This window comes from Streptomyces sp. NPDC017529 (assembly GCF_044329785.1).
Classification (GTDB): domain Bacteria; phylum Actinomycetota; class Actinomycetes; order Streptomycetales; family Streptomycetaceae; genus Streptomyces.
In genome coordinates this window covers 57,672-115,342 of sequence record NZ_JBIRJY010000016.1, presented here as the reverse complement: position 1 = coordinate 115,342, position 57,671 = coordinate 57,672, and the positions used below count along the sequence as shown (strand labels likewise).

Sequence of the window (57,671 nt, the reverse complement as noted above, 5' to 3'; positions counted from 1 at the left end):
ACGGGGCGTGGCCTTGGGAATCCAGCCAGGGCGCGTAGTGGTCGGAGGTCACCGAGAAGTCGAATCCGGTTTCCTCGGCACGGACGACGTGGTCGACGAGATCACGCGGGCCGGCTTGCTCAGTCATCATCGTGTAGCCGATTTGCACCATATGGCGCGAGTTTCCCGATCATGCGACCGCAAAACTCGGCCCGGCCGATGATGACCGGCCGGGCCGAGAGGACTCCGCCCGACCGGCCTAGCGCACGCCGCCCGGGCTCAGCGTCCGCGGAGCTTGTTGACCCGGGAGCCGACGCCCCAGCCGGTGACCCGCCACAGGGCCTCCACGACGATGTCCTTGCTCATCTTGCTGTCGCCGCGCTCGCGCTCGACGAAGGTGATCGGCACCTCGACGACGTGGAAGCCGCTCTCGACGGCCCGGCGGGCCAGGTCGACCTGGAAGCAGTAGCCCTGCGAGGCGACCTCGTCCAGGCCGAGCCCTTCCAGGGTCTCCTTGCGGAAGGCCCGGTAGCCGCCGGTCACGTCGCGCAGCGGCACGTCCAGCATGGCCCGGCAGTACGTGCTGCCGCCGCGGGAGAGGTACTCGCGGTGCTTGGGCCAGTTCACCACCCGGCCGCCGGGGACCCAGCGCGAGCCGAGCACGAGGTCGGCGCCCTTGAGGGCGGTGAGCAGCCGCGGCAGCTCCTCGGGCCGGTGGGAGCCGTCGGCGTCCATCTCCACCAGGACGCCGAAGCCGTGCTCGATGCCCCACCTGAAGCCCGCCAGGTAGGCGGCGCCGAGCCCTTCCTTGCCCTTGCGGTGCAGCACCTGGACGTGGTCGTCCACCGCCGCGAGTTCGTCGGCGATCTTTCCCGTGCCGTCGGGGCTGTTGTCGTCCGCGACGAGGATGTGCGCCTCCGGCACGGCGGACCGTACCCGCGAGACGATCGGCTTGATGTTCTCCGCCTCGTTGTAGGTCGGAATGATCACCAAAGTGGTGCCGAGCGGACCGTACTTCCGCTGACCGCCGTCTGTCACTGCTGCCCCTTCTCGTCCTTCGTACGCCCGCGCCGGCCAATGACTGTCGCGGCGACGCAGGACAGAAGTCCCACGATAGCGAGCACCCACTCGGGAATGGCACCGACGCGGTCGGCCACGGTCTTTTCATCACGCAGAGGGAGGCTCGCCTCCAGCACCCCTTGGGTGAACTCCGGGATCTTGTGGGTGACCGTACCGTCCGGGGCCACCACCGCGCTGATCCCGCTGGTGGCCGCCGTGACGATGGCACGGCCGTGTTCCACGGCACGCAGCTTGGACATGGCCAGTTGCTGTTCGGGCTGTCCGGTGCGGCCGTAGGTGGCGTTGTTGGTCTGGACGACGAGGGCGCGGGCGCCCGCGTTCACGGTGTCGTGCACGATCTCGTCGTAGGCGACCTCGAAGCAGATGACGTCGCCGAGCCGGGCGGGGCCGACGTCGAGCACGCCGGTGTGGTCGCCCGGGTAGAAGTCGCGGGGCACCCGCTGGAAACGTGTGATGATCTTGCTCAGCTGCTCCCGGAACGGCACGTACTCGCCGAACGGCACCGGGTGCTGCTTGGTGTACGAGGCGCCGGGGCCCTTCACGGGGTCCCAGACGATGCCCTGGTTGAAGACGTAGCCCGGCTTGTCCGGGTGGTCGACGAGGGCGCCGACCAGGACGGGCACGCCGATCGCCTTGACCGCCTCGTCGATGCGGTCGTACGCCTGCGGGTAGCGGAACGGGTCCAGGTCGGAGGCGTTCTCCGGCCAGATGACCAGGTCCGGTTTCTTGGCCTTGCCCGCCTTCACGTCTGCGGCCAGCTTCTCCGTCGCCGTGGCGTGGTTGTCCAGGATCTGCATCGGGCGGCCGAGGAAGTCCATGCCGGGCCGCTGCACGTTGCCCTGGACGATGGCGATGTCGGTGTGGTCGTCCGCGTCGGTGTGCACCGGGACCAGGAGGCCGGCCACCGTGACCGCGGCGGCCAGGCCGACGGCCTCGACGGCGGGCAGGACCGCCTTCGCAGACCGCCCCGGCCCGCGCAGCTTCCACAGGACGACGGCCGCCGCCGCCAGCAGCGAGCCGGCGAGGGCGACGGCGAAGGTCACCAGCGGGGCGCCGCCGAGGGCCGCGAGCGGGGTGAAGGGCGAACCGGTGTTGGCGAAGGCGAGCCGCCCCCAGGGGAAGCCGCCGAAAGGCGCGCGGTCGCGGGCCCACTCCTCCGCGATCCACAGACAGGCGCCCCACAGCGGCCAGAACTTCAGGCGCGAGACGGCCGCGAGGCCGGCTCCGAGCAGCGCCAGGTACAGCGCCTGGATCACCGCCAGCCCGAACACCGCGTCCCAGCCGACGACATGGAGCCACTTGAGCAGGAGGAAGAAGAACGGCAGGCCGAAGGCGAAGCCGGTCCAGGCGCCCTGACGGGCCGTCCGGGCGCGGGTCAGCAGGCCGAGGGCGGCGACGGCGGCGAGGGACAGCGGCCACAGGTCGTACGGGGGGAAGGCCAGCGCGAGCGCCAAGCCGCTCAGTACGGCGAGCGCGGTGCGCGGCGCCGCACGGCGCACCAGCGCCGCGAACCGGCGACCGCGCCCGGGAACGGCTGGTTGGGGGGTGTCGGAGCCCGATGGCACGGTCGCGGCCTTCCTTGCAGGTCGTGCGGTGGTGTGCAGACCGTACAACGGTGCGCCGCGACGGCGGAGCGGGGGTGGCGGAAGGTACGGGAAGCCGCGTCCGTGGTACGGCGGCGGCAAGCGGGGCTCCGCACACGGTGCGGATCGGGGCCCGGCGCCCTTCGGGCCGACCTGGGACCCGCTGGCTGCGGATCGACCGAAAGCCGTTGTCTACTGAGCAACCGGGCCCCACCCGGGTCGCACCTGCCGATCGGACGAAACCTTTCCGTCGTCCCCGTGCCGCAGGTGCTGGACCTGGCTCCCAGTGGCGGTGTGCCGGTGCGGCACCCCGTCCCATGGCCCAGCTGCGCTCGACGACTGCGCGGAGGTCTCCCGGTCGGACGTCCTGTGGTGGACCCGGCCGAACCTACCGGCCGCCGACCGTCTGCTGTCAACAGTTGGCCAACCAGCGTGGTTTTCGCGTCGCCCCAGGTCGGCGCCCCAGCCCCGCAGGTGGGGCTGGGGCCTGCGGGCGCGTCCCGAGGTGGTACGCGCCCGCGCGAAGTCACTCGTTCGGCCGCTCGTACACCGTACGCCCCGCCACCACCGTCTTCAGGCATACGGGCAGGTCCCGGCCGGGGGTGAGGTCGGGCAGGCCGGGCGTGCCGGAGCGGGGGTCGGTCGACCAGCGCTCGACACGCTCGTCGGGGGCCTGTACGACGAGGTCGCCGGTGCGCCAGACCGCGTAGTCGGCGGGCGCGCCGGGCACCAGGACGCCCGCGTCGTCGCGGCCGACCGCGCGCCAGCCGCCGCGGGTGTGCGCGGTGAAGGCCGCGCGGGCGGAGATGCCGTGCCCGCCGGTGCGGTGGAAGACGGCGGCGCGGACGGTGCCCCACGGGTCCAGCGGGGTGACGGGGCTGTCGGAGCCCAGGGCGAGCGGGACGCCGGCGCGCAGCAGGGCGGCGTACGGGTTGAGGGTACGGGCGCGGTCGGCGCCGAGGCGGGCCGCGTACATGCCGTCCTCGCCGCCCCAGGCCGCGTCGAAGGCGGGCTGGACGGAGGCGGTGAGGGCGAACTCGGCGAACGCGGCGATGGTGGTCCCGGTGAGCATCTCGGCGTGCTCCACGCGGTGCCGGGCGGCCCGGACACGGGCCGTGCCGACGCGGTCGGCGGCGGCCCGTACGCCGTCGGTGACGGCGGTCAGGGCGGCGTCGCCGATGGCGTGGAATCCGGCCTGGAGCCCCGCCTCGGTGCAGGCCGCGACGTGCGCGGCGACGGCGTCGGCGTCCAGGTGGGCGGTGCCGGTGTGGGGCGCGTCGGCGTACGGGGCGTGCAGGTGGGCGGTGTGCGAGCCGAGGGCCCCGTCGGCGAAGAGGTCGCCGGCGGCGCCGAGGGCGCCGAGGGCACGGATGCGGTCGGCGTCCTTTGCGTTGGTGACGATTTCCGCCCAGTAGCCGACGACGCGCGGCCCCGGCCCGCCCGCGGCGCGGGCCAGCAGGGCGGCGAGGTCGTCCTCGCTGGAAATCTCGGGTCCCGCGCACTCGTGGAGGGTGCCGATGCCGACGGACGCGGCGTGCGCCAGGGCCGCCGACTGGGCGGCGTCGCGCTGGGCGGGGGTGACGGTGGCGTACGCGGCGGCTCGCGCGGCGTGGTGCGCGTCGCCGGTCAGCGGCTGCTCGGCATGGAATCCGGGCAGCTCGCGGATGCCGGGGACGAGGTCCAGAAGGGCGGTGGTGACGACCGCCGAGTGCACGTCCACCCGGGTCAGGTAGAGCGGGCGGCCGCCGGCCGCGGCGTCCAGCTCGGCGCGGGATGGGGGCCGGCCCTCGGGCCAGGCGGAGGCGTCCCAGCCGTGCCCCAGCAGGACCCGGTCGGCGGGGCGCGCCGCGGCGTGCTCCCGGACGCGGGCCAGCGCGTCGGCGAGCGTACCGGCCCGGGTCAGGTCCAGGCCGGTGAGCGCGAGGCCGGTGGCCGTCGTGTGCACGTGTGCGTCTGTGAACGCCGGGGTGACGAGCGCGCCGTCCAGGTGGACGACCTCGTCCACGCCGTCGGCGAAGGAGTCGGCGGCGCCCTCCTCGCCGACCCAGGCGACGCTGCCGCCCTCGATCACCATGGCGGTGGCGAAGGGGTCGGCGGGGCTGTGCACCTCCCCGCCGCGGAGCAGGACGGTACGGGGCCGGGCCGGGTCGGGGGTGCGCTCACTCATAGCGGACAGTCTGGCCCCTGCGAGCAGCACTCCCGCGCGCGGGGTCGGGATTCCGACGCCCGGCGTGCGCGGCGCCCGCGCGGGCGGACCGGCCGGAGACACGCCCCCGGCGCGCGCAACGCACCGGACAGCGTCAGATGCGCGGCGGGCGGGCCTCGTACGGCGTGGAGAGCACGACCGTGGTGCGCGTGGAGACCCCGGCCAGCGTGCGGATACGGGTCAGCAGGTGCTCCAGCTCCAGGGGCGTGGCGACCCGCACCTTGAGGATGTAGTTCTCGTCGCCCGCCACGCTGTGGCACGCCTCCAGCTCCGGCACCTCGGCGAGGCGGTCGGCGATGTCGTCCGGGGCGCTGGGGTCGAAGGGTTTCACCGAGATGAAGGCGGTGAGCGGCAGCCCCACGGCCTCCGGGTCCACGATGGCGGCATAGCCGCGAATGACACCGCGCTGCTCCAGGCGGCGCACCCGCTGGTGCACCGCCGAAGTGGACAGGCCGGTGGCCTTGCCCAGGTCGGTGTAGCTCATCCGCCCGTCCTTGACGAGCAGATCCACGATTTGTCGGTCCAACTCCTCCACCCGATCAACCTACTGTGCTCGGGCGCATATGCGCACCGTGCGCCGGATCGTGGGCACGTTCGCGCGGAGTGTGTGACCAATGCCACACGCGTGACCCCGTATCCCGAGGGGCTCGGCGATTATGCGCGGGGCATGGGGGGAATTGCTCGTGATGGCCGGAGCCGCCCGTCACAGGAAGCCGGCGGCCCACACACGGCCCACCCGAGGGGGATGACCACTATGCGACGTCTGAAGTCCGAAGTCACGCCGCTCAGCCACGACGCCGAGGAGGGCGACAGTCTCGGCTTCGCCGGCGACGACGATCCGTACGACGTTTTCGAGACCATGGAGATCTTCCGGGTGAACTGCCCGGACTGCGCCCAGCCGATCGCGATGCTGGCAGACGAGGACACACTGCCGGAGCACGCGCTGTGCCCGACGCCGTGGGACCCGTTCTGCCTGACGGTGTGCGAGGGCTCGGGGCGGCCGGTGGCCGACGCCCCGTCACCGGACGACGCGATGGAGGCGCAGGAGCGGGACGCGGGCGTGCTGCTGACCCTCCCGGAGGGACTCGACTGGCGGCGGCAGCCGTTCTCGCACGTGGGCGACCCCGGCACGCGGCCGACGCGGGTGCCGCGCATGCGCAGGCCCTGAGCCCGGCGGGAGCGGACACCCGCTCCCGCGCCACCTCGGCGGCGCTACGGGGCCGCCGAGGACGCTTCCCGGACCCCGCCGGTAGCCGCCTCACCGGTGACGGCCCTCACCAGTAGCGGCCCTCGATCATCGCCTCCAGCGTCGCCCGGTGCATGATCAGCGCGTCCGGGTCGGCCGGTGCGGGCACCTCCCCGAAATGAACCTGCCGGGAGGCCACGCGCAGCATGACCACGGCGTGCCGCAGGGCCGCGTAGAGGGTGTGGAAGTCCATGGCCCGCGGCTCGTGGCCGGTGAGCCGCGCGTAGCGCTCCTCGACGCGGTCGCGGCGCAGGAGGCCCGGCAGGCCGTACTGGCCGCCGCTCTCCGTCAGGTCCTGGAAGAACCGGTGGAGGTAGATCATCCAGCCCAGGTCGAGTTCGCGCGGGCCGAGTGCGGCCATTTCCCAGTCCAGGACGGCGGCGGGCGCGAAGCCGTCGTAGACGATGTTCCCGATGCGCGCGTCGCCCCAGGTCATGACCGTGCCGTCGGCGTCTTCGGCGTCCGGCGGCCAGTGGTCTTCCAACCAGGCGAACCCGCGTTCGATGAGCGGCGACCGTTCCCGTCCCGTGACGACCCACGCGTAGTACGCCCGTTGGGACGCCACGTGCCGGCGCAGCGCGCTTCCGCTGCCGGGCAGGGCGAGGAACTGTGCCTCTTCGACGGGAACCTGGTCGTGGATCCGGGCGAGGACCGAGACCGTGGCCGCTTCCAGGCCAGCGCGCTCCGCGTCGGTGGCCGCGTGCAGCCAACTCCCCTCGTATGTGTAGGGCATGACATCCGGCGGTACGCGGCCTTGGGCGCGCTCCATCACGAAGAACGGCGCGCCGAGCGGCCCCGGGTCCTCTTCGAGCCAGAAGGTGGGCGGCACGGGCACGTCGGTGCGCTCGGCGACCAGGCGCATCGTCCGGTACTGGCGGGCCATGTCATAGGTGGGGAATACCGTGTAAGCGGCGATGTCGGCGGCGAGGCGCAACGCGCAGGAGCGGGCGGGCGGACGGGGGTGGTCGATGTCGAAGAGCAGGGTTTCGCTGGACATGCCGTTGGAGGCGGGGACGGTCGCCGCGACCGCTCGCGCGCCGGGCAGGCGGACGGCCAGCCACGCGGAGAGGCGCCGGGTCAGCTCCGCGGGGTCGCGGGTGGTGGTGCGGGGCCGGGGCGCGCTGCTCACGACCGGCCCCCGGCGGGTCGCGCCGCCTCCGCGCCGGCCGGTGCCGTGTCGGCGTATCCGGTGAAGCCGCTGGGGTCGTGGCGGCCGAAGCTGCCGTGCTCGAAGATTCCGTAGCCGGTGCGTCCTTCGAGGGTGAAGCGGGCCGCGTGGTCCGTGACGCCGTAGGCGGCCAAGGGATGGGCGGCGGGGTCGGCGAGGTCGTAGGTGCGGCGGTCGGTCCAGCCGTGTCCGCGCCAGGTGCCGTGCTGCCAGTCGTCGGCGGGCGGATAGCCCGCGCCGACGGCCAGGGGTGAGGAGGTGAGGATCTCGGCGGCGAGTTCGAGCGGCTCGCGGCCCGGGCCGGTGAGGTGGAGCACGGCCCTTTCGGGCTGCCGGGTACCCGCCCGGTAGGTGATGTCGGCGTACGGCCAGCCGAGTTGGGCATCGGGCGTGCCGTCGCGGACCAGCAGCGCCTCGTTGAGCGTACGGTGTCCGTCGGCGTCCTCCTGGACGACGACCATGACGAACCGGTCGTCGAAGCGGACCGGGCACCAGATCCAGTGGAAGCCCTCGGGCCGCGCCTCCTCCGCCGCGCGGCCGGTCTCCTCGCCGGGGATCGGCCGGACGCCCCAGCTGCGGTCACGGGTGCCGGTCCACTCCCCCGTGGTGACGGCCAGTTCCTCGCCGGCGGCGCGGACGGTGCCGGTACAGGTGCCCGCCTGGACGAAGCGGCGGCCCTCCAGGATGAGCCGGCCGCCGCGGTACTGGGTGTGGTGCGGTTCCCAGACGGCGGGGAAGGCGGCGTGCCATTCGAGGTCGTAGGAGAGACCGTCTGGGTCGGCCGGGTCGGCCGCGCAGCGCAGCCGCAGCCGTTCGAGGGGCCGGTCGACGGTGATGGTGAGGGGCCCGACGGCAAGGGCGAGGCGGTCGTCGGTCAGCGCGTCGGAGGCCCGTACGGCGTGCAGGCGGTCGCCGAGCCGGAGGGTGGCGTAGGCGTCGATGACCCCGGTGTTGGGGTAGACGCCGAGGCCGGCGACGAGCAGCGCGCGGCCTGCGTGGTCCACGACGTGGAAGATGCACCGGTCGTACGCGTTGCGGTCGCCGGTGGCGACATGCCGCATCGACAGCGGGACTTGGTGGATCGGGTATTCGTCGAGCGCGATCGGACGGTCGGTCACGGGAACCTCCTGGACGCGCGGTCGGACGCGAGCCGGAGACCGTGGAGCGCGGGGTCCTCCGTCCCGCGTAAAGCATTTGACGGTACGTCAGGAGCCGTCGGCGGGCCATAGCCGTACCCACGCGGGCAGGGGCCGCCTCCGCCCCGCGCCCGCCTGACACGGAGGTCCCCGCCTGCCCCGTACGGCGTACGCCGCCCCGTACAGTGGAACGACAAGGCCATCACGGACACCGGCGACCGAAGCAGCGACCGAACGAGGGGGACACCATGACGACGGCGAGCTCCGGGCAGGGCCCGAGCAGCCTGCACTGTCTGCGCTGCGGCCTGGCGGTGACGGGCTTCGCCGGCTGCCCCCGGTGCGCGGCGGAGGGCATCGGTGCCAACACGATGCCCCCGCTCGCCGATCTGGGCGGCCTGGATCTCGCGTCCTACCCGGGCGGCCCCTGGGGGTGGCCGGAGACGCTGCCGGTCAGCGGGCCGCCGGTAACCCTCGGTGAAGGCGGAACGCCGAACGTACGGTTGCGCACCGATCCGGCCGCGCTCGGCGACGGCAACGCCCCCGAGTGCGGCAGCGAGCTGTGGGTCAAGTACGAGGGTGCCAACCCGACCGGCTCGCACAAGGACCGGGCGATGGCGGTCGGCGTGGCCGCGGCGCTGGAGACCGGCGCCGACACGGTGACCGCCGCGTCGTCCGGCAACGCGGGCGCGGCGGCCGCGGCCTACGCGGGCCGCGCCGGGCTGCGGTGTGTGGTCTTCAGCGGTGACGGCATGCCGCCCGCGCTGGCCGCGCAGATCGACCTTCTGGGTGCCGAGCAGGTGCGCTGCGAAGGCGGGTTCCGGGTACGCAACGCCGCGATGGCGCAGGCCGTCGAGGAGCACGGCTGGTACCCGCTGACCAGCTACTCCTCGCCTTCCCCCGGCGGGAACCCGTACGCCAACGAGGGGTACAAGTCGGTGGCGTACGAGCTGGCGCGGGACTTCGCGGGGCGGCGGATCGGCGCCGTGGTCGTACCGACGAGCCGGGCGGACCTGCTGGCGGGGATCGAGCGCGGCTTCCAGGAGCTGGCGGCCGCCGGGCTGGTGTCCGCGGCGCCGCGGATGGTGGCCGCCGAGCCCGCTGGGGCGGCGCCGTTCACCGCGGCGCTGCGCCACGCCGACCGCGCGGCCCAGGAGCGCACGCGTGTGGTGAGCCACCCCACCGCCGCCTTCTCGCTCGGCGAGGAACGCCCGTGCTGGCAGGGCCTGGACGCGCTGTGGCGATCCGGCGGCACGGCCGTCGCAGTGGCGGAAAAGGAGTTCGTCGCCGAACAGCGCCGCCTCGCCGAGCAGGGCCTGCTGCTGGAGGTGTCGTCCAGTGTCGCGGTGTCCGCGGCCCGCCGGCTGCTGCGCGAGCTGCCGGAACTGGTGGTGGCCATCGGCACGGCCACGGGCATGAAGGGGCTGGGCGCGGCCGGGCAGTGATCGCGCCGCCGGGACACCCCGGCGGCAGCCCGCTCCCGGCCCGCCGGCACCACTTCCGTACGCGGTGGTGGTACCCGGCCCCGTCGCGGGTCAGAGGGATTCGGGCCCCACGAGCTGGCGCGCGACGACCATGCGCTGGATCTGGTTGGTGCCCTCGACGATTTGGAGCACCTTGGCCTCGCGCATGTAGCGCTCGGCCGGGAAGTCGAGGGTGTAGCCGTACCCGCCGAGGAGCTGGACGGCATCCGTCGTGACGCGCATCGCGGCATCGGTGCAGAACAGCTTGGCCATCGCCGCCTCCTTCGAGAACGGCAGCCCGGCGTCGCTCAGACGGGCGGCGGCCAGGTAGAGCGCACGGCCTGCCTCGATCTGGGTGGCCATGTCGGCGATCATGAAGCGCAGGCCCTGGAAGTCGGCGAGCGGGCGGCCGAACTGCTTCCGGGAGGCGGTGTACGCCAGCGCCTCGTCCAGGGCGGCCTGCGCGACGCCGATGGCGCAGGCGGCGATGCCCAGGCGCCCGGAGTCCAGGGCGGACAGGGCCACGCCGAAGCCCTGCCCCTCGTCCCCGATGCGGCGGGCGTCGGGCACCCGTACGCCGTCGAAGTGCAGCTGGGCGGTGGGCGAGCCCTTCATGCCCATCTTGCGCTCGGGGACGGCGGCGGTCAGCCCTTCCGCGTCGCCCGGCACCAGGAAGGCCGTGATGCCGTGGGCGCCCTTGCCGCCCGTGCGGGCCAGCACGGTGTAGAAGTCGGCGATGCCGCCGTGCGTGATCCACGCCTTGGTGCCGTCCAGAGTCCACATGTCACCGTCGCGGACCGCCCTGGTGGACAGGGAGGCGGCGTCGGAACCGGCGGAGGGCTCGGAGAGACAGTAGGCACCCAGCAGACCTCCGCCGAGCATGGCGGGCAGGTGGGTGGTGCGCTGTTCCTTGGTGCCGAACCGGGCGAGCGCGTGGCAGGCGAGGGTGTGCACGCTGACACCGAGACCCACGGTCAGCCGCCCTGCGGCCAGTTCCTCCAACACCTGCAGGTAGACCTCGTAGGGCTGGCCACCGCCGCCGTGCTCCTCGGGGTACGGGAGGGACAGCAGTCCGGACTCGGAGAGCAGGGTGAAGGTCTGCCGGGGGAACCGGCCGGCGTCCTCCTGCTCGGCCGCGACCGGCTTGATCTCGCGCTCGACGAGGTCCCGTACCAGCGTCAGCAGGTCGCGGGCTTCCTCGGTGGGCAGCCTGCGGTCCACCGGCCGGGGGCCGTACTCGGTCATGGCGGCGCTCTCCTCCCTGTCGGGCGCTACGACGACGCGCGCGAGGGTGGGGCGGCGTCGCCGGACGTACACAGCAGTGCTCAGCCGATGATCTCCCACCGGATCGCGGAGGGCGGTGACCTGCAGCTGTGGCGCTGTGAGTATGCCCGATCGACAGCTTCCCGTCACCGGTTGACAGCGATCTTGTTCCGCTGCCCGGCGAACTTCGTCACCCCCGCACCAGCGGCTTCGCCCGCCCACCCGAACGAACGGCAAGGCAGCACCCTCTTCCCGTCCTCCTTCCGCCCCCTCCCCCAGCCCCGCCACCTGGGCCGTTACCCCCGCACTCCCGGCTGTCCGGCAGGACCAACGGCGGCTGTACGCAGCGCGAAATTGGTCCAAACCATTGACCACACTGGTCTAGTCCTTCTACCTTCTCCCCCAACACTCAACGCGTTCATGCCAATTCGGGACGCGTGTCAGGCAGTACCCCCTCGACCCCCCTCCGAGGAGACGACATGCTCAGACCGCTCCGCTCGCGATCGCCGCGCCGACTGATCGCGGCCACCACCGCGCTGTGTACGGCGGCCCTGGTCGGCAGCCTGTTCGCCGGCACGGCCACCGCGAACTCCCCCGCCGCCGCGTCAGCCGCGACGACCGCGTCCGCACCGGCCACCCCCACGGCGGCCGGCGGCAAGGTGGTCGGCTACTTCACCAACTGGGGCGTGTACGACCGCAACTACCACGTCAAGAACATCCAGACGTCCGGATCGGCCGACAAGCTGACCCACATCAACTACGCCTTCGGCAACGTCCAGGGCGGCAAGTGCGCCATCGGCGACGCGTACGCCGACTACGACAAGGCCTACACCGCCGACCAGAGCGTCGACGGCAAGGCGGACACCTGGGACGCCGGCGCGCTGCGCGGCAACTTCAACCAGCTGCGCAAGCTCAAGAAGCTGCACCCGAACCTCAAGGTGATCTGGTCCTTCGGCGGCTGGACCTGGTCGGGCGGCTTCGCCGAGGCCGCCAAGAACCCCAACGCGTTCGCGCAGTCCTGCCTGGACCTGGTCCAGGACAAGCGCTGGGCCGACGTCTTCGACGGCATCGACATCGACTGGGAATACCCGAACGCCTGCGGCCTGACCTGCGACACCAGCGGCCGAGAAGCGCTCACCAACCTCCTCAAGGCACTGCGCGCCAAGTTCAACGGCAAGTTGGTGACGGCGGCCATCAGCGCCGACGCCTCGCCCGGCGGCAAGCTGGACGCCGCCGACTACAAGGGCGCGTCCCAGTACGTCGACTGGTACAACCCGATGACGTACGACTACTTCGGCGCCTGGGACGCCAAGGGACCGACGGCCCCGCACTCGCCGCTGACCTCCTACAACGGCATCCCCAAGGCCGGTTACAACACCACCGACACCATCAAGAAGCTCAAGAGCCTGGGCATCCCCGCCAACAAGCTGCTGCTGGGCCTCGGCTTCTACGGACGCGGCTGGCAGGGTGTGACCCAGGACGCCCCGGGCGGCACGGCGACGGGCGCGGCGCCCGGCAAGTACGAGGCGGGCATCGAGGACTACAAGATCCTCAAGACCCGCTGCCCGGCCACCGGCAAGGTCGCCGGCACGGCCTACGCGAAGTGCGGCACCCAGTGGTGGAGCTACGACACCCCGGAAACCATCGGCACCAAGATGGCATACAAGAACCAGCAGGGCCTGGGCGGCACGTTCTTCTGGGAACTGAGCGGCGACACGACAAACGGCGAGCTGATCAAGGCCATCAAGTAGGCGGTCACTGAGCGGCACGGCGCCGCTCTGGCCGGTTGGGGCTGCCGCGGCCTGTCCACCACCGTTCACGGGGGCGGACAGGCCGCGTCGCTGTGGGAGTTGCCGGTTCACAGCGATGCGGCGGCAGCGGACACGCATTCACCGACGAAGCCCGGCCCGTACTCCACGGGCCGGGCTTCGTCGGCGTACACCCGCACCCACTCGGCAATTTCTCGCAGGTACCGGCACCTTCCGTCAGAAGCTCGCAGAGGTCTGCCGTGCCGATTTCCCACTCGTCTCTCAGTCGATCACGGACAACTGACTGGCGACCACCCTCCGGTGAGGCGGACCGGACGGCCGGGGGCTGACAGCCGGAAAAACGTCACCGTGCCGGGCGAGGCTGAGCGTCCTATCGGCCGGGCCGCTACATAGGTGGATCGGCCCTCGCTCCGCGTGCGGACCGTGCGGTGAGTCAGGCCGGAGCCGGCGCGCCTGCGATGATCGTGCTCGACGCCGTAGCAGGACTCCTACAAACCTGCCGTCTTGATGGCATGGTCGTCGCCGCGCCACACCTCCGTCTCGATCACCCACGCCCTCTGCGCCCTTCGGCCCCCTCCCAGGAGGCCGACGACATCGACGCGGCATGCCCAGCACCTGCAGGTAGCAGCGTGATCAGACCACTAGGCGCCGTTTCTCGGATCATGTGCGGAGCCAGATGATGAGTGCGGCGAGGGTGACGGTGCCGAGGTAGGTGTGGGCCCGTTTCTCGTAGCGTGTGGCGACGGCGCGGAAGCCTTTCAGACGGTTGATGGCACGTTCGACGGTGTTGCGTTTCTTGTAGTGCTCGCGGTCGAACCCGGTGGGCCGATCGCCGTAGGAACCGCCCGGTCCATAGGGCTCGGGTCTGTGAAGTCGCCCCCTTTCTTCGCGCGTACGTGCGCAAAGTCGAGGACGACGCGGGAAATGTCAGTCAGGCCCGCGTCGTCGAGTTGATTCAGGGCTGCTTCACGCAGCCGGTCCCCAGACACCGTCCCTCGACCAGATCCAGGAAGCGGCGAACGGCGTTGGATTCGGGGTGCCGGAGCACGGCGGTGAGGACCGCCGGGCACAGCCGCTGACCGACACATGGACGAGGGACGCGAGGAGGGCCTCCGTCCGGCAAAACACACGTTCCCTCTCATTCGAGTGGGTGGGCTCCAACGTCTGCTCTCGGCGAAAGGCGGCACGTTTTGCGGCAGCGCTCCTGAATCATTGCGGCGGGCCGCACGTCCGATGGGCTTGAGCGGCAGAAGGTGCCGGACTGTGAGGTGCGTGTCTACGGGCGCGGCTGGGGGGCAGGGGGGTGAGCCGGGCGAGTTGTGCCTTGGTGGCCCGGTAGTCGGAGTCGCGTAGGACCAGGGTGTCGGCGGCGATCATGACGAGGCTGAAGTTGAACAATCCGACGAGCGGGATGATGCCCAGGTGCATCAGCGCCGCCGTGCCGGCCGCCAATTCCCTGATCCACCGGTAGCGACTCGCGGCGAGCAGGGGGAAGGCCACTTCCAACAGCACGCTGGTGTAGGAGATGGCGACCGTGATCGCGGGGATCGAGACCAGCGTCGTGAGCAGTTCCGTCGGCGGTGGCCTGAGTGAGCGGACGACGTAGTAGAAGGCGGTGCCTTCCTGCCACCGGGGGCCGAGTAGCTTCCACAGGCCCGCCATGAAGTACAGGACGCAGATCTGGAACACCATGAGGAAGACCACGCAGTTGTGCAGGATGTGCGGCGCACTCGGGCATCCTTCCCGTGCGGCCAGGCGCTTGCGCGTGCGGGCTGCGAAAGGGCTCAGGCGGGCATCGCACACGGTGAAGATCATGAAGGTCAGCAGGAACCGCGCCAGGAGGTGGCCGTGGTCCAGGGCTTGTCCGTTGCGGACCTCGAACGACCAGTACAGGAGCAGGTGCACCACCGTGAGGACCCGTCCGCCGCAGACGCAGAAGGCCAGGGCCGCCAGGAGGCCGAGGTGGTACACCGCCTCGAAGTAAGCGGGGTGGGGGTTCCACGCGTAGGCGGAGGTGACGGACAGGTGGACGGTCTCCCGGAAGCGGTGCAGCGGGATGTACCCCTCGGGCCCCCACAGTTCGGCGTGGCGGGCGTAGGCGGACAGGTAGCTCTCCACGGCTGCCGCGCCGAGCAGAAGGCGCAGGAGCGCCAGGCCGGTCAGCCGGTGGTGCCGCAGGGACAGACGGTGCAGTACGTCGAGAATGCCGGTACGTGTTGAGGCCATCCGCGTGTCGGTGCGGAGCGGGGCGGGTTTCCCGCCGTTGTCCGTGGTCGCCATCACCGGGTGTCTTCTCCTGCCTGCCGTACGTAGGGGCGCCAGCCTGTGTCGTGGAGGGTGGCGGTTGCCGTCCGGTGGCCGGAGTGCCGCTCGGGGAAGGGGGCGGCCGGGGTCGCCCGTAGGCGTACGCGTACGGCGGCGATCCGGTCGGTGCCGGACAGCCGGGTCGCCCAGTTCGAGAAGTAGCGGTCCCATGTCGCGCCGGGCCGGTCCCGGTGGCGGGGGGTCACGAAGTCGTCGCGGCACCAGCCGCGGAGCATCCGCCGGGAGAAGTCCTCGTTCGGGACGGCGTCGGAGCGTGTGCCCAGGGCGTGTTGCTGGAAGCACAGCAGCACGTGCCAGTCGGGGTTCTGCCGCACCCAGCGTTCGGCGGCGACGGGAACGATCTCATGGCTGAGGTCCCACTCCACGGTGCGGCCGGCACGGTGCGCCGACTCGGTGAGACGGGCGGTGAGCACCACCTGTGTGTGTTCCTCGGGGATCTGTTTTCCGAACAGGTACCAGCTCTGCCCGAACCAGGGGCCGAAGACGGCGTCGGCCGACGGCACGAGCCGGTCACGCACAGGTGAGGGCGGGGCGTTGAACACCAGGCAGGCGGTGCAGAACGCGGCTGAGACGGTGAGCGACACCGCCCATAGCAGGAGCAACCGGGGCGGGAGGCCGGGCGGTGGTGTGCGAGGCGGCGCGGCAGCACCGGCGTCGTCGGGAGGGGGAGTGCGCGGGCTCATCGAGCTTCCTTTGCCCGGACGGAACTTCGAGCGGCCACAGCCGCTCGTGCAAGGCCACGGGGACCATTGCACGGGCCGGACGTGGCGGGTGTCCAGCCACCTCACCCGACGGAGGGACTGGGCAGGCCGCAAACCCCGCAGCACTGTGCCGGCGTCGCGCACGGGGCGGTCGGCGGGTCCACGGCGCACGAGCCCCGGCGTGCAGGCGCACCTTCCGCAACGCCTCGTGCCCGCGATCAGCATCCGCTTCCCCCTAACCGGGCGTTTGGTGTGCGCCGCGGTTTCCCGGTGCACAAAGGCACCCATCACTTCACCGTGGAAACAGAAGCCCTCAGTGATTACCCCTTCCCCGGTGGACGGCTGGAGTTGGAGGGGGAATACCGCCAATTGCTCCGAAGACGGCCCGTCGCCCGCGTCACCACGCCCACCGGGGATCTGGCCTGGCTGGTCACCGGTTATACCGAGTGCCGCTTTGCCCTGGAGAGTGCGCGTTTCGACCGCGATCTGATCGCGGCCCCCACCGGCCCGCGTCAGCAGGAGGCCACCGTGCCCCCTGATGCCTTCAACGGCATGCGCCTCCTGACGGAGGCAGGCATCGCAGGCGAGGTGATGCGCCACCTGTCCCGGCGGCGGGTCGCCCAGCACCGGCCATGGCTGCGACGGTTCGCACACCGGCTGTTCACCGACATGATCAGCAGCGGGCCGCCGGCGGATCTGATGGCGGATTTCGCCGCGCCCTACCCCTTGGCGGTGATGTGCCGCGTGCTGGGGCTGAGCGTGGCCCGGCAGGACGGGCGGCTGCCGCGTCCCGACGAGGAACGGCTGGCCCACTGGGCGGAGCTGGCCTTCAGTTTCAACAGCCGCGGTGCGGCCGAACTCCATGAAGGCTGGGAGCAACTGCGCGCCTACCTGGCGGACGAGGTCGCTCGCGAGCGCCGGCAGCCGTCCGGCGGAATGCTGAGCACCCTGGTCTCCGCCTGCGACGACAAACGCGTTCTGAGCGACGGCCAGCTACTGGACGTGACTGCACTCTTGCTGACCGTCGGGCACAAGACACTGACCAGCTTCCTCGGGCTCGCCGCCGTCGACCTGCTGCGCCATCCCGAACAGGCCCGCCGGCTGGCGGAGGATCCGGCCGGGCTGTTGCCCACGGCCGTCGAAGAACTGCTGCGCCACGTCCTCATCGAGGTCCGCGGTGTCGCCCGTATCGCCACCGCGCGCGTCGAGCTCGGCGGTGCCGTCATCGAACGAGGCGACCTGGTCGTGATCGCCCTGCACGCCGCGGGCCGGGATCCCCGGTGCTTTACCGACCCGGACCGCCTGGACCTCGCGCGCGAACCCGGTACGGAGCATCTGGCCTTCGGCGCCGGCGAGCACATGTGTCCGGGCACCCTGCTGGCCCGCGCACAGATCACCGCGGCGCTGGAGGCTCTGGCCCCCCGCCTGCCCACCCTGTCCCTCGCCGTCGAACCCTCCGACCTGGCCTGGACCGACGGACTCATCCTGCGAACGCCGACGGCAGTGCCCGTCACCTGGTGACGCGGCCTCCCGCCTTTTCACCCCCCGTACCGAGGAGAGGCCATGCCGCTGCCCCTGTCTCCCTCACAGGAGATCGTCTGGTTCCACGAACAGCTCTTCCCGGGCGGTTCCGCATACCACTTCACCGCCGTGATCGACCTGCAGGGCCGGCTCGACACCGGAGTGCTGCGCGAAGCCCTGGCGCGCCTGTTGGACCGCCACCCGGGGCTGCGGCTCGCCCTCACCACGACCGGGGCAGCGCCCGCCGAGCAGGAGGCCGCGAGCCGTTGCACGCCCCGGTTCGCGACCGCGGACCTGACGGGCGCCCAGGTGGGTGAAGCGCCGTACGACAAGGTGCTGCGGGAGCATGCGGTCCCTCCCTTCGCCCTGCACGAGGCTCCGCTCTTGCGCTGGACGCTCGTCAAGCTCTCGGACCGTCATCACCAGCTCCTGCACACCGAGCACCATCTGATCCATGACGGCCGCTCGTTCGCCGTCCTGCTGCACGACCTGTTCACCCTCTACACGGGCCTGCTCAAGGGCACCGCGGCACAGCTTCCCCCGGCGCGCTCGTACGAGGAGTTCCTGGCCTCCGCCGCAAGCGCCCGCTCCGCACCGGAACGCCGCAAAAGCATCGAGCACTGGGCCACCGTGCTGGCAGACGCACCCACCGGACTTCGCCTGCCCGGCCTGGCCCGACGCCCGGCACGGGGCGAGAACGGTACCCAATTGCGCATGGGCATCGACGTGCCGACGGCAAGCCGCCTGCGGGAAGTCAGCCGGCGCCACGGGCACACGCCCTTCGTCACGCTGCTGACGCTGTTCGGGGAGCTGCTGCGCCGGCACAGCACCGGCTCCGGACTCGTCCTGGGTACGGCGGTGGACACCCGACCCGAAGGCTTTGAGCACACGGTGGGCATGTTCGTCAACACCATGCCGGTACGGCTGGACGCCGCACCGGAGCTCCCCGCACACGAGGTGGTGGATGACGTCGCGGAGAGCGTCGTGCGCGGGCTCGCCCATGCGGACGCGCCCATCCAAGAGGTCACCCGCGCGCTCGGATGCTACGCCGCCGACCTTCGCAACCCGCTGTTCCGGGCGATGTTCAGCGCCCACGACGCCGCCATGCCGGCCTTCCGGGTACCGGGACTGGACGTGTCGGTGGAGGAAGGCGTGACCTTCGGTACCGCCCGGTTCGACATCGACGTGGTACTTCTGCCTGACAGCCGGCGGACCGTGGGGCCCAAAGACGGGCAGGGCGGCATGACACTCGTGTGGGACTACGATGCCGACTTCCTGGCTCAGGAGGACGTGCAGGCCCTGCACGACCGCCTCGAAGCGCTGCTCCACGACTATCTCGCCCGGCCGCAGACGCCGCTCGGGATGTTGCGAGCCGTCCCGGACCTGGCGGCGCCGGCCCTCGTGCCGCCCGCGGACGATGAGCACAGCGGTCCGGTCCTCATGGAGGCGGGGGAGGAAGAGCCCGGTCTGCTCGACGATCTGTGCCGTGCGGTGGCCGCCCACGCCCCCGAACGCCCCGCTCTCCTGAGCGGCCTGCGCACCTGCGACTACGGCACCCTGGCCGACCGGGTGGAGCGGCTCGCCGGGACGCTGCGCCGCCACGGTGTCGAAGAAGGCCATCTCGTCGCCTGTCTCCTGCCCCGGGGGGCCGCCTCGGTAGTGGCACTCCTGGCGTGTCTGCGACTGCGTGCCGTGGCCTGTCCGCTGCCGCCGGGGGACCCGGCAGAACGCCGCCGAACGACACTGGACCGTCTGCGCCCGGCAGCTGTGATCACGGCTGGCTCCGGTTACGTGCCGGACGGGTGCCCGCACCTCACCATCGACGACGAAGCGGCGCTCGTATCGCCGGGCAACGACCGCTCCGGCCGGGCCCGGCCGGTGCCCGCCAACGCCCGCACATTGCACGGCGCGGCCTACCTGATCCACACATCGGGCTCCACAGGAACACCGAAAGCCGTAGTGGTCCGCCGCGCGGCGCTCGCGTCGTACGTGTCGGCTCTGACCCGGCGCTACGGGCTGACCGGCCAGGACCGCGCCCTGGCCTTCGCCCAGCCCTGGTTCGACGTGTCCCTGGAAGAGATCCTGCCCACCCTGTACGCCGGCGGCAGCGTGGTACTGCTGCGCAGCGAACTGCCGGACGCCGAAGCCTTCGTGTCGCTCTCCGCCGCCCGCGGTGTCACCGTCGCCAACCTTCCCACCAGCTACTACCTGGCGGTGCGCGAACGGCTGCTCGACTGCCTGCGCGGGCGGCGCTGGGAGCCCCGGCTGCTGGTGCTGGGCGGAGAACGTCTGCGGACCGAGGCCGTACAGGGCCTGTGCACGGCAACGGCGGCCTTCGGCGGCTCCGTCTTCCACGCCTACGGGGTTACCGAAGCCACCGTCACCTCCACCGTCCACGAGGTCACCGCGCAGGACGCCGACCGCGTGCACGGTGAAGTGCCCTTGGGGCGCCCGCTCCCCGGTACCGGCATCCATGTCGTCGACGCGCGGCAACGGCCCGTGCCCTACGGGATGACCGGCGAGATCGTCATCTCGGGTGCCGCACTGGCCGACGGGTATCTCGACGCGCCGGAGGCGGAGGCGGCCCGGTTCGGCGAACTGCCGGGAACCGACGCCGACGGACAGACGGTGCGCGCCTATTTCACCGGCGACCTCGGCTTCGTCGACGCCGCTGGCGACCTCGTCTTCCTGGGCCGCACGGACAACCAGGTCAAGCTGCGCGGCCACCGTATCGAGCTGGAAGAGATCGAGGCTGCCGCCCGCCAAGTGATCGGAGACGTTCCCTGCACGGTCGTCCAGGATGCTGCAGGCCCCTCCGGCCCGCGGCTGGTGGGTTTCTACTGCGATGCCGGGACGGAGCCCGCGCGCCTCGCGGAACTCATCGCCGAGCGCCTGCCGGCCCCCCTGCGCCCGGCCCTGTGGGTGCGGCTGGAAACGCTGCCCACACGCCCCGGCGGGAAACCGGACCGTACCGCCCTCGGCCTGCTCGCCCGCGAGGCGGTGCCGCCTCCCCACAACCATCGCCAACAGGAAGGCGGGAAAACGGACCCTATGGCCCGCGCGGTACCGCAGGGGCACACGGGCGGGCTGCGGGCGACCCTGTCCGAGGCGTGGCACCAGGTACTGGGGCACGGCGGGTTCGGGGAGGACTCGCACTTCTTCCGGGTCGGCGGTCACTCCCTCCTCGTCATCCACCTGATCAGCTGGCTGGAGAGCCGGCTGGGAGCCCGGCCTCCCCTGCGCCTGGTCTTCGAGCGGCCCGTGTTCGGCCCACAGGCCGACGCACTGGAGCACTGGCTGCGAGCACAGCACCTCCCGACCGCCTGACAGCCGCGCCCGGCAGGAGCAGGCTGCCCCGACGCCCCGACCTGGGGGCGGCCACGCCGACACCGCCCGGCCCGGCCCCGCACAGGAAGGATCCCCTTGGTGAACGCCAGCCTCACCGACGTCTTCGAAGCCCCGCACCGCGCCACCATCGAGGCGTTCCGGCGCTTCGTCACCGAAGAGCTCGAACCGCTGTGGGACGAGTGCGGAGAACGTACCGCCGAGCACGTTCCCCAGGACATCAAACGCCACGTACGCCGCCGCTCGGCCGACCTGGGCTTCTACGGAGGCGAGTACCCGGCACACCTCGGCGGCCGAGACCTGCCGCTGACAGCCATGGCCGTACTGCGGCACCTCGCCGGCAGCAGCGGCTGCCCGCTGGCCCTCTTCGCCCTGCCCGGCCCCGAGGGCCCCAGCCCGCTGCTCACGCACGGCACCGAGGAACAGCAGCAGCGCTATCTGGCCCCCCTGGTCCGGGCGGAAAAGGCGCGCAGCCTCGGGCTCAGCGAACCCGGCGCCGGCTCGGACACCTTCCGTCTGTCGACCAGGGCGCGCCGGGTGGGAGACGACTGGGTCCTCAACGGCCACAAGATCTACCTGAGCAACCTCGATGTCGTCGACATCCTGCTGGTCTTCGCATCCACCACCGAGCGGGGCGGCCCGGACGGCACCGCCGTGTTCATCGTCGAGACCGACACCCCGGGGCTCGTCGCGAAGCAGTCCTTCCGCGCCATGTACGGCGAACCGCTGTACGAAGTCCTGCTCGATGACGTGCGCCTGCCCGGTGACGCGGTCCTCGGCGGCCCCGAACGGGCCCATCTGGCCGTGGGCCACGGGATGCTGAGCCTGCCGCGCGGGCGGGTACTGACCTCAGCGGACTGCAACGGGCTCGCGGAGTACGCCCTGCGCCTGGGCATCGAGCACGCCCGCACCCGGCAGGCGTTCGGCCGCCCCATCGGCACGTTCCAGCACGTACAGGAGCATCTGGTCACCTCCAGCACCGAACTTCAGGCGTCGAAGCTCCTGACGCTCGCCTGCACCCGCCACTTCGACCAGCACGGAGAGATGCCGCCCGAAAGCGCGGCCCAAGCCAAGATCACAGCGGCCGGCGCTCTGAACCGGACGGTGGACCGCGCGCTCCAGGTCCTGGGTGGCCGGGCCTACATGCAAGGCCACCCGCTCGAATTCCTCTACCGCTACGCGCGCATGATGCCGATCGTCGGCGGCACCACCGAAATCCAGAAAGTCATCGCCGCCCACGCCCTGGGCCTTGGCAGCCCTGCCCAGCCCCCTCCCGGGCTGGGCGACGAGGTATCCACCTCGCAGCTCCTGGAGGAGGCCACCGGATGAACACCCGTGCCAGGCCGCCCGGCAGCGGGAAGCTGCCCGCGCCGAGCGTCGCGAACGGACCTGCCCTACCGCCGTCTCCTGCTCCCGGCGACGGCCCCTACGACTGGTACCGGCACTGGGCCGCGACAACACCTGCGGCGTTCGCCGTCGACTGGGGGCCCGGACGGTGGACGTACGCCGAGCTGGAAGAGGCCGCCACGGCACTCGCCGGGCACCTGGCCCCAGCCGTGAGCCGCGGCGAGCCCGTCGTCGCGTGCCTCGACAATTCCCCGGCCCTGGTCGCGGTGGCCGTCGCAGCGGCGCGTCTCGGCGCCGTCTACCTGGCCCTGGGCCCCGAACCGCCGGTGGCCCGCGTCGAACAGCTTCTGCAGGACCTGCCCCCCGGCTGCCTGATCACCGGGGTGGGCGCCCCGCCGCCGGTCCCCGGTCACGGCCCGGGCCGCGAGCTCCGGCTGCCCGGTCCGTCCGTTCCTTCGGTGGTGGCGTACACCGCCCGCCTCCCTGGAGGCCGAGCTCAGCTTTCTGTCCCCACACGACATCTGTGCGCCGCATCCTCGTACGCGGTCGCCACTTCCGGAACCACCGGCGTGCCTAAGACTGTCGGTATTCCCTCCGAGGCGCTGGCCGCCTTCCTACGAGGGTGCGGCCGCGTGTACGAGCTGGGGCCCGGCAACCGGCACGCCCTCGCCCTCTGGCCCGCTTTCGACGCCCACCAGGCGGAAGTCTGGATGGCCCTGGCCTACGGTGCCACCCTCTGCATCCCGCCGCTGCCGCGCGAGATGGCCCACTCGGTCGGCGTCACCGCCGACTGGTGGCGGTCCACGGCCATCACTCACGCCTTTCTGCCCACCCCGGTCGCGGAACTCCTCTTCGACCGACCGTGGCCACAAGGACTGGCGCTCAAGCACGTCTTCGTCGGTGGGGACCGGCTCCGGTCCTGGCCGCAGCCGGGAACCACGGCCTGTGTGCACAACGTCTACGGGCCCTCGGAAGCGACGGTCTTCTGCGTCACCCGCCAGGTCTTCCCCCCGGTGGAAGGGGACGGCACCGGCGCTCCGCCGATCGGTCAGCCGACCGCCGGAATGACAGTGGGTGTCGTCGCCCCCGACGGCCATACGGTTCCCCGCGGCGAAAGCGGCGAACTGGTCCTCGCCGGACCGCAGTTGTCCGTCGGCTACCTCTCGCGCGTCAGTGACACCCAAGAGCGGTTCGGGCCCCTCGTGCTCAGCAGCGGCGGGGTGGCCCGACGGGCCTACCGCACGGGCGACCAGGTGCGGATGCGGGACGACGGAGTCCTGGAATTCCTCGGACGCCTGGACGACCAGGTCAAAATCAGCGGAGTACGCATCGAACCCGCCGAAGTGGAAGCCGCTCTGGAACGGTGCGGCTGCGGTGTCCGACAGGCCGTGGTCGTGGCCGACAAGCACGCGGACGACACCACCGGACGGCTGGTCGCCTTCCTGCGCCCGGCCGTCGGCACCAGCATCGACGGGCAAGAAGTCGTACGGCGCCTGCGCACCTGGCTGCCTGCCCAGGCCATCCCCTCGGACGTGCGTATCGTGGACGCCTTCCCCTGTACGGACAACGGAAAGGTCGACCGCCGGGCACTGCTCGACAGATGCTCCGCACCGGGCACCGCCGCGCAACCGGAAGCAGCCGGATCCGCCGCGGCGCGAACCGACGGGCCCCACTCCGCGCCGCCCGAGGTGACCTCGCTGGTCGTGCGCACCTGCGAACACCTGCTGCACATGGAGGGCCTGGGTCCTGGCGACAACTTCTTCCGCATCGGCGGCTCCTCGCTGGCCGCCATGAAACTCGTCCACACCCTGGAAGCGGCCTTCGGCGTCCGACTCAAGGTGGCAGAAGTGCTGCGCCGACCCGACCTCGCCGCCATCGCCCGGCACGTCGCGGAACGCCGTGCCGTACCCCGTCCCGAATGAACCGCTCCGACCCTCCCGCCCCACGGACAGCTCCGACCGGATCCGTCACCGCCCCCGAACCGCAACGACCGGCAGGAGCCGACAGGTGCCAGCGATGAACCGGCAACAACCACCCCCGGGCTCCACAGCCGGCCCCCGCCCCACCGGCCTGGTGCCGCTCGGAACCACCGGCTGGCACCTGTGGCGCGATGTCCTCCTGCGCGGCGCCGGATTCCCGGCCCGCCTCGTGGAGGAACTGGCCGATCCCGCCCTGGCGCGTACCGCCGACGCGTTCCTGGGCGGCACGGCCTCGACCGACGACTACCGTGCCGCCTTCGACGCGGCGGTGGCGCGCCTGGGCGGCGTCATCCGGCGGACAGCCGCCGATGGCCGCTTCCGAGAGGCCGTCGCCTGGCAGAACCAGGCCCTGGTCTCCGACTGCCTGGACAAGGCGGCACGAGGGGAGCCGCGCAACCGACGGGGACGCGGACATGAGGAGACGATCGTCGCCCACCTTCAGCGCTACGCGCTGAAGAACGACACCATCGGCTTCTTCGGCCCCGTGGGCTGGGCCGTATGGACGGAGCCGGACGAGGACGACGCGGCAGGACAGCGGCAGGACCGGCTGCGGGTCACACCGGGGCCGGACTTCCTGCGCCGGCGCGCGGTCTACTTCGAGAGCTGGGCGGTCGACGCCGTCGCCGAAGCACTCGCCCGGAACCCGGCCCTGACCCGCTGGCTTCTCCCGTGCCGCGACCCCGCGCTGCTGATCTCCGGCGGCCTCGCCCGGCGGCCCTGGGGCTCCCCGCTGCCGCTCTCCCCCGCCCAGGCCACGCTGCTCAAGTCATGCGACGGGAGCCGGCCCGCGGCAGACCTGGCCCGCGATTTGGCCGGCTCGGGCCGCCCCTACCCTGCGGAAGCCGACATCGTCACCGAACTGACCGGTCTGCGTGACGCGGGGCTGATCACGCTCGGCCTCGAAGGGCCGGTCGAAATGCGGCCGGAGATCACCCTCCGGAAGAAGCTGTCCACCATCGGCGACCCGGCCGCGCGGAAGCGGGCTTTGGCCGTCGTGGACCGGCTGCTCGGCGCACAGGCCGACGTCGGCCGGGCCGCGGGCGCCCCCGACGCCCTCGTCACGGCAATCGGCAAGCTCAACGCCGAGTTCGAGCAGGTCACGGACCAGTCCGCCGTACGGCTCCACGGACAGACCTACGCGGGACGCACCATCGTCTTCGAGGAGACCGTCCGCGACGTACGGGCGGAACTCGGCACGGCCCTCCGCGACGAACTGGCCGCCCCGCTCGGTCTCGTACTGGACAGCGCCAGATGGCTCGCCAATCGCATCGCAGCCGAATACGCCGCGTACTTCCGGAAACTGCACCGCGACTGGACCGTCCGGCACCCAGGAACCGATCTGCCGCTCGCCGCCTTGCTGGATCTCGCCGGACCACAACTCGCCTTCGCCATGGGGAGCCTTCCGGCACCAGTCCAGACCGCTGTCCAGGATTTTCAACAGCGATGGAGGCAGGTCCTGGGCGAGGCAGCCCGACACGAAGGCGGTGAACCCGTCCGGCTCGCCTCCCGGCAGATCGCCGACCGGGCCCGGGACGCATTCCCCGCCACCCGCCCCGCCGTGTCGACGGCCGTCCACCACTCCCCAGACGTGATGATCGCCGCGCCTTCCCAGGAAGCGGTCCGCCGCGGCGACTACCAAGCCGTCCTGGGCGAGCTGCACGTAGCCTTCAACAGCCTGGAGAACCGCACCGCGGTCGAACACCACCCTGCTCCGGAGCAGCTGCGGGCCCGGGACGCGGCGGACCACGGCGGTCGGCGCATCTACATGGTGCCCCCGAAATCCGACTGGTGGATCTCGATCAGCAACCGGCTGACCCCACCCACGGCCATGCCGGCCCACGACACCGTGTACTGGAGCACACGAAACCCCTGCATGGACCCGCCCGGCAGGTTCTTGGCGCTCGCCGACCTCTTCGTACACGTCGCTGACGAACCAAAAGCCCTGGAAGTCCACGACGGCGCGGGTACCTTCCGCGCGCCCTTGCTGGAGGTGCTCAGCGAGCCGCTCGCCGGCGTCACCGTCAACAGCTTCCGCCCGCTGCCTGCCGCCCGCCACCGGGGCCGGGTCACCATCGACAACCTTGTCATCACCCGGGAGGCTTGGACCCTGCCCGTCGCGGAACTGACCTGGGCCTCGCTACGGAAGGAACCGGAACGCTTCCTCGCCGCCCGATCCTGGCGCGCCGACAACGGCCTGCCCGACCGCCTCTTCGCCAAAATCCCCGGCGAAACCAAGCCGGTTTTCCTGGACCTCACCAGCATTCCGCTCGTCAATCTCTTCGCCCGCGCCACCCGGCGCGTCCTTCAGCACACCCCAGAGGCAACCATCACCCTCACCGAAATGCTTCCCGGCACCAACCAAACCTGGCTCACCGACCACGCTGGCGAACGATACGCCTCGGAACTGCGCATCATTGCCGTCGACCCGCTGCTGGGCCGAGAGGGTTAAAAGCTGTCCGGTGAATCGTGGGCCGACGGCGCCCTGATGACTTGTACCGACACCTGAGGTAGGCCGCGAGCGCAAAGTAGAAGACCGCGTTGATCAGCGGCGCGTCTTTTCGCACGCCTCGCACACGGCGTGACCGCGGGCGGAAATGGTCAGGCCGCTTCCGGGGCGGAGGCATCCTTGATGACCGGGCCCAGGCCAGCCCCGGCCGCAGGAAGGCGGGGTGTGGCAGTGGCCGTGGATCACTGACCATCGCATCAGTGCGGCCCGCTTCCGCGGCATCGACCTGGCGCGCATCGTCGTCGCCGTCGACCCAGCTGGCGGGGAGTCGGCGGTCGGCGACGAGACCGGCATCGTGGCCGTCGCCCGCGACCGGGCCGGGCATCTGTACGTCCTCGATGACCGCTCCGGCGACGCGTGAGGCCGGGAGGCGTGCCTGCTGGCGATCGAGCTGCGTGCGGACGCCATCACGGTGGAGTCGAACTACGGCGGCGACATGTCCCGGCAGATCCTGCGTCAGGCGTGGCAGGAGTTGCAGCGCGAGCAGCGCACCGAGGGCCTGCCCATGCCGGCGGTGCTGTCGGTGACGGCCAAGCACGGCAAACGGCTCAGGGCCGAGCCGATCGCCCAGCTCTACGAGCAGGGCGGACCTCACCGACACCGTGCAGCAGTTCCCCACTTCACGAGGCGTCGCCGAGTTGGAACGCGATGCCATGATCGGCGGGCAGCGCGTCGACCTGCTTTTCACCGCACCAGAGGGCGACACCGCCGTACTCGTAGACGTCGGAGCACCGCCCGGCCGCAATCCTGCACGGCGCCTGCGTTTGATGCACGAGCGTGCCCGCCTGCTGATCGGGCTGACGTCCGGCGGCCTGGGTGCGAAAGCCGGCAGCGTCGAGCGAGTTGTCCGCGTTCCTGCATGGCGCATTCTCGCGGGCCCGCACATGCTGGCGCCGCTGTTCGACTGAGTGACAGGTCGGCCCTGCACGGCTGACCGGACATCCGACAGGGGGGCAGTCGTGACAAGTATTCCGAGGACCAAAGACGTCCTGAAAAGCCTCAAGCGAGACGTGACCGTAGGAGTGCATTCCACCCGAGAACTCGTCGGAAGGTCGAGGAAGCTGCCGTCGAGAAGGAGCACGAGCGGCAGGATATGTTCCAGAAGCGCCAGGAAGAGGGCAAGACGAAGCCAGGCGACACTTACGCGCCGCTGCGCCGCAAGCCGGGCCTGCGTCCACTGCCCGGCGAGGAACTTGGCTTGTCAGCGCGGTTGACGTTCTGGGACGTACTGCACTACCTCGCTCGCGGCCTCGCACTGTCCCAGCGCGGCGCCTCGCACGGACTGGCAGAACACTGGGGCAGCCTCAAGTACTGCCAAGCGCTCAGCGCTGACGCCGAAACCCATCTCAAGGTGCCCAAAGAGGGAAAAAGGATTGCCATGTATTACAGGGTGCCGCAATCCGTGGAGCTGGGACAGGCTTTTGCGTTGGCGATCAGTGAGGAGATTCTCACCCATCGCTATACCGGCATCTCAATCGTACGCGCCGACACAGCTCTGAGTGCCGGCTGGACACTGACCAGCCGGGACAAAGCAAAAACAAAAACCGTCGGCTACCAGTACCGCCCGCAGTTCTTCGCCGAGGTTTGGAAGCCGGGAGATTCCTCACGCGTCTTTCCGATCGCCTGTAAGGGAAACCACAGCGATCGGCGGAAAGTGTACGAGCAACTCGCGTCGTCGGCTGTTTATGCGGACGGAGTGCACATCGGAGCCTGGGACGAGACGCCGGCCCTGTTGTTCAGCACAGAGATTTCCCTGAGCGACCCGCTCACCGTTCATGTCCTGCAGGCCGATGGCCCCGGCGGCTGGCTGCACATCCCGGATGACGCGCCCGCTGCCGATATCGGCCTGCCGGTAGGTGACGAGAATCCGGCCGTTGGCATCTTCGAGCCCGGATGCCCAGTCGGTCCCAGGTACTACGAGTGGTTCCAGCGCGCCCTGGCACGGGTCGGGGCCGCCGGGCTCACGGCCTTCGCTGGCGACGGCGAGTCCACCGCTGCTCTCCTCACCGCACGCCAAGGCAGCGACTTCTTTCAAGGTTTTGCGCATGCTGCTGCCGGCAGTATCCATGACGCGCGTTACACGTTGCTGGGCGAGGAGTTCGAGGGCACGGATCATGTCTTTCGACTCAACGGCGAGCGGGTTCAGGCATTCTCCGGCGTCGCGAAGGACATACTCGATGCCCTCCTCACCAGGGAGAGTGAGGAGCGAAGCGCCGACATCGCCGCCTACCGGCAACGGGTCCACGCATGGAGGACCAAACCGAACGGGACGTTCTGGGACGACAAGTGGGACGGCGTGGTCTCGATCAGCCGGGACGGCACCGTGCTGGCCATGCGCCAGATTGCGCCATTCCAGAACGAGTGAAGGACCACCGCAGACCGCGGCATGCCGGCGAACCTTTGCGAGACCAAGATCCGGACCATACACGGACCAACGTTCCTCCAGCGGCGCTCACAGCCAGCATTACATCAGGTCAGCGCCATATTGCACCCTGTACCACCAACAGACGAAGAATCTGTTGGTGAGCTACTCGCCGAAGAAGCTGGGGTTCTTCTAAACGCACCAAGAAAGCGTTCGACCTGCACTAATACAGACTAGGCGCCCTTCGCGGCGCTTCCTCAGGGGAAGCGGTCGAATAGGCGCTTCCTCAGTCCATATTCCACCCATACACCCGCGCTGACCAACCGCTCCGGGCCACCCGTGGGCCAAATCTCCGTTCAGCCCTCGGATACGGTCTCCGTACTGCCGCCCCACCGGCGCATCGATTCCTCAAGCAGGTGGTCGGTGTGACCACGAACCTCGGCGAGGAACTTGACATAGTAGCGGAACACCACCACGGTGCTCCGCCCGGCCCGACAGCCTCATGTGGCGGGAACAACACCGGATACCAAACAGAACGAAATCTCTGCGTGACGAAAATCGTAGGGGTGCCCAGCCAGCTCCTGCGCCTACTCGGCGGAGTGTTGGGGCGGCCTCGTCGGCGAAGGCCGGCGCCTCTCACTCGCAGCCCCGTAATGACGCTTGTGGGAGACGTTTGGTTGATCGCTGCTTCCTTGCACTTCGTGGACTTTGCTGCGGCCGGGTAACCGTCGAATTGTGGCAGCACAACGCGTCAGCCCGCGACGCAAGACCTCCAGCTCTCCCAGCTCACTGGCCAGAGCCGCACCGCTGCGGCCAGGACAAAGTCGGTCGTCGAGAGATAACGCGGGCCGTCCGGGCCCACTCACAACCGGGAAAGGTACACTTCGAGCTCGCCCACATCCTGGTCTCGCACACCGAATGTCCGCCGGAGACGATCCAGCGTCACCCAGCTCCGCTCACCGCTCCGGGGAACACCGTGCACTCCGAGGTATGCCAGTTCGAAGGCCGCAGCCGTACGCACAGTGGCCGGGTGATCGTCACGGCAGGCAACGGAGCTCCACCGAGCCCCGGGTACATCCGTGCTCCTGAAGCCACGGCCCTCACCTGCCGCATAACACCTCCGGCCCTCTGCTGCACCTCGGCCACCGCACCCGCATCACCACCGCCCTCCTACGCCGTCGAAAACGACTATCCGGAGCACAGCAAGCGCGTCGAACACCACGCACCAGACCCGCCCCCGACCGCAGGAATCCCCGCCGGAACCAGCCGACGGGGATTCCTCACCTCCCACCTGCCGTCACCGTTCGGTCCGCTGCTCTTCCTGCTGCTGTGGGCGGTCGTCACGTGACGGCGCGTGGCTGACGGCGCCGCCCCGGTGCTGGGGCGTCTTCCCCGTCTCCGTCACCGGCCGGTCGTACCGCAGGTCCTCGAAGAGCCGGGCCGACCTCCTGGCGTCCCACTTCAGTACGTTGCCCTTGGGCGTGGGGACGCCGATGCCGGACACGGGCACGTTGATCTGTTTGCCGTGTCCGCCCGCGACGCTCTGTACGGCGAGGAAGATCCTGCTGAGCTCACGCAGGCTCATGTCCTTGTCGACGATGAGCGTGTCGAGCCCGGCCTGCATGGCCGGACCGATCTGCAGCGGGTCGAAGAGAGTGTCGGGCCGGGCGGCCTGGTGGGCGAGGGTCGACAGGAACTTCTGCTGGTTCCTCGACCGGCCCAAGTCGCCCTCCTTCTCCTGGTGCCGCTGGCGGACGAAGGCGAGTGCCTGTTTGCCGCTCAGGGTGTGGCAGCCCTTGCGCAGGTCGGCGCCCGACTTCTCGTCCTTGATGTCCCGGTCCAGGCACATCCGGACGCCGCCGATGGCGTCGACGATGTTCACGAACCCGGCGAAGCCGATCTCCGCATAGTGATCGATGCGCAGCCCGGTGTTCTTCTCGACGGTATGGGCGAGCAGTTCGGGACCGCCGTAAGAGAAGGCGGCGTTCAGCTTGTCCCTCTCAGGCCGCTTGGGCTTGCCCGTCGACGTGTCAAGGCGGCCGGGCACGGTGATCCAGGAGTCGCGCGGCAGGCTGACCATGCTGGTTCCCCTGGCCCCGGAGTGGAGCAGCATCATCGAGTCGGTGCGCCGACCGCCACCCCCGCCGGCGTGCAGGTCTTCCACGTCGTCCGCCGAGAGTCCGTCGCGGCTGTCCGAGCCCACGATGAGGTAGTTGGTCCCCTCACCGGGCGGCGGTCGGTCCCCGTACGCGCCGAGATCGACATCACGTTGTAGCCGGGTATCGGCCCAGCCGTACGTGCCGCCCGACGCGACGACCACGACGGCCAGCAGGACGAGCACCGCCCGCCGCAGCCTCTTGCGCTTCTTCGGCTGCCGGGCGTGGGCGCGCCGGGGCCCGTAGCGCGAACTGGGACGTTCGGCGAACCGCTCACGCGCGGCGGCGTCTTCCGGGGCCGCGTACGAGTCCTGGCCGGCGTACGAACCCGGGGCAGCGTACAGATCTGGATCGGCATACAGGTCCGGAGCGGCAAGCGGATCTGGATCGGCATACGGCTCGGGCTCGACGTACGGGCCTCGGCTGCCTCCCGGCTCCGGGTGCCACAGCTCGCCCGTCACCCGCACCGGCCCCCGGTGCTCGGGACGGCTCCCGACGTCGCCGTGCCGGCCCTGCTCCCCTGTGGGTGTGGTGCGTCCGGCCCGCTGGTCAAGCGGGTCTGTCATGGTCAGCTCCCTCGGTCATGTCCCAGGTCGGACTTACGCGGCCACTCACCGGTTCCCCTCCCGTCCGCTCCGTGCCCTCACTGCGGCGACAGGCTCCGCCGCGGGGGCAACTCCTCCAGCGGATCTCCGGACGTCTGTGCGGACGGTGCTCCGAGCAGATACGGGTCGGCGGTTCCGGCTCGCTTCATGCTGTGCCACTTCAGGCGGGTGCCGAGCAGCGCCGTGATCACGGAGTGGATGACCACCAGGTACATCAACTGCCGGTAGACGAACTGCTGGAGCGGCAGCACCCACAGCACACGCAGTCGCTCGCGGTCGAGCCGCAGCGCGTACGCGGCGGTGACCAACTGAACGGCGAGGAACCCGAACCAGACGAGGGCGGCCTCCACGGGGTCGCGGAACAGCGCCCCGAAGAGGGCGAACAGGTCCACGACCGGTGCGCACAGCGGCAGCACGATCTGGAACAGCGTGACGTAGAGCATCACGCGACGGCCGAAGCGTCCGGCGGGGCCGACCTCCTTCGCCGAGTGCCGGTGCTTCCACATCGACTGGAGGGTGCCGTAGCACCAGCGGTAGCGCTGGCGCCACAGCTGTCGTACGGTGCTGGGCACCTCGGTCCAGGCCACCGCCGACTCCTCGTAGACGACGCGCCAGCCGGCCCGCCAGAGCGCCATCGTGAGATCGGTGTCCTCGGCCAGGGTCTCGTCGCTGACACCGCCGACGCCCATCAGCGCGTCCCTGCGGAAGGCGCCGATCGCCCCCGGAACCGTCGGCATGCACTCCAGGACCTCGAACATCCGCCGGTCGAGGTTGAAACCGAGGACGTACTCCAGGTGCTGCCATTTGCCCATGAGGCGGCGCCGGTTGCCGACCTTGGTGTTGCCGCTGACCGCGCCGACCGCCGGGTGGGCGAGCGGTTGGATCAGCCGGGCCAGCGCCGCGGGTTCGAAGATGGTGTCCGCGTCGACCATGACGACGATGTCGTGCCGGGCGTGCGCCAAGCCGGTGTTGAGGGCGCTGGGCTTGCCGCCGTTGGGCTGCCGGATCACCGTCACCCGCGGATCGTCGATGCCCTCGGCGATGTCAGCGGTGGAGTCGGTCGAGCCGTCGTCGATCACGATGATCTGCAAGTGCGGGTGGGTGGAAGCGAGTAGCGAGTACACGGTGGAGGCGATGCCGGCCTCCTCGTTGTACGCCGGCACCAGGACCGTCACCGGGTCCTGCACCGCGCGCAGCCGTGGTGCGCCGGGCCGGTACCGGTGCAGCCTGCGTACGTGGAGCCTGGCGAACACCGCGAACAGGAGCATCCGCAGGACGCCGAGCGCACCCGTGAGGGTCAGCGTCCACACCATCACGGTGAGGAAGGCGTGCCCGATCCGCTGCGACCAGATCAGCCCCTCCCCCTTGATCTCCTCGGTGACCGGGACCTCTTCGAGGAAGGAGGAACGGCCGAGTCCGCCGCTGATGGTGGTGAACCGCTTCACGCTGCGGTCCCCCAGCAAATCCTTGGCCTCGTGGTAGCCGAGGTCGGTCTGGCTGTGCTGCGTCACCACCCCACGCCACGGCTTGCGGTCCTTGTGATCCGAGGCGACCACCAGATACCCCTGAGCCGCCGCGCGCTTCGCGGCCGGCCACTCGGGCCCGCAGAGCGTGTCCGCAGCCGTGGTGTGCGGCAGCCTCAGCAGGGTGGTGTTGATGCCCGCCGCACCTGCGAAAGCGGTTTGGGTGAGCGGCAGTTCAAGCCGCGCGCGCAGCGGTGAGGCGACACCGAGATCGCCGCCGCTGTAGGCGTACGAACCGATCTCGTGCCCCTCGCGCACTATCTGCCGCACCAGCTCCGGGTGCCGGGCCGCGTCCTTCCCGTAGACGAAGAAGGTCGCCCGCGCATGGTGCCTGCGCAGCAGGTCGAGCAGACGCGGCGTCCACACCGGGTCGGGCTCGCCGTCGAAGGTGAGCGCGACGGTCCCGGGTGGCATGGCCGCGGTGGCGACCCCCTTCGGGCCGAACCGCAGCAGCGGCTTCCCGTCATCCGCCTCACGCGGGATCGGCCGGGTGCACGGCGGCTTGGTGCGCGCGGCGTCGACCTGGTGGGTCGTCCAGCCCTCGAAGACCAGGACGACGGCGACCACCAGGAGGACCAGCAGGAGCACGAGCCAGTGTCCGCGCGGCGGCCGCCGAACAGTGGCGGCGTGCCGGCTCACTGCTTCGGGCCTCCGGCCGACGGGGCGGATCTGCCGGCCGGCGGGCGGCGGTGGTCGCGGTCCGCTTGGGCCCTGGCCGACGGCCGGTGTGCATCAACTCGGACCGGTGCGCCCCGGCCGTACTGCGACTTGCCGGTGTCCGGACCGGAAGGCACCGGTCCGTTCATACTCGGCGGGTGCGTGCCGACGGGCTGCCGGAGTCCGCTGACCAGCATGCCGACGAACAGCAGATACCCGAGGCAGGTGCAGCCCACGGCCAGCGCCACGCCTTGCAGCGTCCGCCTGCGCCAACCGGACTGGGAGATGAAGACGGGATGTCGGGGAACGGCGGCCTCGGGACGCCGTGCCGCCGGGGGCACGCGAGGTACCGAGCCCTGGTGTGGCATGCGCTGTGTCATGTCCCACCCCGTTTGCTGCGCCGGGTACTGCTCCCTGCGGGCAGGGGGTACGGGCGACAATCGCCCGTCGTGCGGTGTGCTGGCTATGTGGGGGATGCCCTGCACTGGTACTCCTGATCTGCGGCCGCGCACGCGCGACTCTTTATGTGTGGGGGATACGGACCCGGGGGTCCGCTGTACTGCCCGTGAGACGTCGGCGCCGCATCCCGGTGCCCGGCGCGTACGGACGCTTCCGTACGCGCGCATGCCATGCGCCCTTCCCGGGTGGGGCCGGGAAGGGCACGTACGCATGTGCCCTCGCAAGGACCGGGAGGGCAGGATGCAGCCCTCAGTGATCACGCAGCCCCCCGACCCTACTCGCGCACCCGGGTGGCACGGCAACAGGCCATTCTGGCCTTCACCTCGCGATAAACGACATTTACAACGACGAAATCACGCTCACACTCGACGTCGCGACGCGCTCCGTCCTTGCCTGTGTGCAGGCCGCCCACCACTGCCTGCGTCCAGATCGCCCGCCCACTCCAGACGCACCGTGCCCCCTACGACCTGCGCCTGTCGCCAGAGCAACTGGCGGCCGTCAAGGACGAATTCGCCGAAGTCGCCGCCCGGCACGCCGCGCCCCCGGACGCCGTTCCGACACCGGCGCCCCGACTGCTCCCGTATCAGCGTCGGCACAGTTTGGCTTGGTCTGTGCGTCAGTTGGGGACGAACGCTTTGCCCAGTGAGGTGAAGGGCACGCCTTGTTCGTCGTCGCCGACGGACCAGGAGGCCGTCAGGCTCCAGTCCTTTCCCTTCTTCTTCAAGGCTCCTTGGAAGGGCAGGTGGCGGGTCTGCCCGTCCACCTGGGTCAGCACGTCGAGGGTGACCGAGAAGTAGACCCTTCCGTCCATGGCTTTGCGCATGGTGACGGACGTGAGCTGCACGGCAGCATCGACGGAGGACTGGAACTCGCCTTTGAAGGAATAATTGCGGTAGGTCTTGCCGCCCTTCTTTGTGCTGCGAATCTCAACAATCAGGTGAACGGAGACCTGGGGAAGGCATGTCGGCCAGGCGACGTCCAGGTTCTTTTGCAGCCAGGTCGCGAGGTCGGACGACTTGACGCCCTGCAGGCTGCCGCGCTGCACGAGCGGCGGTCCGGTCTGCACTACTGACAGTTTCACTGTCTGCTGGGGCGTGATGACGATGTCGTCGTGCTTGTCGGGCGAACTTGTCACGTCAGTTCCTTAGACGGATGCGGCAATGCCATTTCGTCGGCATCACCTAATTCCTGCGGCGTCACACCCCGCCAGCCTGACACCTGCTTGAGGCGGGCGCCCGGCGGCGCGGCCGCTTCCGGCGGTCGGACAGACACCCGTACGGCACGCCGGGCCGGGTGCTGCGGGGCGCCCGCCCGCGGTCGACGAATAGGCATTTGGACTGTTCGAGTGGCATATGCGGCGATCATGACTCGGGCGGATACCCATACCTGTGCCGGACTGTGACCGCACGGAAGGAAGGCGTCAGCGATGCGGCGTCACTCACTGTGTTCCGCGGCCGCCCTGGCGGCGGTCGCCCTCGGGGCCCAGCTCACACTCGCGCAGCCACTCGCGGCAGCGGACTCGAAGTGCCAGCTGTACGCCCCGAACAGCAAGGACAGGGAAGCCTTCGAGCCGTACAACCAGCTGGACATCACGCTGAGCGCGAAAGACGCGAAGACGAAACTTGCCGCGCTCAAAAAAACCACGGAGACAGCCTCTCCGGAGTACAACCGCACCGAGCAGTTCGGCGGCTGGGAACCAATGGATCACAAACTCACGGTGCGCTACAAAGTGAAAGGGGCGTGGGTCACAAAAGAGATCACCCGAAGCAAGGACAAGGAAAAATGCGGCACGGACCTGGCGGTCCTCTACCGTGATCGCATCGAGGACCAGGCCTTCAACGTGAAGGACGGAGAGTGCCGGGTCACCCAGGGAACCTGGGACAGTGCTTACGACAAGAAGAGGGTCAGCAGAGCGAAAAAGAATGTACACAACCAGGTGGTGAACATCGACCACATGGTGCCCCTGAAGAATGTATGGGAATCCGGCGGATTCAAGTGGTACAAGAGCTCTTCGGAAAAGGCGAAACTGAAGAAGATCGCCAACGACCTGGTAAACCCGCAGCTGCTGGCGGTGACGAGTTCGTGCAACCAGTCGAAGGGGGACGGCGTTCCCGGCGGTGAAGGCAAGGAGAACTGGGAGCCCCGGAACAAGGAGTACTGGTGCGACTACAGCAGGGCGTGGGTGGAAGTGAAAGACACCTACGAGCTCACAGTCGCCGACGGGGAAAGAACCAGGCTGGCAGAGATGCTCGGCGAATGCGGGTGACCGGCTGACGGTCCTGCTTGCCAGGCGTGTCGTCGGTGACGGCGAAGGGGGTTGCCCGCCGGCGCAAGGGGCCCGGCCTCGGAGAAGGGCGCAGGCCCGGTGTGGAGCGAGACAGTGAGTGACGAGAAAGTCTGGGAGCAGTTGCCGGATCAGGCGGTCGCGGACCTGACGTCGGCGTCGTTGCGGCTGGATTTCCTGTCCGACGGCAAAATCGCGCTCGGAATCCGGGCCTCGGGGACAGCCGGCGGGCGCGAGTGGTCGGTCGGCGTGGCGCTGGCGCATACCGCTGCGGACGGGCGGATGGCGGTGGTGGCCGGAGCGGTGCGGCCGCAGCTGTCGTTGGCGCAGCTGCCGGTGGTGGGTCCGCGGCTGCCGCAGGGGGCAGGCCGGGTGACGGCGCTCGCCGTGCTGGCACGCACCGGCTCCAAGGCGCCGAGTGCCGACATGATCAAGCGGCTGCAGGCGCTGCTGACAGGGGCGGGCGTACCGCAGTTGAGCGCGCAGAGCCTGTCGCGGCGGGCGTCGCTGGGCATCGAGCTGACGGTGGCCGGCACGGCGATGCCGCCGTTCTGGGTCGGGACCGGGGGTGGCTCCAAGCGGCTGGCGGACAGTGGCCCGGCGCAGACACAGGGGTCCGTGGAGGCAGGCGGGCCGGACGCCGGGGCAGGCGCGGGCGGTGGGGGTGCGGTGGTGTGGGTGGAGGTGAACAAGGCACTCGGTCCGCTGCAGGTACACCGGGTCGGACTGGTCTATACCGCCTCGGCCAAGCGACTGGCGGTGTTGGTGGACGCCTCGCTGGGCGCGGTCGGCCTGGTCTTCGACGCGGTCGGGCTGGGCCTGGCGGTGACGCTGGACAAGACGTTCGCGATCTCCGGTGCGCTGGACGGCCTGGGGCTGTCCTACGCGGCCGGGCCGGTGAAGGTGGCCGGGGCGCTGGTGCGCCAAGAGCCGCCGCCGGAGCCGCTGAAGCTCTTGATCGGCGGGCTGCTGGCGGTGACCACGCCGCAGCTGGGGTTCTTGGCCGCCGGGATGTACGGGCAGCTCAAGGACGGGCGCACCACCGTCTTCCTGATCGGGCAGGTGACGGGGCTGCATCTGCTGCTGGGCCCGGTGGAGGTGACCGGGTTCGTGGGGGGCCTGGGCTACAACTCCCGCCTGCAGCTGCCCGAGCGGGCCGAGGACGTGGCGTCCTACCCGCTGGTGGCCGGCATCGGGGACGACAGTGCGCTGCCGCTGAGCAAGGGCGCAGCGGCGGTGCTCAAGCAGCTGGGGGAGCTGGTGACGGCGGCCGGCGATCACCTGTGGATCGCGGTGGGCGCCCAGTTCACCGTGTTCAAGGTCGTCGAGGCGTCGGTGGTGGTGGCCCTGCAGGTCTCGCCCGGCGATGTGATGGTGGCGCTGCTGGGCGTGGCCCGGGTCCGCTTCCCGCAGACCGGTACTCCGTATGCGGGGCTGACGCTGGGGCTGCGGGCGGTCTACCGGTACGCCACCGGCGAGCTGTCGGTGGGCGGCGCCCTGGACCCGGCACAGTCGTACGTGGTCAGCCGGGACTGCAAGGTGACGGGTGCGTTCGCGATGTGCACCTGGCTACCGCCCTCGTCCCGGGCGGGGGATTTCGTGATCAGCTTCGGCGGCTACCACCCCGCCTACCGCCCGCCGGCGCACTATCCGCAGTCGCTGGCGCGGATCGGCATCGACTGGCGGCCCAGTGACGCGGTGGTGGTGCGGGGCGAGGCGTACGCGGCGGTGACCCCGTCGATGCTTCAGGTCGGCGGGGCGCTGCGGGTGGAGTACTCCTCCTCGCGGGTCTCGGCCTGGTTGCGGGCGCACCTGGATGCCACGGTGCAGTGGGAGCCGTTCCGCTTCGAGGTGGACCTCGGCATCGAGGTCGGTGCCGAGGTGCGGTTCATGGGCACCCACCGGGTGGAGCTGGAGGCCCGCCTGAATCTGTGGGGCCCGCCGACCGGTGGGGTGGCGCGGCTGAAACTGCCGGTCGTGCCCGACGTCTATGTACGCTTCGGCGCGCCGCGGCCCGCGGCCGCCGAGGCTTTGGAGTGGCCGGACTTCCACAGCCGGGTGCTGGCCGATGCCCAGCCCCAGCTGTCGGTGGCCCGTGGGCTGGTGCACGAACAGCCCGCCCCCGGCGCGGCCGCCGGCAAGGACGTGCCCAAGGCAGCGCTGGGCGCCCTGGTGCTGTCGGTGCGCACCCCGGCTCCCGCGACCCACCTGCGCGTCCAGACCGGTGCCGCCTCCTTCGTGACCAAGGCCGGTGCTGCCACGCAGACCGTGGGGGTACGGCCGATGAACAAGAGCGCGGCGACCGCCGAGTGCACCCTGACGCTGACCAACCAGGCGGGCGCCACCCTCAGCCTGAAGGAGTGGGCGGTGACCCCGGCCTCCGGGAAGCTCCCGATCAGCGCGTGGGGCGCTCCCCTCGGTGCGAGCACGCCGCCGCCGGTGGCACCGGGCAAGGAAGTGCTGGAAACAGTGGTGGGCGCACAGTTGGTGCCGCCTGCCCCCACCCGCACCGACCCTCTGATCGGGCCGATCCCCAAAGACCGGCTGGAGGCCACCTCGGGCAAGGAAGGCGGCCTGCCCAAGCCGGACACGCCGTTCGGCGACCAGCCGGCCGACGGCACCCGCGCGAGCGTCGCCGCCTCGGTGGGCACGGCGACCGCGCGGCAGGCCCGCCAGGCCGTGTACGAGCGGTGGAAGGCGGTGGGCCTGGCGCCGCCCGACCACGGCGCCCCCGCGCCGCTGGACGCGCTCGGTACCTACACCGCACGCCTGTGGTCCCTCCTGCCCGACGACCCGATGCTCATCTCCTGACGGCCCGGAAGGCAGAGCCCATGACCGATGTTGCCGACCCCACCACGCTGCACCTCGCCGCCGACAAGAATCTGCAGGTCACCTTCGCCAGCCAGGACCAGCCCGCCCTGGACACCGACACCTACACCCTCGCCGCCCGGCAACCGGTCAAGGACGGCACCACCACGCTGGGCACTCTGGCCGGGTCGCTGTCCTTCGCCGTCCACGCGCCCCGCTTCACCCTGGAGCCGGCCGACGTCACCGCCGTTCATCCGCCTCCCACCGGCCACGGCGACTTCGGCCTGACCCTGCCCCACCTGGTTCTGTCCCACAGCACCCTGCCCTGGGCCCGCCCTCTGGGCAGCGACAAACAGACCCCCTGGCAGGCCCTGATCCTGGTCACCGACGACGACGTGCTGCTCGACTCCCATCAGGAAGCAGTGACCGCCCGCACGGTCAAGGACCTTCTCAAGCCCCCCGCCACCGTCCTCGCCCCCGCCCTGGACCCGAAGACCGGGCCGGTGCCGGCCGAAAAGATCTACGACCGGCCCTGCCGTACTCTGGACCTGCGGGCCGATGCGGTCACCGACGTGCTACCGCGGCTGGCCGAACTGCGCTGGCTCGCCCACGTACGCGATGTGGCCCTCCATGTCCAGCGCACCTCCCAGGACACCTTCACTCCCGGGCGGCGCGCGGTGCTGTTCAGCAACCGTTTCCCGCGCCTGGCAAACCGCCGCTACACCGCTGCCCTGGTCTCCCTGGAGGGCTACGCCGGATTCAAGTTCCTCGCCGGCAACGGCACCGAATGGCCCACCGGCAAAACGGCGATGCGCCTGGCCGTGCTGTGGTCCTGGTCCTTCACCACCAGCTCGGGAAACGCCACCAACAGCGACTTCCACGCTCTGGCCCAGGACCTGGCCACCGCCAGCCGCGGCGAGAACCTGCTGCGCCTGCCGCATACGAGCGGCAGCGGTGCGGTCGCCGCACACGTCACCGAGCGGCTGCGCGGCGGCTGCGTCCCGGTCACCTACCGGCTGCCGTCCGGAGAACACACTCCGGCCTGGTACCGCGGCCCCTTCACCGCCCGCCCGGCGCGCACGCTGCCCACCGGCCGCACCCCTTTCACCAGTGCGGAGACCGCCCTGGTCTACCTCAAAAACCATGGGGTCTGGGACGTCGGCCACGCGTGCGCGTTCACCCGCGGACAGCTGCTGGCCGCCGCCAATCCTTCGCTGCTGCGAGCGCTGGCCGCCTACCGTATCGCCGGCCTGGATACGCTGCGGACCCTGCACCGCACACCCGATACCGCGCTGACGGCGGCCCAGGACGCCCGCACCCGCTTCCAGGCTCTGGTCAACGCCGATCTCGCCCAAAAGATCACCTCCGGCCTGGAGAAGCCCGACCCGCCCCCGTCGGCGGTCGAGCCGGGACGTACGGCTGCCAACGGGCACCACCGGGCGCCGCGGGGCGCCGCAGCCGGCTTGGATCGCGCGGTACAAGAGCTGTGCGCGGGTACGGCGGCGAAGGACGGAGCCCGGGCAGGGCTGGCGGGCGCGCTGCGGGCGGTGGCCGACGACCATGCGGCCGAGGTGGCCGGCGCACTCGGGGAGCCGCAGCAGTGGATGATGCAGGTGCCCTTCGACCACCTGGTCCCGCACGCCGCCATGCTGCCCGCCCCGGCCGCCCGGTTCTTCCACATCGATGCCCAGTGGATGCGGGCGATGTTCGACGGGATGCGCAGCACCGGCGCTGTCACCCGCCTGGATGTGTACCTGGACAGGCTGCTTGACGACGCGCTCGCCGAGACGTTCTACCCCCAACTGCCGGTCTTCGGCGGGCTGATCCGCTCGCCGCTGGTGCGCTACTGGCCCGAGCTGATGGTCGAAGTCACCCACAACGGCGCCGCGGTGACCACCTACGTGGGGCGGCCGCTGCCGGATGTGATGCTGCTGCTGTGTGACAAGAAGCAGCCCGACCGCATTGTGCTGCGTGAGCCGCCGCACGGGCTGAGCATGGGCTTTCACACCAGCGCCAACGACGGCTCGCTCAACCTGCGCCGCCCCAGCGGTACCGACATCGGCAAGGGACTGGATGCCCAGGCCACCGGGCTCAACGCCTGCAAGCGCGGGACCAGCGACCGGGCCAAGGAAGTACTGCGCATCGCCGAGGGCACCGACCCGGTGACCAGCCGGGTGCAGGCAGCGCTGCGCACCGCCCTGGGCGACACCTCCTATCAACTGACCCCGGCCGGGCTGGCCCTGCAACTGCTGGGCTCCGCAGGCCAACTGGAGCTCACCCCGACCAAGACACCGCCGCCCCAGCGGGAAGAGGCAACGCCGTGACCCTCACCTCCTGCCTGATCGTCCCCGCCACCGTCGATGCGCTGGTCGTCACCCGGCAGACGGCCAACGACCCTTTCTGGCGCCGCCCGCTGGCCTTCCCCAGTCACTACCGCGACCCCGAGCCCCACCCCCTGGACATGGGAGACGCCTTCGGCACCCAGGCCAAGGACCAGGGCGTCTACCTGCACTGGCACCTGCCCGAGGCACTGGGCAAGGGCCGCATCGACCTGTCCCGGGGAGACGGCCCGCTGTGGTACCCCAGCGTGCCCGACCGGTGGCTGATCCTGCGCTACTACCACCCCGACGCCGCAACCGCCGAGCAGGCGCCCCAGGTAGCCGGATGGCTGGTCTACAGCAACTTCCTGTCAGACAAACCGAAACGCAGTGGCGGCGCCACCTCCCGCGTCGGCCGCAAGCAGTGGATGGGCTGCAGCAAGGACCTGACCGCCTCCGGCACCTGGAGCGAGCCCACCGGCTCGTGGCAGAAGCCGTTGACCGTGCTGGGCCCCGGCCTGCCCTCCTTCGCCGCCTTCCAGCCCTACTGCCAGGACGTCTTCTCCTTCCACGACCCCCTGGCCGACGGCAAGGGCAAGCCGGCCGCCCTGGGCAAGGGCACCGTCAGCTACCTGGTGGCCGGCTGGCACTCCAGCGCGGCAGACGACCCGCTGGCCGCCGCCCAGGTCACCTCGCTGCTGGACTTCTTCTGCGACGATGCCGACGCTCCCCACCGGGCCAGCAACGCTTCGGAGCGCCTGGGCTGGAGCGCCACCCCGCTCCCCGCCTTCACCGGCGCCGAACGCTCGCTGTACGCGGGTACCGTGGTCGCGCTGCCCTGGGACGCGGCGAAGAAACCCGCACCGGACCCGCGGCCCCTCCAGCGCCAGGACATCAAGGTCGCTCTCGGACACGACATGGCCGACGCCATGGCCGCCCTCGTCAACGACAGCCTGCCGGCCTACTCCGGCAACGGCGTCGACCGGAGTGCCACCAGCGCCTTCCACGCCTTCCACAGCGGTCACCTGCCCACCCTGGAGCAGGCCGTGGACGAAGGTTTCGAGCCTGACGTACTCCAGACGGCCACCCACCACGACTGGTTCTCCCCCACCCCCGACGGCACCTGGTGGAAACTGACCCGCATCGAGCCCGAGTTCGAGCCCTGGGAAGACGACGGCGCCAACCCCGTGGCCGACGACCCCACCCTGCCGGCCAAACTCGCCGCGCTGAACGCCGCCCAGCACGCCCTGGACCACAAGACGTACGACGTCACCCGGCTCAAGCGGCAGGTGAGCGAACTGTGGTGGCTCAAAGGGCTGTACGCGGAGGCGGAGACCAAACCGGACTTCAATATCACCAAGGCGACCGAGCACACGGACGAGACCAAGGCCGGGCCCGCCAAAGACCTCAAGGACGCGCGGGCAGCGCTGCCGGCCCTGCGCGCCCGGCGGGACAAGGCCCGCGCCGAGCTGGAACAGGCCCTGCCGCCGGACTGGACGCTCAGCTCGGGCCCCAAGGACCCCTTCTACGCCCCAGGCGATCCGACCGTGCTGATGCGCGGGGCCGGCACGCCGCTGAGCGATTCCCTGGCCCGTACCGCGGCTCTGCCGTGCCGGTGGGCCGACCAGCCCCTGGCCGGCCTCGCCCTGACGGCCAAGGACACCTCCCCGGCCAAGACCTTCACCGCCCCCGAGATCGCCCAACTGCCGCTGCCCGCCCACTTCCACAGCGCCACCTCGCTCGCCCCCACGGTGGTGAAGACAGCGATGGTCAACCACGTACGCGAACTGCACGTTCTGCACGGCGCCGGGCACTACCTGGCCAAGGCCGGGCACCTGGCCCACGGCAAGCGAATGCGTGAACAGGAACGGATGAGCAAGCCGCTGCCCACCCCCTGGCCCGAAGCCGACCGGGTCTGGCAGCAGCCTTGGCGGCCGCTGACCCTGACCTGGCAGGTCAAGGCACACACCCTGCCCTACGAAAACAGCGCAGGAAACAGCGTCTGGCATTTCGACGGCAGCCGCCGCCACCTGGCCGCTCCGACCCAGGCCGCCGGCAGCTTCGAGATGCAAGGCCGCAGCCTGATCTCCGCGGTACCCACCGCCACCGTGCGGCACCGCATCGATCAGTACCGTGCCACCTACCCCGGCACCCCCGACGCCTTCACCCGTTTCCGCACCCTGGCCGGCACCTGGAACCTCGCCTCGCAGAAGCTGACCGGACTGCGTGCCGCCCTGACCCACCGCGCCACCAGCCACCTGTCCGGCACCACGCTGCCCGACTCGCTCACGCCCCGCGAGGGCACCGTGCCCGACCCCGCCCTCGGCACCTACCAGAGCGTCGAAGCCGCCCACATCCGGCTGCGCAGACTCAACATCGTCGACACCTTCGGCCGCGGCGTCCTGGTCGTCGACAGCGACAACGAGCAGAACTACCGTCCGCGCCGCTCGGCGTCCCTCATCAGCGACCACAAGGCCACCACCGGCAACGAGAACGAGGACAAGGACACCCACCGCTACATCGAACTGGCCCCGCGCCTTGTGCAGCCCGCTCGCCTGCAGCTGAGCGCGCTGTCCCACACGGCCACCACCACCGGCCTGGACAAGGTCGTCGACACCGACAGCGACCCGCTGCTGACCCGCGACACTCCCGTCGCCGCCTGGCTGGTCGTCCGCCGCACCAGCGCCGACGGCCACCCGGCCCGGCACTTCGTCCTCGCCGTCTACTCACCCGAGGGAGAGGCCCTGGGCGAGGTACGTTTCCTCGACGGGCCCGCCGAGGACGGCTCCCGCGACGCCGTGACCTGGCTGCCGCTGCCCGGCTCCGCCTACCTGACCCCGCAGTCCCTGCGCCAGGTCCCCTTCACCACCGCCTACCCGGCGCTGGCCGGCTTCCTGCACGGCCTGGTCGACGCCGACCCCGACGCCATCGCCGCCGGCCTCGCCCCGGCCACCGAGCGCCCCGCCCGCCTGGTCGACCTGGCCCAGAGCGTGGAGACCACGCTGCTGTGCACCGCCCACCGGCCCGATGCCGGCATCGGCGCCGGCATGGCCGCCGGACGCCCCCTGGCCCTGGTCCGCATGCGCCTGCACCTGGAACTGGACGCGTCACCCTTGACCAACCCCCACTGGGACAAGGTCTTCGACTCCGCCACCACAACCGACCCACGTTATGCGACGCGCCGCTGGCCGGTGCGTCTGGGCGCCGGCGGGGACCGCCGCGACGGCCTGGTCGGCTACTACACCGCTCCCGCCGCCACTCCCGCCCCCGCCCCAGGCACCACCGACTACGAGACACTGCACGCCGTCCACCCGCCGCCCGAACCCGCCAGCGGCTACATCCAGCACATCTACGACGGTGCCGACCTCGCCGTTCCCGCCCGGCCCGTCGCCCCGAAGGTCGACCCGAAGGACGCCGCCTACTTCACCGTCCTGATCGACCCGTACACCCAGCTGAGCGCCCACAGCGACATCCAGCCCCAACTGCGCTACCGCCTGCCCGGCGCCGCCGTCGACGCCCACCTTCAGCGCCTGGTCCTGGGTGTACGCCTCGGCCCCGCCCTGGCCCGGATCCTGCCCGCCGCCGGAACGCCCGGCGGCTTCCCCGGACGGTCACAACTGACGCTGCCGACCCCCGACGCCGCCGGCGACTGGGGCTTCGCTGCCCGTACCCGGCCCCCGGCCACCGGCTGGGACCACTACGACTTGGCCGCCGCCACTCAGGAAGCCCGCCTGGGCCCGGATACGCCCGACGTCCACAGCGGCTACCTCACCTGCACCCCCCAGCCCTCCGCTGCCCCCGGGCGCATCGATCCGCAGGAGTCCCGATGACCCACGCGCCCTACGCCGCCGCCCTCCACCCGGACTCCGTGAAGTGCAGCACCCTTTGGGACCCGCAGGCTCCCACGCTGCATCTGCGCATCACCGCCCCCGTGCAGAGCGTGCGCGTGACCGTACCCACCGGGCCCCACGCCGGCGACCTGACCGAAGCCACCGACAGCCTCGCCCCCCACACGCCCGAATGGACACTGCAGCAGGCGGGGCACGGTCTCCTGGACGCGCATCCCATCGGCGCCCCTGCCGCGCATACGGAACTGGCCCTCGGCCCCCTGCTCGTCAACGCCGAACCCGGCACCGTGGAGATCACCGTCAGCGCCACCCTGGACGACGGCACCACCCACACCACCCGACACCACCTGACGAAGGACACCAACGACTTCGTCATCGCACGCCTGGCACCTGCTGTGGCCGAAGTCGGCCATGGCAAGTCGGTCAAGCTGACCTGGGACGGGCCCAAGGGCAAGCCCACCTACACCCTGCTGCGCTCCGACAAAAAGGCCGTCAAGAACCCGATCGCTGTCAACGACAAGAACGGCACCTGCGACTACACCGTCGACGACCTCACCAACGCGGCCACCGCCTTCCTCCTCAAGGCCGCCGGCCCCAACAACAAGGAGGCCCACGCGGCCACCGCCGTCCACGTCACCCTCGGCGACGTTCAAGCCGGAGCGCTCTCCGCCAACGGCCACACCACCCTGATGCGCACCCCCACGGCCGCGTGGAGCGCCACCGCCAAAGAAACCAAGTGCTACCGGGCCGCCACCGACGGCTTCGTCACCGCCACCGTGACCACCCGCCAGGACAACACCCGCGCCACCCTGAGAATTTCCGTCTCCCGGCCGGGCAAGGACTCCCAGCCCGCCGTCGAACGCGTCCTGCACGCCGACAGTGCCCAGATTCCCGTCAACGCCCAGCTTCCCCTGCCGGCCGGGGCCGAGCTGCAACTCGCCCTGTCCGGGGACTCCCCCAGCGGCCAGGCCGCCTGGTTCGCCCTGGGCGGCGGCGACCTCACCGAGCAGACCTGCGGCAGCCGGTCGGCCGGGCACAAGTAGGGAGACCGGTATGCCCCAGCCCGCCGCCGACGACGCCGTCCTGAAGTACACACTCAAACCCGACCACCTGCCCGCCACGGACACCAACGCCGAACTGGAGCTCGTAGCCGAGAACCTCACCGGCGCTCCCGTCAGACTCAGTCGCGTCAGCCTGCGACTGCCCCGCGGCAAAGGTGCCGCGGACGTCACCGAGCAGAAGGCCGACGGCCTCGGTCTGCGGGTCCCCGACGACTGGGAGGCCTATCGCCAGGACCTCACCGGCCCGGACCGCACCGAGGTCGGGAGCAAGGATCCCGAAGACGTCGGCATCGAGGTGAAGAACAACGGCGGCGTCTCCTTCACCATCACCGGCCTCGTCCTCAACGGCGCCCAGGGCCAGGCATCCGTCACCGCCTGCGAGCGCACCCCCGCAGGCACCACCCGCACCAAGACCCTGACCCTGAACAAGAACCCGGCCGGCTTCGTCTTCCGGGACTTCCGGCCCGACCCCTACATGATCGACGCCGACCACCGCAGCACCAGCCTCACTTGGAAGACCACGAAACCCGCCAACACCACCGTCAAGTACACCCTCACCCACAGCACCGGCCACGGCCCCAGCAAACCCATCGACGTCTCGGGCCGCACCAGCTACCCGCTCGCACCCGCCCACGACACCCTGTGTGTGCTGAAGGCCGAACTCACCCCCAAAACCGGGCCGAAGAGCACCGCCTCCCTGTATACCACCGTGCTCGTCGCCCACCCCGCCGTCACCGCGGGCAAGCTCAGCGCCGAACGCACCGTGAACCTCCTCAACCGCCCCCTGGCCCAAGCCGGTTACCTGCCCGGCTTCACTCCCCACGACTGGCGCAAGAACCTCATCTCCGCGGACCGGCCGACAACCCTGACCGCCACCACCGACAGCTTCCTCCTGGTCCGCGTACGCACCAGCCTCGCCGACAAGACCGTCACCGCCACCCTGGCCACGACCAAGAACGACACCACAGTCCACACCGCCACCGTGCACACAGGGCTGGCCGAGCAGACCTACTGCCTGCCCCTGCCCGCTCATCACCAGCTCACCATCACCACCAGCGCTCCCGAGATCGGAGACAACGAGTGGTACCTCCTGGCCCTGGACTGGCGTCCGCTGGGCGCCGGCCGCACCGCGCTCACATGACCGCGCGGGCCGGCCGCCACCACAGCCACGTACGAGCCGAGCTACGGATTCGCGCCGCTCAAGAAGCCGTCGCGGTCACTCTGCCGCGTGAAGGTGTAGACACCCTTCTTCAAAGCCACCGTGAACGCCGTTTCCTGCGTGCCGACGTACAGCCGCAATACCTGCTGTTCCCCGACCTTGTCGTAGCCCAAGAAAGCCGCCGTCACCTGACCGGTCACCGGCCCGGCCAACGGCGTCTTCGACACGAGGCCCGATGTCGGGTACCACACGCAGTAAGCGCTCTTGCCTCCGCTGTCCTTCCCCCACAGCAATACCTGGGCGTCGGGAGTCTCGTTCGCCGCCGACAGCACGAAGCCCTTGGGCAGCGCGGGCAGGCTCCGCACCTTGGGTTCTTGCCGGCCGTTTTCCGTGTGCAGCCACGAGATCCACGAGTACCCCTGCTTCGCCGGCACCAGCGCATGGAAGGTGTAGACATTGTCGCTGATCCTCTCGTCCCTGCGGAACACCGCCACCGGGCCGGTATCTCCGAGGTTCACCCCCTTCCACCAGGTGTCGTAGCGCTTCTTCGACTCGCTGAACTTGATCTCGACTTTGTCCTGCTCCGACGTGTACCACGTCTCAATGGCTTTACCGTCGGATTCACGTTGCAGGATCCTCCGCAGCAGCACACCGTAGAACACGAAGACGAGGGGCTCCTTCTTGGGCTTGCCTTTCCCGCAGACGATGGCCGTTGGCGTGTCCGTCATCGATCGCAACCTTCCGGTTCAAAGGTGATGTGTCGCGGTGATGTGTTAACAGGGAAGCGCCGGCCCAAACTCTGTACGGAACGCGGCGATACGGAGCGCACTTTCGAAGACGTGCCCGGCCGGCGGGGCCTGGACCGGCGCCCGGCTGCGCATCCTTCGTCGGCAGCAACAGCGCAGGGGCCCCGAAACGAAAACACGAAAGGAAGCCGTCATGGCCACGATCAGAGTCTTCGGGCAGTGCCACCAAATCTGCACCTTCACTCACCCGAACAAGCCGTACCGGGAGTTCAAGAAGGCCTTCTCCTACGCCACAACCCTCGATGTCCCCGCACGTCGGGAGGACGGCTCCTCCGCGGCGGAGCACGACTCGTCACAGACCCCCACACCCGCGCCGGAGCCCAGCGGCGAAGAACAGAGCGCTCACGTCACCGAATCCCCGGCCAAAGAGACACCCAGAGGCCAGTACGGCACCTTCTGGTCGACGAACGTGGAACGCGCCGACAGGGTCACCGCGGACGACAGCGGCCTCGCCTACGCCTACTCCTACCCCGAGGCTTGGACGTATCCCGACCGGACGAAACTGATGGAGATGAAGACGAGCTCCGCGCAGACCGACGTACGCCTTACCGGGAAAAGCGCCTTCTTCGACCAGCAGGACAACCTCCTGTACGTAGGCTCGGGATCGGAAGGCACAGTATTCGTCTACAAAGCGCCGTCGGGCGGAACGCGCAAGGACCAGTATTCCGGAACCTCCTACGAGATCAGCCGGAGAGATGTCTGGAAGGGGGGAACCCTGACCCTCGCGGTGGGGAAGCCCAACAAGGAAGTCAAAATCTACGCCCTGTCGGCCAAGACGTTCGGACAGTGGCCGAAGTACAAGCGGATGTTCACCTCCTCAAGCAAGAAAGGCCACGGACGCGACCTCAGAGCCGACCGCAGTGACGAGGTGAGTCAGGACTGCAGATTCATCGCCATCGACCCGTCGAACTCCTACCTGTTCCTGGCCGGCGACCACGTCCTCCAGCGGCTCAACCTCAGCTCGGACGTGTTCACGGACTTCACCGCGGGCGGATGGCTGTGCTGCCAACCGGTCTTCGCGACCAAGGGCGGCACCACCTATTGCTGCATGGTCGAGTCTTCGGGGTCCAACCTGCTGGTGTCCCGGTACGACGTGACCGCGCCCAAAAGCCGCACGACGAAAACGATCGACGGCAGCGATGGCACGACCCGCGCAGGACTCGCCGTCCACCCCTCGACGCAGAACCTGTGGCTCGTCTACGCCACCGGCGCCACATCTCTCCGCGCCCAGGAATTCGATCCCTCGACCATGACCACAACCGCCAACTTCCGCACCGCGACACTACCCGGAGCAAGCTCCTACAACGACCTGGACTTCACCGGATGGCAGCAAGGGGCCTGCTACGGCGCGTTCATCACCGCGTGACAGCGCCACCGCCGCACCCGGCGGCAAAGCACGTAAGGCAATTGACGAAGACGTCACTCAGGAGGCACCGAATGGCCAAGCTCAAAGTATTCGCGCTGACCCAGCAGAGCGGGCGTTACTACGTAAACGGACTTCTCCGCGAAGCCGCGGACGTTTCGTGCGCCCAGCCTTTCACCTTCGACCTCTCCTCGCGCCGAACGGCGGAGGACCCCCCAGTGGAAGCAGACGCCGCACCCCAACGCACGATGCAGAGCACCGAAACAAGACCGGACGCACACTCCTCACAAGACACGCCACAGGGAACGCCGGCCGAGACAGAAGGGATGGCCGTCACCTTGGAGGTGCGTCCGTCCGACAAGGTCGTCATGGATGACCAGGACCTGGCCTACGCATACTGCTACCGGCCATGCGGGGGTACCGACAGAACCAAGCTGATGGAGCTGAAAGCGGCGACCCCTGTCACCGATGTCCGCATCGAGGGGAGAAGCGCGTACGTGAACCCGCAGGACAACTCCCTGTACGCAGCGTCCGGCACGAGCGGAAGCGCCCATGTCTACAACGCCCCCAAGAACGGCTCCCGAAAGGATACTTACTCCGGGACGTACTACACGTTCGGCACGGGAAGCGTCTGGGCGAACGGCGTTCAAGACCTGGTGCTGGGAAAGCCCAATCAGGTCCCCAAGTTGTATGCGCTGTCCTACAACTCGACCGGCGCCAAACGCGTCCTCGTCTCCACAGAGATCAAAAATCACGGCCTCAGCACATACGCGGACCGGAACGACGAGGTGAACGAACAGTTCCGCTTCATTGCGGTGGACCCGACGAACTCCTATCTGTTCCTGGCCGGTGGCGGCCTCCTCCAGCGCCTGAACCTCACCTCGCCGACCAACCCCTTCACGGACTTCACGGCGGGATCGGAAGTGTGCTGCCCGCCTGTTTTCGCGACCAAGCAGAGCACCACCTACTGCTGCACCGTAGAGACAACGGAGGACCAACTCATCGTGGCCCGGCACGACATCACCAAACCCAGCAGCCGGACCACCGAGACCGTCGACACCATCAAAACAATGTGCGCCGGAGTCGCGGTCCACCCCACCACCCAGAACCTCTGGGTCGTCTACGCCTCCTCCCCCACCAGCCTCCGCGCCCAGGAACTCGACCCGGCGACCATGAAGAAGACCTCCTCCTGCCACACCGGCAAGCTCCCTGCCATTCCACCGTTCAGAAACATCAACTCCCAGGCCTGGGCCCGCGGCGCCTGCTACGGAGCCGTGATCACGCCGTGACCGGGCGGTTGACCACGCTCACCGCCCAACGCCCAGCCCGCATCGTTCACGAGCCGTCGTAACAAGCACCGCGGGGAGCCGATTAACCGACGCGACCCCGCCCGGCGTCGGTGACAGGCCACCATGCGGGTGATCTCGTCGGCAATCGGCTCCGCTCCGTCAGGGTCGGGCGGTCAGCGGGTGGTGTAGCCGCCGTTGGGGAACAGTGTCTGGCCGGTGAACCACCATCCTTCGGTGGCCAGGAACCTGATGATCGGGACGATGTCCTCGATGTGGGTGAGCTGGTTGCCCATCGCCTGGGACTTGTGGAACTCCGTTCTCTCCGGGGTTTCCTGCGGGTAGAAGAACGGCGTGTCCATCGGGCCGGGCGCCACGGTGTTCACCGAGATGTACCGGTCGGCGAACTCCTTGGCCGCCGCCCGGGTGAAGTGCTCCAGTGGTGCCTTGCCGCCGGCGTAGGTGGAGTAGCCGTCCGTGAAGGCGGCCAGCAGTGACGTACCCAGGCTGATGATCTTCCCGTGGTCGTTCAGCCGGCGCCCGGACTCCTGGATGAAGAAGTACGCCGCCTTGGCGTTGATGCCGAACATGCGGTCGTACTCTTCCTCGGTGGTCTCCAGGATCGGCTTGCGCAGCACCATCCCGGTGGTGTTCACCGCGATGTCCACGCCGCCGAAGGCGTCCACCGCCGCGTCGAAGAGCCGCCGCACCTCCGCGACCTTGGTCAGGTCCGCCTGGGCGGAGACGGCCTGCCCCCCGGCTTTCTTGATCGCCTCCACCGTCTGCTCGGCGTCGCTCTGGGAGCTGTGGTAGTGCACGACCACCTTCGCCCCGGCTTCCGCGAAATTCCTGCTGATCAGCCCGCCCAGATTCTTCTCGCCCCCGCCGACGACCGCGACCTTGTCCCGCAAAGTGTTCTCGGCCATGCTCCGCACTCCTGACGCTCTTGCCGGTGACCGACTTGATCACCCTTCCCATACGACACCAGGCGGGCATTCCGGGCATCTGGTGGCAGGAGTTCCGCGTCGCTCCACAAACATCGCCCACCGGTTGGCGGCGGAGACGTAGTCGACGGACTTGAGGCGGTGAGTGGCGGCCAGTTCGAGGACCGTGCGCGTGCCGCCCACGCCTACGCGCAGCGATTGAGCTGCGTGGCAGGGGAAGCGGACGGCCGGCTGGTGGGGGACGGCTGTGCGCTTCGCTTCTCAGGGCGCTGCGGTCGATCACTCGTTCGGCACTCATAGGGCGCGCGATCGCGGCTCGGCAGGCAGTTTGGGATTACTCCCGTTTGCCTGCGCGGCCGACCGGCTGAACTGCGGGCCTGGTGAAAGGAACCGAGTGGTGTCCGCCCACATTGGGGCCCCGGATCCGGCGTCGCCGGTCCGCGCCGCCTCCCCAGCAGACAGACCGTTGCCCTTCTTGCTCCCGCACCGCCGGACACCAGTGGACCCGTCGCCGTGGTTGACACGCTGAGCGCCGTCCCCGACGCTCCGCGCGAGCTGCCTCGTACCGGCCCGTCACGGGTCCCGTCGGGGGCCGCGTTCATGCAGACCCTGCTCACCCGCAGCGTCGTACGCGGCTATACCGACGCGCCGATCGACGCCCCCGTCGTGGAGACGCTGCTCGACGCCATGCTCGCCGCGCCCTCCGGGGGCAACGCCCAGGCGTGGTCCTTCCTCGCCGTCCAGGACCGGCGTACCATCCGGCGGCTGCGCGGCCTGTCACCGGGCGTGATCGGGCTGCCTCCGCTGATCGTCGTCGTCTGCGTGGACACCACGCGAAGCACCGATGTCTCCGGGCGGCGGATCGCGCCGCTCTGCGCGGCCATGGCCACCCAGAACCTGCTGCTCGCCGCGCACGCGCACGGGCTCGGTGCCTGCCCGGTGCACGGCTTCGTGCCCGGCGTGCTACGCGAGCTGCTCGACCTGCCAGTCACGCTCGACCCGCTGCTCCTGGTGCCGGTCGGGCATCCCGCGCAGACACCCCAACCGTCCCCGCGCCGCCCCAGAAGCGAGGTGATCAGCTATGAGCGAGTCGGCCTCTCCGCACCCGCCGCAGCTGACTGAGGGGCTCGCGCTGCTGGCCGGCTTCCTGTTGAGCAGCGCGCGAGGCCTGCTGGACGAACCCGGCTTCTACGGCGTCTTCCGGTGCATGGACGGAGCGCGCCGCACCCTGGAGCTGCTGGAGGCGAGCGGACCCCACGACCCGCGGCTGGCCGCCGTCCGCGCCGAGATCGAACGCCTGGCCACCGGCCCGCAGCAGCCTTTCGACGCTGCCGAGCTCCTGGACGACCTCTGCCGTCAGGTGGCTCACGCCGTCCGGGAACCCGCACCGGCCGCGGACGCCTCCGCACGTCCCTGACGCAGGCACCCCGGCCACGCCCACCAACATCGAGGAACCTCCGTGTCACATTCCCTGTCCCCCACCGCAACGACGAACGCGGACAGCTACACCGCGCTGCCGCACACCCCCAACTGCCGACGGTTGCTGTCCGGAGCCGACCACCTGCTGATCGGCGTCAGTCCGGGCAACAGCTACTACGGCATCCCCACCCTGGCCCGGATGCTGCGCTGGGCACACGCCACCTTCCAGCGGGTGGACGTCATCGTCCCTGACCGCTCCCTGCCCGCCAACTACCGCGCGCGGGGCTATGCGGAGCAGGTGGCGCGCAAGAAGGCCCGCACCGAGATATCCGGCGTCCGTCGGCGTCTCCGCCGCGCCTTCGAATGCAGCGGCGTCCCCGAGCCGGAACAACGCACCCACCTGCTGTCCGAGTTGGCGCAGTCGCCCGAGTACCGCGCACTGCACCAGCGGGTCCGGGACGCGCTGGCGTCGGACGAACGCACCCGCCGTGTCTGCCGGGAGGTGACGGCCAAAGCCGTCACCGTTCCCGCGGACGGGCAGCAACCGGTGCAGGGCGAGCCCCCGCAGGGCGATCCGACCGGCCTGGCACTGGAGTACCTCATCGACGAGCTGCCGTTCTTCATCGACACCCCGAGCATCCTCGGCGTGCCGGCGTCACTGGCCAGCTACCACGCCCCCGTCCCGTTCGCCGACCTGCTCTACACCGAGGACGGCCCGCTGCGCGCCGCCGCCGACCAGGGTCTCGTCCTGCTCTCGGAGATCTCGGCCGAACGCTGATCATCAGTACGCCGCCGGACACAGCCGTCGGCGACGCCCGCCCGCCAGGCAGGCAGGCGCGGGCCACCCCACCACGGGAAAGAGCACCCACCGTGACCACCGCACATGACCCCGCCGCGCCCGCGGATCCCGCCTCCGGCACTCTTACGTACCCGTTCCACGACTGGACCCAGCAGCTTTCCCCCCACTACGCGCGGCTGCGGGAGTCCGGCCCGCCGGTCTGCCCGGTCGTCTCCGAGTACACCGGCGACCGGCTGTGGCTGGTGACCCGCTACGCCACAGCTGTGCAGGTGCTGGAGGACCCCCGGCTCAGCTCGGCCGCCGCCATGGCTCCCGGCTCCCCGCGCCACGAACCCGTCGAGTTGCGGGCCCCGGGCACGCGCGGCAACGGCGTCGCGCTTCTCAACGAAGCCGGGATGCGGGCCGTACTCGCAGACGGCCTCGGGCCGCGTGCGGTACGCCGCCACCAGGAGTGGATCCGCGAGCGGGCCGACACCCTGATGCACGAACTCCTCACCCGCCGGGACACGTTCGACCTGGCACGGGAGTTCGCCCTGCCGCTGGCCCGGGGGACGGCATCCCGGACCCTGCTGGGGCCGCTCGACGCCGACGAGGAGGAGCAGCTGATCCGTTGGGCAGACGTCAGCCTGCGGTTCTGCGGAGCGACCGCCGAGCACATGGTCGCCGGCTTGACCGACATTCACCGGTACTTCCTCGCCCATGCCCGCCGCCTGGCCGACGCACCGGGGAAGCACCTGCTCAAGACCATCGCCAACACCGCTACACACACCGGTCGGCTCAGCGACGAGGAGCTGGCGGAAGTCGCCGAACTCTTCCTCGTGGCCGGGTACCCCACCTCCTCCGGGTTCCTCTGCGGAGCCCTGATCACCCTGTTGAACCATCCCGAGGCCGTCGCGGCGCTGAACCGCGACCCGGCGCTGATCCCGTCCGCCGTCGAAGAACTGCTGCGCCACACGCCCCTTTCCACCGGGGCAGCCAGACGCCGGGCCACCGAGGACGTGCAGGTGGACGGCACGACCATCAAGGCAGGCGACGTGGTGCTGATCTCGATGGAGGCTGTCAACCACGACCCGGAGGCGTTCGAGGACCCGGACGCCTTCATCCTCGGCCGCCAGGGCCCCGCACACTTCGGCTTCGGGCGCGGCCTGCACTTCTGCCCCGGCAACCGGCTGGCGCGCTGCCTGATCGAAGCGATGGTGCGCGCCGTGGCCGGCCACCCCGGTCTGCGCCTGGCCGTGGCGCCGGAGGACATCCGCTGGCACGAGGGTCTCTTCTTCCGCCGCCCCGAGGCGATCCCGGCGTCCTGGTGACCGGTCCGCCCGGTCATGCGCGGACGACTTCGACGGTCGCGGTCGCGCCCGGTGGTACCCGTACGTCCACGCAGGTGTGGACCCTTCCGTGGAGTGTTTTCCGCCGGCACTCGTACGGCCTGCCGCCGTCAGTCCTTACGGTGTGGTGATCGCCCGGGAAACGGGCCTGCCACACGTACGTCTTCGATGTGCCGTTGGTGAGCTGGGACCGGTGGGTGCCGTCGTGCCGCAGGTCGAAGGAGCCGCTGCCGACGGGAATGCCGTCGATCCGCAGCCAGTCGATGCCACGGGGCAGGTGCGAGCGGGTGGTCACCCTGGCGCGCGGGGCGTCCGGGCGGAATCCCATCAGCCCTTCGACGGTCTGCGAGACGAGGGTGAACGCGACTTCCGGGTAGTCGCCGTTGAGTCCCTGCGCGGCGACGGGGTGGCGGTCGTTGCGGTGGTCGTAGACGTAGCGCATCCACTTCCACGCCTGCCGGTCGCGGTCGTTGGCGAAGAAGGTGTCAGGCAGGTACGTGATCGCCTCGATGTTCTCCGGTTTACCCGTTCCCTCGGCCATCTCGTCGATGTAGTCGAGGTAGGCGTCGTTGCGCGGTCCGGGCAGTAGCAGGCGTTTCATGGGCATGAACCAGCTGTTCTCTGTCCCCCATCCGGACAGCGGGGCGCCGGAGAGCGAGTAGGCGCGTGTCATCGCGGCGCCCTGGTTCGCGACCCAGCCGTGATGGAAGTACCTGCGCAGTTCCGCGGCCCGTTCCGCATACCGGGCCGCTTGCTGCTCCTCGCCCCGGGCCGACGCGAGGGCCGAGGCGACCAGGTAGGCACGGTACTGGGAGGCGAACGCGTCACCGGCCTCGACCAGTTGCTCGCCGCTGGTCTCGTTGTAGCTGGCCGAGCCCTCGAAAATGCCCTGCCCCGTGCCCTCGGCCACGCCGTTGGGCTTGAGCCGGTCGTGCTCCTTGACGAATTCCGTGGTTGCGTGACGGCAGAAGTCCCACATGGTGTCGCCGACGTAAAAGGCGTCGCCGCTCCACCGGTAGGCCTGTTCCGTCTTCTCCACCAGTTCGAAGGGCGCGGGCACCTCGCGCACGAACGAGTCGGGGCTGCGATAGTCGATGCGCAGATATGTTCGGGCGTCGAAATTGTACGACCACACGGGGTAGTACACGTGTGCGGCGACTGCCGAAACGGCGAAAGAGCGCAGCATGGTCTTGTTCTCTTTGTTCAGCCCCAGGATCTGGGCACCGGCAACCTGGTGGGCGGTATCGCGCGCGTAATAGCCACTCCGGTGCGCGTAGCCGGCCCAGTACGACGGGGCATAGGCCGCGGTACCGTTTCCGCTGGGATTCCTCTCGTCGACGTTGAGGGGCCCTACGGTGCCGGCCAGGTGGACCCAGCTGTTGGCCTTGCGCTTGGCCCACTCGAACATCTCCGCCAGCACGGGGTCCGAAGAGGTGGCCCGCGGGTCGGCCGGGGCCGCGGGGGACAGCATGACGTCGTCGGCATTGATCCAGGCGTCACCGGACGCGAACACGATCTCCATCCGGTCCCCTTTTTCCAGGGCGACCCGTGAGACGGTGTGGCGGGAGTAGAAGGAACGGTTCACGACGGCGACCTCGCCGGCCGGCGCGCCGTTGACCCGTACGAGGAACGCGCCGCTCGGCCCGCCCGCGGCGATCCACGCGGACACGTCGTACGAGCCCTTCCCGGTCGCGGCCACCGTCTGCCCGACCTGCCGTCCCCTTCCGGCTTCCAGGTAGGCGTTGCAGCGTCCGGTGTGCGGATTGGCGACGGCGACGCCGGTGCCGTCGTCCCAGGTCCACCCCTCCTTGCCTTGCTCGAATCCGGGGTTGGACAACGCCAGGAACGACGGGTCGGCGTAGGGACCATCTG

39 protein-coding genes (2 of these 39 cut by a window edge) are annotated in these 57,671 nt (G+C 70.1%); 23 read left to right on the top strand and 16 right to left on the bottom strand.

Annotation, left to right across the window (positions count from 1 at the left end):
• From ACH4K4_RS30385 to ACH4K4_RS30365, 5 genes are all read right to left on the bottom strand, one after another.
• Nucleotides 1–151, bottom strand: partial view of an LLM class F420-dependent oxidoreductase gene (locus tag ACH4K4_RS30385; protein ID WP_398171698.1) — the 5' end (the start) only. The gene continues 815 nt to the left of window position 1, outside the view; the window shows 151 of its 966 coding nt (coding positions 1–151); the start codon lies at nt 149–151; its stop codon lies off the left edge, out of view.
• A 107-nt stretch (nt 152–258) separates the two neighbouring features.
• Entirely contained in the window at nt 259–1,017 is a 759-nt protein-coding gene (locus tag ACH4K4_RS30380) for a polyprenol monophosphomannose synthase (protein ID WP_398171697.1), read from the bottom strand.
• The gene (gene lnt / locus ACH4K4_RS30375; RefSeq protein ID WP_398171696.1) at nt 1,014–2,624 is read right to left on the bottom strand and encodes an apolipoprotein N-acyltransferase; all 1,611 of its coding nucleotides are present in this window, start codon (nt 2,622–2,624) and stop codon (nt 1,014–1,016) included. Before lnt ends, ACH4K4_RS30380 begins: the two co-directional genes overlap by 4 nt.
• Nucleotides 2,625–3,168: 544 nt before the next feature.
• On the bottom strand, nt 3,169–4,809 hold the full coding sequence (locus tag ACH4K4_RS30370; RefSeq protein ID WP_398171695.1) for an amidohydrolase: 1,641 nt from the start codon (nt 4,807–4,809) through the stop codon (nt 3,169–3,171).
• 133 nt (nt 4,810–4,942) lie between these two features.
• On the bottom strand, nt 4,943–5,383 hold the full coding sequence (locus ACH4K4_RS30365) for an Lrp/AsnC family transcriptional regulator (RefSeq protein ID WP_026170119.1): 441 nt from the start codon (nt 5,381–5,383) through the stop codon (nt 4,943–4,945).
• A 210-nt stretch (nt 5,384–5,593) separates the two neighbouring features.
• Here ACH4K4_RS30365 and ACH4K4_RS30360 point away from each other — a divergent pair, with 210 nt between their 5' ends.
• Nucleotides 5,594–6,016, top strand: coding sequence for a hypothetical protein (locus ACH4K4_RS30360; RefSeq protein WP_398171694.1), 423 nt, complete (start codon nt 5,594–5,596; stop codon nt 6,014–6,016).
• 106 nt (nt 6,017–6,122) lie between these two features.
• On the opposite strand, the gene ACH4K4_RS30355 is transcribed toward ACH4K4_RS30360, so the two are convergent.
• Both ACH4K4_RS30355 and ACH4K4_RS30350 read right to left on the bottom strand, forming a co-directional pair.
• Nucleotides 6,123–7,223, bottom strand: a complete 1,101-nt coding sequence (locus tag ACH4K4_RS30355; protein ID WP_398171693.1) for a phosphotransferase family protein — start codon at nt 7,221–7,223, stop codon at nt 6,123–6,125.
• Entirely contained in the window at nt 7,220–8,380 is a 1,161-nt protein-coding gene (locus tag ACH4K4_RS30350) for a hypothetical protein (RefSeq protein WP_398171692.1), read from the bottom strand. Before ACH4K4_RS30350 ends, ACH4K4_RS30355 begins: the two co-directional genes overlap by 4 nt.
• A 266-nt stretch (nt 8,381–8,646) precedes the next feature.
• Between ACH4K4_RS30350 and ACH4K4_RS30345 the strand changes: the two genes are divergently transcribed.
• The gene (locus tag ACH4K4_RS30345) at nt 8,647–9,840 is read left to right on the top strand and encodes a pyridoxal-phosphate dependent enzyme (protein WP_398171691.1); all 1,194 of its coding nucleotides are present in this window, start codon (nt 8,647–8,649) and stop codon (nt 9,838–9,840) included.
• Nucleotides 9,841–9,930: 90 nt separating this feature from the next.
• Here ACH4K4_RS30345 and ACH4K4_RS30340 read toward each other — a convergent pair whose 3' ends face one another.
• The gene (locus tag ACH4K4_RS30340) at nt 9,931–11,103 is read right to left on the bottom strand and encodes an acyl-CoA dehydrogenase family protein (protein ID WP_398171690.1); all 1,173 of its coding nucleotides are present in this window, start codon (nt 11,101–11,103) and stop codon (nt 9,931–9,933) included.
• 497 nt (nt 11,104–11,600) lie between these two features.
• Between ACH4K4_RS30340 and ACH4K4_RS30335 the strand changes: the two genes are divergently transcribed.
• The gene (locus ACH4K4_RS30335) at nt 11,601–12,872 is read left to right on the top strand and encodes a glycoside hydrolase family 18 protein (RefSeq protein WP_398171689.1); all 1,272 of its coding nucleotides are present in this window, start codon (nt 11,601–11,603) and stop codon (nt 12,870–12,872) included.
• Nucleotides 12,873–14,099: 1,227 nt separating this feature from the next.
• Here the strand turns inward: ACH4K4_RS30335 and ACH4K4_RS30330 are convergent.
• On the bottom strand, nt 14,100–15,170 hold the full coding sequence (locus ACH4K4_RS30330; RefSeq protein ID WP_398171688.1) for a hypothetical protein: 1,071 nt from the start codon (nt 15,168–15,170) through the stop codon (nt 14,100–14,102).
• The gene (locus ACH4K4_RS30325; protein ID WP_398171687.1) at nt 15,170–15,898 is read right to left on the bottom strand and encodes a DUF5819 family protein; all 729 of its coding nucleotides are present in this window, start codon (nt 15,896–15,898) and stop codon (nt 15,170–15,172) included. The genes ACH4K4_RS30330 and ACH4K4_RS30325 overlap by 1 nt, the downstream gene beginning before the upstream one ends.
• A gap of 315 nt (nt 15,899–16,213) precedes the next feature.
• On the opposite strand from ACH4K4_RS30325, the gene ACH4K4_RS30320 reads away from it, so the two are divergent.
• The 8 genes from ACH4K4_RS30320 to ACH4K4_RS30285 all read left to right on the top strand — a co-directional run bounded on the left by ACH4K4_RS30320 (nt 16,214) and on the right by ACH4K4_RS30285 (nt 28,979).
• Nucleotides 16,214–17,437 carry a cytochrome P450 gene (locus ACH4K4_RS30320; RefSeq protein WP_398171686.1) on the top strand — a complete coding sequence of 408 codons (1,224 nt, stop codon included), beginning with the start codon at nt 16,214–16,216 and terminating at the stop codon, nt 17,435–17,437.
• Between the two features lie 42 nt (nt 17,438–17,479).
• Nucleotides 17,480–20,764: an amino acid adenylation domain-containing protein gene (locus ACH4K4_RS30315; RefSeq protein WP_398171685.1), complete on the top strand. Its 3,285-nt coding sequence runs from the start codon at nt 17,480–17,482 to the stop codon at nt 20,762–20,764.
• A gap of 99 nt (nt 20,765–20,863) precedes the next feature.
• Entirely contained in the window at nt 20,864–22,111 is a 1,248-nt protein-coding gene (locus tag ACH4K4_RS30310; RefSeq protein WP_398171684.1) for an acyl-CoA dehydrogenase family protein, read from the top strand.
• On the top strand, nt 22,108–24,051 hold the full coding sequence (locus ACH4K4_RS30305) for an AMP-binding protein (protein ID WP_398171683.1): 1,944 nt from the start codon (nt 22,108–22,110) through the stop codon (nt 24,049–24,051). Before ACH4K4_RS30310 ends, ACH4K4_RS30305 begins: the two co-directional genes overlap by 4 nt.
• Before the next feature lie 94 nt (nt 24,052–24,145).
• Nucleotides 24,146–26,557, top strand: coding sequence for a lantibiotic dehydratase (locus ACH4K4_RS30300; RefSeq protein ID WP_398171682.1), 2,412 nt, complete (start codon nt 24,146–24,148; stop codon nt 26,555–26,557).
• A gap of 220 nt (nt 26,558–26,777) precedes the next feature.
• Nucleotides 26,778–26,975, top strand: coding sequence for a hypothetical protein (locus tag ACH4K4_RS30295; RefSeq protein ID WP_398171681.1), 198 nt, complete (start codon nt 26,778–26,780; stop codon nt 26,973–26,975).
• 241 nt (nt 26,976–27,216) lie between these two features.
• Entirely contained in the window at nt 27,217–27,522 is a 306-nt protein-coding gene (locus ACH4K4_RS30290) for a hypothetical protein (RefSeq protein WP_398171680.1), read from the top strand.
• 185 nt (nt 27,523–27,707) lie between these two features.
• Nucleotides 27,708–28,979: a hypothetical protein gene (locus ACH4K4_RS30285; RefSeq protein WP_398171679.1), complete on the top strand. Its 1,272-nt coding sequence runs from the start codon at nt 27,708–27,710 to the stop codon at nt 28,977–28,979.
• A gap of 1,294 nt (nt 28,980–30,273) precedes the next feature.
• Here ACH4K4_RS30285 and ACH4K4_RS30280 read toward each other — a convergent pair.
• From ACH4K4_RS30280 to ACH4K4_RS30270, 3 genes are all read right to left on the bottom strand, one after another.
• Complete coding sequence (locus ACH4K4_RS30280; RefSeq protein WP_398171678.1) at nt 30,274–31,698, bottom strand: LCP family protein; 1,425 nt, start codon at nt 31,696–31,698, stop codon at nt 30,274–30,276.
• Between the two features lie 77 nt (nt 31,699–31,775).
• On the bottom strand, nt 31,776–33,899 hold the full coding sequence (locus ACH4K4_RS30275) for a bifunctional polysaccharide deacetylase/glycosyltransferase family 2 protein (RefSeq protein ID WP_398171677.1): 2,124 nt from the start codon (nt 33,897–33,899) through the stop codon (nt 31,776–31,778).
• 1,093 nt (nt 33,900–34,992) lie between these two features.
• Entirely contained in the window at nt 34,993–35,511 is a 519-nt protein-coding gene (locus ACH4K4_RS30270) for a hypothetical protein (protein WP_398171676.1), read from the bottom strand.
• Nucleotides 35,512–35,802: 291 nt separating this feature from the next.
• Here ACH4K4_RS30270 and ACH4K4_RS30265 point away from each other — a divergent pair, with 291 nt between their 5' ends.
• From ACH4K4_RS30265 to ACH4K4_RS30240, 6 genes are all read left to right on the top strand, one after another.
• A complete protein-coding gene (locus tag ACH4K4_RS30265; RefSeq protein ID WP_398171675.1) occupies nt 35,803–36,642 on the top strand; it encodes a DUF1524 domain-containing protein in 840 nt (279 codons plus the stop codon).
• A 114-nt stretch (nt 36,643–36,756) separates the two neighbouring features.
• On the top strand, nt 36,757–39,471 hold the full coding sequence (locus ACH4K4_RS30260) for a DUF6603 domain-containing protein (protein WP_398171674.1): 2,715 nt from the start codon (nt 36,757–36,759) through the stop codon (nt 39,469–39,471).
• Between the two features lie 20 nt (nt 39,472–39,491).
• Nucleotides 39,492–41,792 (top strand): hypothetical protein, encoded by a 2,301-nt coding sequence (locus tag ACH4K4_RS30255; protein WP_398171673.1) that lies wholly within the window; start codon nt 39,492–39,494, stop codon nt 41,790–41,792.
• Nucleotides 41,789–45,616, top strand: coding sequence for a hypothetical protein (locus ACH4K4_RS30250; protein WP_398171672.1), 3,828 nt, complete (start codon nt 41,789–41,791; stop codon nt 45,614–45,616). Before ACH4K4_RS30255 ends, ACH4K4_RS30250 begins: the two co-directional genes overlap by 4 nt.
• Complete coding sequence (locus ACH4K4_RS30245; RefSeq protein ID WP_398171671.1) at nt 45,613–46,677, top strand: hypothetical protein; 1,065 nt, start codon at nt 45,613–45,615, stop codon at nt 46,675–46,677. The genes ACH4K4_RS30250 and ACH4K4_RS30245 overlap by 4 nt, the downstream gene beginning before the upstream one ends.
• A 10-nt stretch (nt 46,678–46,687) precedes the next feature.
• A complete protein-coding gene (locus tag ACH4K4_RS30240) occupies nt 46,688–47,836 on the top strand; it encodes a hypothetical protein (RefSeq protein ID WP_398171670.1) in 1,149 nt (382 codons plus the stop codon).
• Between the two features lie 41 nt (nt 47,837–47,877).
• Here ACH4K4_RS30240 and ACH4K4_RS30235 read toward each other — a convergent pair whose 3' ends face one another.
• Entirely contained in the window at nt 47,878–48,582 is a 705-nt protein-coding gene (locus ACH4K4_RS30235) for a hypothetical protein (RefSeq protein WP_398171669.1), read from the bottom strand.
• A 211-nt stretch (nt 48,583–48,793) separates the two neighbouring features.
• Between ACH4K4_RS30235 and ACH4K4_RS30230 the strand changes: the two genes are divergently transcribed.
• Both ACH4K4_RS30230 and ACH4K4_RS30225 read left to right on the top strand, forming a co-directional pair.
• Nucleotides 48,794–50,026: a hypothetical protein gene (locus ACH4K4_RS30230; RefSeq protein WP_398171668.1), complete on the top strand. Its 1,233-nt coding sequence runs from the start codon at nt 48,794–48,796 to the stop codon at nt 50,024–50,026.
• A 71-nt stretch (nt 50,027–50,097) separates the two neighbouring features.
• On the top strand, nt 50,098–51,312 hold the full coding sequence (locus ACH4K4_RS30225; protein ID WP_398171667.1) for a hypothetical protein: 1,215 nt from the start codon (nt 50,098–50,100) through the stop codon (nt 51,310–51,312).
• 173 nt (nt 51,313–51,485) lie between these two features.
• On the opposite strand, the gene ACH4K4_RS30220 is transcribed toward ACH4K4_RS30225, so the two are convergent.
• Nucleotides 51,486–52,235, bottom strand: coding sequence for an SDR family oxidoreductase (locus ACH4K4_RS30220; protein ID WP_398171666.1), 750 nt, complete (start codon nt 52,233–52,235; stop codon nt 51,486–51,488).
• A 531-nt stretch (nt 52,236–52,766) separates the two neighbouring features.
• Between ACH4K4_RS30220 and ACH4K4_RS30215 the strand changes: the two genes are divergently transcribed.
• The 4 genes from ACH4K4_RS30215 (at nt 52,767) to ACH4K4_RS30200 (ending at nt 55,781) form a co-directional block, all read left to right on the top strand.
• The gene (locus ACH4K4_RS30215) at nt 52,767–53,375 is read left to right on the top strand and encodes a nitroreductase family protein (RefSeq protein ID WP_398171665.1); all 609 of its coding nucleotides are present in this window, start codon (nt 52,767–52,769) and stop codon (nt 53,373–53,375) included.
• Nucleotides 53,335–53,670, top strand: a complete 336-nt coding sequence (locus tag ACH4K4_RS30210; RefSeq protein WP_398171664.1) for a DUF6092 family protein — start codon at nt 53,335–53,337, stop codon at nt 53,668–53,670. The genes ACH4K4_RS30215 and ACH4K4_RS30210 overlap by 41 nt, the downstream gene beginning before the upstream one ends.
• 42 nt (nt 53,671–53,712) lie before the next feature.
• Nucleotides 53,713–54,450, top strand: a complete 738-nt coding sequence (locus ACH4K4_RS30205; RefSeq protein ID WP_398171663.1) for a tRNA-dependent cyclodipeptide synthase — start codon at nt 53,713–53,715, stop codon at nt 54,448–54,450.
• A 92-nt stretch (nt 54,451–54,542) separates the two neighbouring features.
• Nucleotides 54,543–55,781, top strand: coding sequence for a cytochrome P450 (locus ACH4K4_RS30200; protein ID WP_398171662.1), 1,239 nt, complete (start codon nt 54,543–54,545; stop codon nt 55,779–55,781).
• Nucleotides 55,782–55,794: 13 nt separating this feature from the next.
• Here ACH4K4_RS30200 and ACH4K4_RS30195 read toward each other — a convergent pair whose 3' ends face one another.
• Nucleotides 55,795–57,671 carry the 3' portion of a hypothetical protein gene (locus ACH4K4_RS30195; protein ID WP_398171661.1) on the bottom strand. Its footprint extends 10 nt past the window's final position, so 1,877 of the gene's 1,887 nt are visible here — the last part of the coding sequence; the start codon falls outside the window, past its right edge — the gene reads right to left on this strand; its stop codon occupies nt 55,795–55,797.

Excerpts from the sequence above, each read along its gene's own strand:
- ACH4K4_RS30255 (WP_398171673.1), top strand. The coding sequence starts at position 39,492 with ATGACCGATGTTGCCGACCCCACCACGCTGCACCTCGCCGCCGACAAG.
- ACH4K4_RS30300 (WP_398171682.1), top strand. The coding sequence starts at position 24,146 with ATGAACCGGCAACAACCACCCCCGGGCTCCACAGCCGGCCCCCGCCCC.
- ACH4K4_RS30370 (WP_398171695.1), bottom strand. The coding sequence starts at position 4,809 with ATGAGTGAGCGCACCCCCGACCCGGCCCGGCCCCGTACCGTCCTGCTC.
- ACH4K4_RS30235 (WP_398171669.1), bottom strand. The coding sequence starts at position 48,582 with ATGACGGACACGCCAACGGCCATCGTCTGCGGGAAAGGCAAGCCCAAG.
- ACH4K4_RS30280 (WP_398171678.1), bottom strand. The coding sequence starts at position 31,698 with ATGACAGACCCGCTTGACCAGCGGGCCGGACGCACCACACCCACAGGG.
- ACH4K4_RS30360 (WP_398171694.1), top strand. The coding sequence starts at position 5,594 with ATGACCACTATGCGACGTCTGAAGTCCGAAGTCACGCCGCTCAGCCAC.
- ACH4K4_RS30225 (WP_398171667.1), top strand. The coding sequence starts at position 50,098 with ATGGCCAAGCTCAAAGTATTCGCGCTGACCCAGCAGAGCGGGCGTTAC.
- ACH4K4_RS30335 (WP_398171689.1), top strand. The coding sequence starts at position 11,601 with ATGCTCAGACCGCTCCGCTCGCGATCGCCGCGCCGACTGATCGCGGCC.
- ACH4K4_RS30245 (WP_398171671.1), top strand. The coding sequence starts at position 45,613 with ATGACCCACGCGCCCTACGCCGCCGCCCTCCACCCGGACTCCGTGAAG.
- ACH4K4_RS30305 (WP_398171683.1), top strand. The coding sequence starts at position 22,108 with ATGAACACCCGTGCCAGGCCGCCCGGCAGCGGGAAGCTGCCCGCGCCG.
- ACH4K4_RS30330 (WP_398171688.1), bottom strand. The coding sequence starts at position 15,170 with ATGGCGACCACGGACAACGGCGGGAAACCCGCCCCGCTCCGCACCGAC.
- ACH4K4_RS30210 (WP_398171664.1), top strand. The coding sequence starts at position 53,335 with ATGAGCGAGTCGGCCTCTCCGCACCCGCCGCAGCTGACTGAGGGGCTC.
- ACH4K4_RS30345 (WP_398171691.1), top strand. The coding sequence starts at position 8,647 with ATGACGACGGCGAGCTCCGGGCAGGGCCCGAGCAGCCTGCACTGTCTG.
- ACH4K4_RS30340 (WP_398171690.1), bottom strand. The coding sequence starts at position 11,103 with ATGACCGAGTACGGCCCCCGGCCGGTGGACCGCAGGCTGCCCACCGAG.
- ACH4K4_RS30315 (WP_398171685.1), top strand. The coding sequence starts at position 17,480 with ATGCCGCTGCCCCTGTCTCCCTCACAGGAGATCGTCTGGTTCCACGAA.
- ACH4K4_RS30230 (WP_398171668.1), top strand. The coding sequence starts at position 48,794 with ATGGCCACGATCAGAGTCTTCGGGCAGTGCCACCAAATCTGCACCTTC.
- ACH4K4_RS30285 (WP_398171679.1), top strand. The coding sequence starts at position 27,708 with ATGTTCCAGAAGCGCCAGGAAGAGGGCAAGACGAAGCCAGGCGACACT.
- ACH4K4_RS30325 (WP_398171687.1), bottom strand. The coding sequence starts at position 15,898 with ATGAGCCCGCGCACTCCCCCTCCCGACGACGCCGGTGCTGCCGCGCCG.
- ACH4K4_RS30240 (WP_398171670.1), top strand. The coding sequence starts at position 46,688 with ATGCCCCAGCCCGCCGCCGACGACGCCGTCCTGAAGTACACACTCAAA.
- ACH4K4_RS30220 (WP_398171666.1), bottom strand. The coding sequence starts at position 52,235 with ATGGCCGAGAACACTTTGCGGGACAAGGTCGCGGTCGTCGGCGGGGGC.
- ACH4K4_RS30265 (WP_398171675.1), top strand. The coding sequence starts at position 35,803 with ATGCGGCGTCACTCACTGTGTTCCGCGGCCGCCCTGGCGGCGGTCGCC.